The following is a 48557-nucleotide window of genomic DNA, read 5'->3' as shown; positions in this document are numbered from 1 at the left end:
GCGGCTGGCCCTAATAGGCCAGCCGCCTTTTCTTTTTCAAAATGTCAGCGCTGCCACAGATCTGAAGTCATGCGCCTCATGTTTGCTGCGCGACAGCGCAGCCCGGAAGGGCTGGGTGATCTCCCACGGGGAACGCAGATCGCCGCGCGACAGCGCAGCGCAAAAGGCGAACGATCTCCCGCGGAACAGGCGAAACTGACAGCACTGTCAGCCAGCGGTCACGCTGCCGACCCGGTTCGAGGGCTATAAGATTGAATACAGCCACTTCCCTCCCCTATGGCCAAGGTGCCCGCACCGATGCGACGTCCGTCCTGCCCTGTCATCCTCGCCGCCCTGGCGCTCCTGGTCCTGGCGGTAGCGGGTATCTGGTTCGGCCAGCGCCAGCCAGCACCTGCCACCCGCGCGCAAACCGCCATCCCGGTGCGCGTGGTCAGCGTCGTCCAGCAGAACGTGCCGCGCTATGCCAGCGCCATCGGCTCGGTGCTGTCGCTGCACAGCGTCGAGGTGCGCCCGCAAGTGGAGGGTGTACTGACCCAGGTGCTGGTCAAGGAAGGCCAGTGGGTGAAGGAAGGTGACCTGCTGGCCACCCTCGACGACCGCGCCATCCGCGCCAACCTCGACCAGGCCCGTGCTGAACTTGGCCAGAGCCAGGCGCAGATCCAGGTAGCCAACGTCGACCTGCAGCGCTACCGCCTGCTGAGTACCGACAACGGCGTTTCGAAGCAGACCCTCGACCAGCAGCAGGCCCTGGTCAACCGCCTGCAAGCCACGGTCAAGGGCAACCAGGCGGCCATCGCCAATGCCGAGGTGCAGCTGTCGTACACGCAGATCCGCTCGCCAGTGACCGGCCGGGTGGGTATTCGCAACGTCGACCCCGGCAACCTGGTGCGCACCAGCGATACCCGCAGCCTGTTCAGCGTCACCCAGATCGACCCGATCGCCGTCGAATTCGCCCTGCCGCAGCAAATGCTGCCGACCCTGCAAAGCCTGCTGAAGGCGCCCACCCCGGCACTGGTGCAGGCCTATATGGATGCCGACGGCGAACGCAGCCTGCTCGGTGAAGGCCACCTGGCACTGATCGACAACCAGATCTCCGCCACCACCGGCACCGTGCGGGTAAAAGCCGAGTTCGACAACAAGGACGGCCGCCTGTGGCCGGGCCAGCTGGTCACCATCCGCCTGCGCACCGCCGTGGAAGAAAACGCCCTGGTGGTGCCGCCGCCTGTGGTACAGCGCGGCGTCGACGGGCACTTTGTCTACCGCCTGGACGGTGACAAGGTCACCAGTGTGCCGGTCAAGGTGCTGTACCAGGACAGCGGGCTGAACATCATTGCCGGGGTCAAGCCGGGCGAGCGCCTGGTGCTCGATGGCCAGTCGCGGCTCAAGCCCGGTTCGCGGGTCGAGGTGGCCCCCGACGCCCCCGCGCCGTCGGAAATGGCCGACCGCCGGAGCCAGCCATGAACACGCGCAACGGTGTTTCGGCCTGGTGCATCGACCACCCCATCGCCACCCTGCTGCTGACCTTCGCCTTGGTGCTGCTGGGGGCCATCGCCTTCCCGCGCCTGCCGGTGGCACCACTGCCGGAAGCCGACTTCCCGACCATCCAGGTCACCGCCCAGCTGCCCGGCGCCAGCCCGGAAACCATGGCCTCGTCGGTGGCCACGCCGCTGGAAGTGCAGTTCAGCGCCATCCCCGGCATGACCCAGATGACCAGCAGCAGCGCACTGGGCTCGACCAACCTGATCCTGCAATTCACGCTCGACAAGAACATCGACACCGCCGCCCAGGAAGTGCAGGCGGCCATCAACACCGCCACCGCGCGCTTGCCGCAAGACCTGCCCAACCCGCCGACCTGGCGCAAGGTCAACCCGGCCGACAGCCCGGTGCTGGTGCTGACGGTCAGCTCCAGCCAGATGCCTGGCAACGACCTCAGCGACTACGCCGAAACCCTGCTCGCGCGCCAGCTGAGCCAGATCGACGGGGTCGGCCTGATCAACATCACCGGGCAACTGCGCCCGGCGATCCGCGTGCAGGCGCAACCCGAGAAACTGGCCGCCATCGGCCTGACCCTGGCCGACCTGCGCCAGGCCATCCAGCAGACCAGCCTGAACCTGGCCAAGGGCGCGCTGTACGGCGAGCACAGCGTTTCGACCATCGCCGCCAACGACCAGTTGTTCCATCCCGACGACTACGCCCAGCTGATCGTCTCCTACCGTGACGGTGCACCAGTGCTCCTGAGGGACGTGGCAAAGGTGATCAATGGCGCCGAGAACGCCTACGTCAAAGCCTGGTCCGGCGACCAGCCCGGGTTGAACCTGGTGATTTTCCGCCAGCCTGGCGCCAACATCGTCGATACCGTGGACCGGGTACTGGCTGCCCTGCCCAAGCTGCAGGAGATGCTGCCAGCCTCGGTCGAAGTGTCGGTGCTGCAGGACCGCACCCAGACCATCCGTGCCTCGCTGCATGAAGTGGAGCTGACCCTGATGATCGCCGTGGCCTTGGTGATCGGGGTGATGGCGCTGTTCCTGCGCCAGTGGTCGGCGACCATGGTGGTGTCCAGCGTGCTCGGCGTATCGCTGATCGCCAGTTGCGCGCTGATGTACATCTTCGGCTTCAGCCTGAACAACCTGACCCTGGTGGCCATCGTCATCTCGGTGGGCTTCGTGGTCGACGATGCCATCGTCGTGGTGGAGAACATCCACCGTCACCTGGAGGCCGGCGACGACAGCCGCACGGCAGCGCTCAAGGGCGCCGGGGAAATCGGCTTCACCGTGGTGTCGATCAGTTTCTCGCTGATCGCCGCGTTCATCCCGCTGCTGTTCATGGGCGGCGTGGTCGGCCGGCTGTTCAAGGAGTTCGCCCTTACTGCCACCGCCACCATCCTGATTTCGGTGGTGGTTTCGCTGACCCTGGCGCCAACCCTGTGCGCACTGTTCATGCGCCGCCCGCCCGGAGAGCACAAGGGCGGCTTCGGCGAGCGGCTGGTCAGGCGGTACGAAAAGGGCCTGGACCGCGCCCTCGCCCACCAGCGTCTGACCCTCGGGGTGTTTGGCCTGACCCTGGCCCTGGCGGTGGCCGGTTACGTGGGTATCCCAAAGGGCTTTTTCCCGCTGCAGGACACCGGCTTCATCCTTGGCACCAGCGAGGCGGCAGCGGATGTGTCGTACCCGTCGATGATCGAGAAGCACCAGGCGCTGGCCAAAATCATCGAGGCCGACCCGGCGGTGCGCGCGTTCTCCCACTCGGTGGGCGTCACCGGCAGCAACCAGACCATCGCCAACGGCCGTTTCTGGATCGCCCTCAAGCCGCGTGGCGAACGCGATGTGTCGGCCAGCGAACTGATCGACCGGCTGCGACCCAAGCTGGCCCAGGTACCAGGCATCGTCCTGTACATGCGTGCCGGCCAGGACATCAACCTAAGCTCCGGCCCGTCGCGCACCCAGTACCAGTACGTGCTCAAGAGCAACGACGGCATGGCGCTGAACCTGTGGACCCAGCGCCTGACCGAGCGCCTGCGGGAAAACCCGGCGTTCCGCGACCTGTCCAACGACCTGCAACTGGGCGCCAGCGTCACCCGCATCGATATCGACCGCCAGGCCGCGGCACGTTTCGGCCTGACCACCACCGACGTCGACCAGGCGTTGTACGACGCCTTCGGCCAACGGCAGATCAGTGAATTCCAGACCGAGACCAACCAGTACAAGGTGATCCTCGAACTGGATGCCCGCCAGCGCGGCAAGGCCGAAAGCCTCAACTACTTCTACCTGCGCTCGCCGCTGACCAACGAGATGGTACCGCTGTCGGCAGTAGCCCATGTAGCGGCGCCCAGCACCGGGCCGCTGTCGATCAGCCACGATGGCCTGTTCCCGGCGGCCAACCTGTCGTTCAACCTGGCCCCGGGCGTGGCCCTGGGCGATGCGGTGACCATCCTCGAGGGCACCCAGCGCGAGCTGGGCATGCCCGACTCCATCAGCGGCAACTTCCAGGGCGCGGCCCAGGCCTTCCAGAGTTCGCTGTCGAGCCAGCCTTGGCTGATCCTGGCTGCGCTGGTGGCGGTGTACATCATCCTCGGCGTGCTGTACGAAAGCTTCGTCCACCCGCTGACGATCATTTCCACCCTGCCCTCGGCCGGCCTCGGCGCGCTGATCCTGTTGTGGGCCTTGGGCCAGGACTTCAGCATCATGGGGCTGATCGGCGTGGTGCTTCTGATCGGTATCGTCAAGAAAAACGGCATCCTGCTGATCGACTTCGCCCTGGAGGCCCAACGCCGCCAGGGCCTGACCCCGGAGCAGGCGATCCATCAGGCCTGCCTGACGCGCTTCCGGCCGATCATCATGACCACCCTGGCCGCCTTGCTCGGCGCGGTGCCGCTGATGTTCGGCTTCGGCACCGGTTCCGAACTGCGCCAGCCACTGGGCATCGCCGTGGTTGGCGGCCTGCTGGTGAGCCAGGCGCTGACGCTGTTCACCACCCCGGTCATATACTTGGCCCTGGAGCGCCTGTTCCACCGCCGTCAGGCCGCCCGTGCGGCGGCGCCCAGTGCCAGTTAGGACAAGACCATGCGTGTGCTGATCATCGAAGACGAAGAAAAAACCGCCGACTACCTGCATCGCGGCCTCAGCGAACAGGGGTTTACCGTCGACCTGGCGCGGGACGGCATCGATGGCCTGCACCTGGCCCTGGAAGGTGACTACGCAGTGATCGTGCTGGATGTGATGCTGCCGGGCCTGGACGGTTATGGCGTGCTGCGCGCCCTGCGCGCGCGCAAGCAGACACCGGTCATCATGCTGACCGCCCGTGAACGGGTCGAAGACCGTATCCATGGCCTGCGCGAGGGTGCCGACGACTATCTGGGCAAGCCGTTTTCCTTCCTCGAACTGGTCGCCCGCCTGCAAGCCCTGACCCGCCGTAGCAGCAACCATGAACCGCTGCAGGTGCAGGTGGGTGACCTGTGGATTGACCTGATGGCGCGCAAGGCCACACGCGCCGGCCAGCGCCTGGAGCTGACGGCCAAGGAGTTCTCGCTGCTCAGCGTGCTGGCCCGCCGACAAGGTGAAATCCTGTCGAAGACAGCGATTGCCGAGCTGGTCTGGGACATCAATTTCGACAGCGATGCCAACGTCGTCGAAGTGGCGATCAAGCGCCTGCGCGCCAAGCTCGACGGGCCTTTCGACAACAAGTTGCTGCACACCATCCGAGGCATGGGCTATGTCCTGGAAAGCCGTGCGGGGTAATTCCATCGCGCTGCGCCTGTCGGCGCTGTTCATCCTGGTGGCGCTGGGCGTGTTCCTGCTGATCGGCTCGGCGCTGTACCGCCAGGTAGACCGCAGCCTCGACCTGCTGCCGCAAGCCGAACTGGACGCGCGCTTCAGTGTGCTCGAGTCCACCCTCAACCGCTTCGGCACACCGGAACACTGGGTCAAGATCAACAACAAGCTCAACCTGCTAAGTGAAGAGGACAAGCGCATTCGCTTCTGGGTGGTCAGCAGCAACCCGGCCTACGAATACGGCCACCCCAGCGAGCTGGTCCGCGCCTTCGCCGAAGGCGCGCAGGGCATGCGCGACCTGCACCTGCCCGACCGGCCCTACCCTTACAAGGTGCTGGTGAGCGAACTGCCGGCCCTGGGCGAGCGGCCGCCGCTGCGCTTTCTGATCGGCATCGACACCGAAACCTTCTGGCAGGCGCAGCACAGCCTGCTGGTGGCGATTGTCGGGCTGGCGGTGCTCGGCGTGCTGCTGGCCTCGCTGCTGAGCTACTGGGTGGCGCGCATCGGCCTGCGCCCGCTGCTGGCATTGTCCGTTGAGGCCCAGGCCCTGGCCCCACCGCACCTGGACGGGCGCCTGCAGACCCACACCTTGGCCCCGGAGCTTGCACAGTTCGCAGGTGCCTTCAACGCCGCACTGGACCGGGTAAGCCAGGCCTACTCGCGGCTGGAGGCGTTCAATGCCGACGTCGCCCACGAACTGCGCTCGCCGCTGACCAACCTGATCGGCCAGACCCAGGTTGCACTGACCCGAGGGCGCAGCGCCGAGCATTACTTCGAAGTGCTGCAATCGAACCTTGAGGAGCTGGAGCGCCTGCGCAGCATCATCAACGACATGCTTTTCCTGGCCAGTGCCGACCAGGGCAGCAAGGCCACTGCCCTGACCCAGGCCTCGCTGGCCCAGGAAGTGGCGACCACCCTGGACTACCTGGACTACATTCTCGAAGATGCGCAAGTCAGCGTGAGTGTGAGCGGTGATGCCCAGGCGCCCATCGAAAAGGCCCAGCTGCGCCGGGCGCTGATCAACCTGCTGAACAACGCCGTGCAGCACACCGCACCGCACCAGGTGATCGAGGTGCAGATCGCTGCCGGGCCGGAGCAGGTCAGTATCGCCGTGAGCAACCCGGGGCCGGCGATCGAGGAAGAGCACCTGCCGTTGTTGTTCGAACGCTTCTACCGGGTGGATGCGGCACGTAGCAATAGTGGTGGGGGTAACCATGGGTTGGGGTTGGCGATCGTCAAGGCGATTGCGCTGATGCATGGTGGGGAGGTGTTCGTGCGTAGTGCCGCGGGGGCCAATACCTTTGGTATCCAGTTACCAACCTCAAGGCCTACCCCGCCCGTTTAGGAGCAGCCTTGCGCTGCGAAAGGGCCGGTAGACCCCAATATCCTCTGATGCCTTCACTGGCCCTTTCGCAGCACAAGGCTGCTCCTACAAAGAAGCGCGGAAGTGCTCTAGGCTGGGGGTTTGCGGCGAAAGTCCAATTGCTTTTACTGCGATAGTTACCTTTTGCGCAACAGTGCTTATCGCTCTTCGCTCTGTTTCAAGTGCATTGAAAGGACTAACTTTACCCCCGTCCTCATTAGCACTTGCATCGCAAGAAGGTAGTTTCAAATGTCCAACAGTATGGGTATTGCCAGCGTCTTCGTCCTGTCTTCCCTGTTGTTGTCGCCCCTGGCCATGGCTGAAGAATCCAAGGCTTTCGTCACCCGTAATGCTGAGTTCGCCGCAGTCCACCAAGAGGCCCGCGAAGCCGTAGCCGCACAGCAGGTAGACACCGCAAAAGACGCTAACCAGACAGCTTCCAAGAACTCTGTCGATGCCAATGCCGACAGCTGATCAAGTGCTGTCGCTGCTCCCGTTTTCCCTTGGCTACGCCATGGGCACTACCAGTGCCGATATGTTAGCCTTTTAAAGCCGCTGCCGATCAGCGGCTTTTTTTATGTGCTTCAACTATCAGCCAAGCTGTAACGTTCACCTATAAAAAAGACGCACATTCGAAAATAAAAACTGCCCCACCGCCAGACCCAAGGAGCTAGTACCGGTGCCTTCCGCGTTTCGTTTTACCCCGCTGTTCATTGCGTTGACTGCAACGATCCCTTTCGCCGCCCAGGCAGATGAAGACAAGGCTGATGGCTTCATCGAAGGCTCGTCCTTCAACCTGCATTTCCGTAATGCCTACTTCAACCGCGACAACCACAACGCCGGCGTGCGCGACACCCGCGAGTGGGGCCAGGGTGCGGTTGCACGTTTCGAGTCGGGCTACACCCCGGGTGTGGTCGGCTTTGGCCTGGACGCCCATGCCATGCTGGGCCTGAAGCTCGACGGAGGCGGCGGCCATGCTGGCACCAGCATCCTGCCGACCCACCAGAAGAACGAAGACGAACTGGGTGCTGCCCCGCACTCGTTCTCCACCGCCGGTGCCGCGGTCAAGCTCAAGGCGTTCGACACCGAGCTGAAAGCCGGTGACCTGTTCCTCACCAACCCGGTGATCGCTGGCGGCGAAACCCGCATGCTGCCGCAGACCTTCCGTGGTGTGAGCCTGACCAACACCAGCATCGACGGCCTGCTGCTCGAAGGCGGCCAGGTGAGTTTCACCAAGCCGTACAACCAGAGCGGCCACCGCCGCATCGACACCTACTACGGTTCGTTGGGCGAGCATGACAAAAGCAAGCACCTGAACTGGGCCGGCGCGTCGTGGAGTGGCACCCCGAACATCACTGCCAACCTGTATGCAGCCGAACTGAAGGACATCTGGAACCAGTACTACGCCGATTTCGACTACACCTATGTGGTCAACGATCTGGTCAGCCTGAACCCGGGCGTGCACTTCTATCACACTCAGGACACCGGCCAGGCACTGCTGGGCAAGATCGACAACAACACCTACAGCGTGCATTTCACCGTCAACGCCGGGTTCCACAGCGTCACGGCCGCCTATCAGCGGGTCAATGGCAACACGCCGTTCGACTACATCAACCTGGGCGACAGCGTCTACCTGGACAACTCGCGCATGTACTCGGACTTCAACGCACCGAACGAACGCTCGTGGAAACTGCAGTACAACTATGACTTCGCTGGTGTGGGCATCCCTGGCCTGAGTACGGTGCTGTCGTACTCGCGCGGTGAAGCCGACCTGACCAAGGCCACCCAGGACACTACCCACTACGACTACTACCGTGCCGATGGCAAGAACGCCATGCACTGGGAACGCGACGTGGACGTGAAGTACGTGTTCCAGGAAGGAGACCTCAAGGACCTGTCGGTGCTGGTGCGCTATGCCACCCACCGCGGCAGCCAGGGTTATGCGTCGATCGACAGCAACAGCGACAACGATGAACTGCGGGTGATCGTGGATTACCCGTTGAACGTGTTCTGATCCTGGACCGCAAGCTAGACATCCAACCTGTGGGAGCGGGCGTGCCCGCGAACACCGGCGAAGCCGGTGCCATGCACCGCGGCGCTTGCTTCGCGGGCATGCCCGCTCCCACAAGGTTCGCGGTCAGTCCAGAAAAAGGTATACCGTGATTCCGTCGGAGAAATCTTGTCCGACAATCCCTGCTTCCCTAGAATGTCGCCGCCGCGAATGGCCCTGCCCACGCAGTAGCGAGCATGACCTCCCGATCACCGCGTTTCGCACTCTACAGGTCACACCCCGAGCTGCTCCTCAACCTGGGCAGTTGCCTTGCCGTGCTCGCCATCGTGGCCATCGTCAGCTACCTGCTGGCGCGGGAGCGCGACAATATCGAGCTGTCGGCGATCCGCTCGTCCAACAATATTGTCCAGCTGATCGAAAGCGACATCCTGCGCAATGTCGAACTCTACGACCAGTCGCTGCAGGGCCTGATCTGGGCGGTCGGGCGCAAGGAGCTGCCGGAAATACCCGGCCCGGTGCGTCAACGCCTGCTATTCAATGAAGCCTTCGTCGACCGCAAGCGCGGTGACGTGCTGTGGCTGGACAAGCAAGGCAACGTGGTGGGCGATTCCACCAGTAGCGTGCCACGCAAGGCCAACTTCAGCGGTACAGGGGTATTCCAGGCCCATCTGCACAACGCCAACCTCGGCCTGCTGGTCGGCCCGCCGTTCAAGGCCAGGCTCGGCGACCTGGACTGGTGCATCAGTTTCAGCCGGCGCATTTCCGGGCCCAATGGCGAGTTCGTCGGCCTGGCCGCGGGGGCACTGCGCCTGTCCTACTTCAGTGACCTGTTTCAGCGCCTGGACATCGGCGACGATAGCAGCATCAACCTGCTCAACACAGACGGCCAACTGTTGGCCCGCCAGCCCAGCCGCGCGCAAGACCCGGCGATTGGCAGCAATTATGCCGAACGGCCCAATTTCAAACGCATTCTCAGCGAGCAGAACGGCAGCTTTACCGCACGCTCCAGCCGCAACGGCACCCCGCGCATGTACACCTTTGCCCGGGTCGCTCAGTTGCCGCTGATCGTGCTGGTCGTGCGTTCGGCCGATGAAGTTTTCGAGTCGTGGCGCCGCACTGCGATCGTGGTCGGCGTCGCCACAGGGGTACTGTGTGTGGGTATCCTCTGGCTGACCCTGCTGCTGGGCCGCGAGTTGCGCCGCCGACAAGAGGCCGAACAGGGTCTGGCCAACCTGGCCGCCACCGACAGCCTGACTGGCTTGCCCAACCGCCGCCACCTGGACCAAGTACTCCGTCAGGAATGGGCCCGCGCCCAGCGCAATCGCAAGTCATTGGCAGTGCTGATGGTGGATGTGGATCACTTCAAGGCATTCAACCAGCGCCACGGCCACGCCGGTGGCGACCATGCCTTGCGCGAAGTGGCCAGGACCATCGAGGCGTGCATCCGGCGCCCGGCCGATCTCGCGGCGCGCTATGGGGGTGAAGAATTCCAGGTGGTGTTGCCGGAAACTGACCTGGCCGGTGCGCAACTGCTGGCGGAGCGCATCCGCGCCAGCGTCGAGGCGCTGGCACCGTTTGCCGACGATGCCCACTCTGTCACGGTGAGCATCGGCATTGGCCTGTCAGGCACCCAGCACGACCTGGCGAGGGTGCTGGGTGCTGCCGATGAAGCGCTCTACCGAGCCAAGGCCAAAGGCCGCAACCGGGTAGAGGGGCCTGCGGACTAGCTGCGGGCGCGCGCGGCGTTGCGCAAGGCCCTGACCTGATCATGGTTACGCTGCACACCTTGAAGCTGTTTTTCCACCAGGGTGTAGGTCTGGTCGCTGGCGGTGCGGCCCAGCTTGACCAGTTTCTCGCGAGCTTCCTTGTAGGCCTTGAGGGCATGGTCCTCGCCCCGCTCCACCTCGTTCAGCACCGCTTCCTCATCCTTGCCGGTGACCATCGCCTTGAGGTTGACCCAACCCCGATGCAGGTCACCGCTGATGCTGGTGGAGGTTTCCGGGTCGCCACCCAGGCGACGCACCTCGCTCTGCAGTTCGCCAGCCGCATTGGCGCACTCACCGGCACGCTGAACGAAGAACGCTTTAAGTTCGGGGTTCTTCACATCATCGGCCGAGGCCTTGAAGCCTTTCTCACCATCCTTGCTGTACTCGATCAGGTCGTTGAGCACGTCGATCACGTCTTTGTTGGGATTGCTCATGGCACAAACTCCTTGGCAGGTGATAGTCATCTGTAAGGGAGCAGCGTTCGTGCCAAGCGAGGATTATCTATAAAGTTCTTAAAAATCAATAATATAAAAACAGAAGGTCTGAGCTTGATCACGGCGTTCTGCATGATTGCCGCTTGGGCCTTCGTGCAGATTGCAGTATGGTCGGCGCTTTTCAACAGCCAGGTGCGCCGATGATGAAGCCGGAAACCCTCGAACTGCTGGTCACCCGCACCATGCCGTTTGGCAAGTACCAGGGACGAATCATTGCCGACCTGCCGGGGGATTACCTGGCCTGGTTTGCGCGCAAGGGTTTCCCGGCGGGGGAATTGGGTGGGTTGCTGGCGCTGATGCACGAGATCGATCACAACGGGCTGGGCGATCTGCTTGTGCCGTTGCGGCAGAAGCACGGGCGGTGACCTGTTCTGGCCTCTTCGCGGGTGAACCCGCTCCCACAGAGACCGCGCCGGACCTGATGCCTGTGCAGTACCTGTGGGAGCGGGTTCACCCGCGAAGAGGCCAGTAAGGCCCACTGAAATCTCTAACCCTTCACCGGCGCTACCGCCAACTCCACCCGCTCGCTCTTCTTGATCACCGCATACACCACCGCCGTCAGCAGGCTACCCGCCACGATCGCCAACAAGTACAGCAGCGCATGGTTGATCGCATTGGGGATCAACAGCACGAACAAGCCGCCATGCGGCGCCATCAGCTTGCAGCCGAAGTACATCGACAATGCCCCGGTCAACGCCCCACCGGCCACGCTGGCCGGGATCACCCGCAGCGGGTCCTTGGCGGCAAACGGGATCGCCCCTTCGGAGATGAAGCACAGCCCCAGCGCCAACGCCGCCTTGCCCGCTTCACGCTCGCTCTGGGCAAACTTGCGTCGGGCCAGGAAGCTGGCGATACCCAGGCCAATTGGCGGCACCATGCCGGCGGCCATTGTCGCCGCCATCGGCGCATAGCTCGACGAGGCCAGCAGCCCCACCGAGAAGGCATACGCGGCCTTGTTGATCGGCCCGCCCAGGTCGACGCACATCATGCCACCCAGCAACAGACCCAACAGGATGGCATTGGTGGTGCCCATGCTGTCGAGAAATTGCGTGAGCCCTTCCAGCATCGCCGCCACTGGCTGGCCAACCACGTAGATCATCACCAGGCCGGTGAACAGGCTGGCCAGCAGCGGGATGATCAGGATCGGCTTCAGTGCCTCCAGGCTGCTGGGCAAGCGCGCCCAGCGGGCAATGGCCTTGGCGCTGTAGCCAGCGAGGAAGCCGGCGACGATACCCCCGATGAAACCGGCGCCCAGAGTGCTGGCCAGCAGACCGCCGATCATGCCGGGCGCCAGCCCCGGGCGGTCGGCGATGGACCAGGCGATATAGCCGGCCAGCAGCGGCACCATCAACTTGAACGCAGCCTCGCCGCCGATCTGCATCAACGCCGCCGGCAAGGTGCCCGCTTCTTTGTAAGCCTCGATACCGAATACGAACGACAGGGCAATCAGCAGGCCGCCAGCCACCACCATCGGCAGCATGAACGACACGCCGGTGAGCAGGTGCTTGTATACCCCGCTCTTCTCGCCCTTGGCTGGCGTGCTCGCCGCTGCGGCATCGCCGCTGTTTTCCACCTTGGCATCAGCCAGGGCCTTGTCGAGGGTCGCGCGGGCCTGCTTGAGGGCGATACCGGTGCCACAACGGTAAATGCGCTTGCCAGCGAAACGCGCGGTGGGCACTTCGATGTCGGCGGCCAGCAGCACTACATCCGCTGCAGCGATGGCTTCGGCAGACAAGGGGTTACGCGCACCGACCGAGCCCTGGGTCTCGACGGTGAGCTCGTAGCCCAGTTGCTGCGCAGCCTGCTGCAAGGCTTCCGCGGCCATGAATGTATGCGCGACGCCAGTCGGGCAAGCCGTGACGGCGACGATGCGTGCGCCAGCGCTGCCAGTTTCAGCCGGAAGGCCTGGCACCGTGGCCAGCAGATGGGCGCTGGAAGCCGCCTCATCGAGGAAGCCTTCGCGGTCGGCCAAAGCCTGGGATGGCGTGCTCTGGTAAACGCGCTTGCCGACGAAACGCTCCAGGTCCACCGGGCCGGTGCTGACCACCAGCACCCAGTCGGCCTCGGCGATCTGCGTGGCGCTCAGTTGCCGCTCGGGGTGGCCGGCATCCTGCACTTCGACGCTGGTGCTCCAGCCCCGCCGCTGGGCAGCGGCGGACAGCAAGCGCGCGCTCAGCACGCTCGACACCTGGCCGTTGGGGCAGGCAGTGACAATGGCAATGTTCATCGGCAACCCTCTTGTTGTTCTGTCAGTTGCACGGCGGCTTCCAGACGCGCCAGTTGCTCGCGGTCACGGATGCCGAAACCAACCTGGGTAACAGCCTGTGCTGCGATCGCGGTGGCACGGGTCAAGGTCTGCGCCGGGGCTTCGCCCTGCAGCAGGCCGTGGACCATGCCGGCCACCAGCGAATCACCTGCGCCCACCGTGCTGGCGACCTGCACCTTGGGCGGGCAAGCATGTACGGCATGGTCATGGGTAAACCAGCTGACGCCCTGCTCGCCCGCCGACACCACCACGTGTTCGACGCCACTGGCCAGCAGGCGCTCGGCAGCAGCGCGCTGCTGCGCCGGGTTATCCACAGCCAGGCCGAGCACCTCGCCCAACTCTTCGGTATTGGGCTTGACCAGCCAGGGCGAGCTCTGCAGGCCGGCACGCAGGGCTTCACCGCTGCTGTCCAGGGCCACCTTCAGGCCTTGCGCCTTGAGCTGTTCGAGCAACTGTCGGAACCAGTCGGCGCTGATCCCACGCGGCAGGCTACCAGCCACCACCACCGCATCGTGGCCCGGGGCAACCTGCGCCAGGCAGCGCAGCAATGCACTGCGCGCCGCTTCGTCGACTTCCGGGCCTTGGCCGTTGATGTCGGTGACACGGCCATCGGCTTCGACCAGCTTGATATTACTGCGGGTTTCGCCCGGCACGCGGACAAAGCAGTCGACGAAGCCGCGCCAGTCGATCAGCGCCTCGAAAGGCTGCAGGTTGTCACGCCCGAGGAAGCCGCCAACAGTGACGGTGTGGCCCAGGTCGGCCAGTACCTGGGCAACATTCAGTCCCTTGCCTGCGGCGTGGCTGTGCTGCTCCTGGCTGCGATTTACCTGCCCTGGGCGCAGGGTACCCAGGCCGATGGTGATATCCAGCGCAGGGTTCAGGGTGAGGGTGAGGATCTTGGCCATTCAGTAACGCTCCACCAGCGCGCGAACCGCTGCGGCGCTGTCCTGTTGCAGGGCCTCGCGCGCCAGGGCGCGGGCCGTCTGGTGATCGGCCTGGCGAACCAGGGCCTTGACTTCGGCAATGCTGCGCGCGGCGACGCTGAGTTCGTCCACGTCCAGGCCCAGCAGCACGGCCACTGCCTGCGGGTCGGCCGCCAGCTCGCCGCACACGCCCACCCACTTGCCATGGGCATGGGCGGCGCGCACGGTCATGTCAATCAGGCTGAGCACCGCCGGATGCAGGCCGTCGGCCTGGGCCGAGAGGCTGGGGTGACCACGGTCGATGGCCAAGGTGTACTGGGTCAGGTCGTTGGTGCCGATGCTGAAAAAGTCCACTTCGCGCGCCAGTTGTGGTGCCAACAGCGCTGCCGAGGGCACTTCGACCATGATACCCAGTTGCAGGTCGACTACCGGGATCTCGGCGCGCAGGCGCTCGACCATGGCGCGCGCCTCGCGCCATTCATGCACCTGCCCGACCATCGGGAACATGATGCGCAGCGGGCGCTGGTCGGCAGCGCGCAGCAGGGCGCGCAACTGGTCTTCCATCACCTGCGGGCGCAGCAGGGTAAGGCGTACGCCGCGCACACCGAGGAACGGGTTTTCCTCGGCAGCGATCGGCCAGTACGGCAGCGGCTTGTCGCCACCGACATCGAGGGTGCGCACCACCAGCGGGCGCCCGTCGAGGCCATCGAGCACGCGACGGTACTCGGCTTCCTGGGTCGCCACGTCCGGGGCCTGGGTGTGGGCCATGAAAATCAACTCGGTGCGCAGCAGGCCAACGCCTTCGGCGCCCTGCTCCACTACCTTGGCGATGCCGTTGCTCTCGCCGATGTTGGCAAACACCTCGACAGCGTGACCATCGCGAGTGACCGCCGGCTCGAAGCGGTTGGCCCAGGCGGCCTGCAAGCGTTGCTCGCGCAGGTCGCGCTCGGCCAGGGCCTTTTGCAGTTCATCCGCCGGCGGCGCCACGCTGACCACGCCACGCTGGCCATCGAGCAGCAACGGCGTGCCGCTGTCCAACAGCAGTATCGACGCCCCCGCGCCCACCACCGCCGGAATGCCCAAGGCACGGGCGACGATGGCACTGTGGGCGGTGGCGCCACCCTGGGCGGTGACGATACCGGCGACGCGGCTCGGGTCCAGCCGGGCGACATCGGACGGGCCGACTTCGGTCATTACCAGCACGTAGGGTTGCTCGGGTTCAGCCTGGGCCTGCACGCCACACAACTGCGCCAGCACGCGGCGGCCGATGTCACGCAGGTCGGCAGCACGTTCGGCGAGCAAGGCATCGTGCAACGACTCCTGTTGACGCGCCGCCGCCTCGATCACTGCCATCCATGCTGCCGCGGCGCTTTCGCCCTGGCCCAGGCGCTGCTCGACATCGTCGCTCAGGGCCGGGTCTGCGAGCATTTCCTGATGGGTGACGAAGATTTCGCCAATGGCCTTGTCGCTGCGCTGGACCAAAGCCTGCAGCTCGCCATTCACGGTCGCCACAGCTTCACGCAGCTTCTGCCGCTCCTGGGCGCAGGACTCACCGCGCAGGGGGTAGTCGAACTCACGCTCGACACACACATGGGCCGGGCCACTGGCAATGCCGGGCGCAGCACCCACGCCGTGGATACGGCTACCGGCCACGGGCGCTTGCAGCACTTCGGCCGCTGCGCCAGCTACAACCTCAGCACTCTGCGGCAGTGGCTCCACCTCTTCACCCAGGCCTTGTTCGATGGCGGCCAGCAGCACCGGCAAGGCATCGGGGGCGATGCCGGGCTCAGCCACCAGCTCCAGTGTCTGGCCACGTCGGGCGCCGAGACTGAGCAGCTTGCTCAGGCTCTTTACGGACACCGCCGGCTGCGCGCTATCCGCCAGCCGCACACGGATTTCCCCATCGAAACCTTTGGCCAGTTGCGCCAATACCTTTGCCGGGCGGGCATGCAAACCGTGCGGGTTGGCCAGCACCACGCGCGCACTGGGCCAGTCTGTCGGCGCCTCACCGCCTAGCACCTCCAGCACCGCGCGGCTGCTGGTAGCCTGGTAGAGCATCTGCCCGCGGCCTTCGATCAGCACTTCGCACAGGCGTTCGAGCAAGGCCTGGTGGGCTGCACCGAGGCTGGCCAGGCAGAACAGGCCGTTGAGCGGTTGGTCGCGGTAACGCAGCGGCTGCTGCGGGGTGATGAAGGCCAGCCCCGGCTGGCGCACCTGGCGCTCGCTGTGCAGCCACCACAGGCCCTCGCCCAGCGGCAGCGGTTCGGCCTGCTGCAGGACGGCGGCAAAACCGCTATCGACGCAGTCGGCGCGCTGTAACAGACGGGCGCCGCGCCAGGCCAGCTCATCGAAGTCTTCGGCCGGCAGGTTCAGGCCGACCAACTGCGCATCCAGCGCCAGTTCCTGAGGCGCGCCCTGCAACAGCTTCAGCAACGCCTCCGCGGAACCGGCGCGCCGCAGAGCTTCGGCCAGGTCAGTCTCGCCCAGGGCGCGGGTCAGCAGTTGCAGCAGGCGCAGGTGCTCATCGGAACGGGCAGCGATGCCGATAGCCAGATAGACCATCTGGCCATCGCCCCAGTCCACGCCCTCGGGAAACTGCAACAGGCGCACGCCGGTGGCGTACACCAGGTCACGGGTCTGCGGCGTGCCATGGGGGATGGCAATGCCCTGCCCAAGGAAGGTAGAGCCTTGTGCCTCTCGGGCCTGCAGCCCTTGCAGGTATCCCTCGGCGACCAGGCCGTCAGCGACCAGCCGGTCGGCCAGCAGGCGCAATGCCTCGGCCTTGTCGGCGGCCTTCTGGCCCATGGCTATCTGCTCCTTGGCGAGCTCGAGCATGACCTTCTCCTTTTGCAGTTCCCGGTCGGGTACTGGAGTATTGTTGTGAAATTCACATGAACGGCCAGTTCAACAGCCTTGCACGGATGGCAGCCGAGGCAGAAAATTCGGCAGCTGAAACGATTAATCTGACCAGACGGCCACGTTACTCGATAATCTGCCGAGGAAAAAGCCCCATCCTGTCGGACAATTGCGACAATGGTCGTCTGCGCGTGGCGCCCCCGCCGGGTCAAACTACCCGGTCAAGGCTCACAGCCAGCCCCGGTAATAACAAGGAAAATTCGGTGAAACTCAGCGATATCGCCCGTCTGGCCGGTGTGTCCGTGACCACTGCCAGCTACGTCATCAATGGCAAGGCCGAACAGCAGCGCATCAGCAACAGCACTGTCGAGCGGGTACGCGCGGTGGTCGAGGCCCACGGCTTCACCCCCAACCCGCAGGCCGCTGGCCTGCGCAGCCGGCATACCCGCACTCTGGGCTTCATTCTCCCGGATCTGGAGAACCCCAGCTACGCCCGCATCGCCAAGCAGCTCGAACAAGGTGCCCGCGCCCGTGGCTACCAGCTGCTGATTGCCAGCAGCGACGACCAGCCCGACAGCGAGCGCCAGTTGCAACAGCTGTTCCGCGCCCGCCGTTGCGATGCACTGTTCGTCGCCAGCTGCCTGCCGCCAGAGGACGACAGCTACCGCGAGCTGCAGGACAAAGGCCTGCCGGTAATCGCCATCGACCGCCGCCTGGACCCTGCGCACTTCTGCTCGGTGATCAGCGACGACCGCGACGCCAGCCGCCAGCTGGCCGCCAGCTTGCTGAGCGCCGCCCCGCGCAGCATCGCCTTGATCGGCGCCCGCCCCGAGCTGTCGGTCAGCCAGGCACGTGCCGGTGGCTTCGACGAAGCCCTGCAAGGCTATGCCGGCGAGGTTCGCCGCTATCAGGGTGAAGCGTTCAGCCGAGAGTGCGGCCAGCGCCTGATGCAGCAACTGATCGATGACCTTGGCGGCCTGCCGGATGCCCTGGTGACAACCTCCTACGTGCTGCTGCAAGGGGTGTTCGACACCTTGCAGGCGCGCACTGCCGACTCACGCCAGCTGCAGCTGGGTACCTTTGGCGACAACCAGTTGCTCGACTTCCTGCCGCTGCCAGTCAATGCCATGGCCCAGCAGCATGGCCTGATTGCCGCCACCGCGCTGGAACTGGCACTGGCCGCGATCGAGGACAAACGCTACGAACCTGGCGTGCATGCCGTCGGTCGAACGTTCAAGCAACGCATTACAGCGGCCTGAACATGCGCCTGATCGACACCCACACCCACCTGGACTTCCCCGACTTCGACGCCGACCGCCCACGACTGCTGGCCAACGCGGCGTCGCGCGGGGTGGAGAGGATGGTGGTGCTGGGGGTGTACCAGGCAAATTTCCAGCGGGTATGGGACCTGGCCTGTGCCGATAAGCGCCTGTTCGCCGCACTCGGCCTGCATCCGGTCTACCTCGACCGGCATCATCCCGAGCACCTGGCGCAGTTGCGCGAGTGGCTGCAGCGCCTGCACGGCGACCCACGGCTTTGTGCCGTGGGCGAGTTTGGCCTGGATTATTACCTCGAAGACCTGGACAAGGCCCGCCAGCAGAAGCTGTTCGAAGCGCAACTGCAGATGGCCTGCGACTTCGAACTGCCCGCACTGCTGCACGTGCGCCGCAGCCATGCCCAGGTGATCGCCACGCTCAAGCGCTACAAGCCGGCGCGGGCGGGGGTGATTCATGCGTTTGCCGGCAGTTACGAAGAGGCCCGCGAGTACATCAAGCTGGGCTTCCGGCTTGGGCTTGGCGGTGCAGGTACCTGGCCACAGGCCTTAAGGCTGCGCAAGACCCTGGCGCGGTTGCCGCTGGACAGCGTGGTGCTGGAGACCGATGCGCCGGACATGGCGCCGGTCATGTACCCAGGGGTGAGGAACAGCCCGGAGCACCTGCCGGAAATTGCCGGGGTGCTGGCGCAGGTGATGGGGGTGGATGTCGCGGAACTGGCTCAAGCCAGCACCCGCAATGCTTGCGAGTTGTTTGGCTGGTAGCTGAAGTGCTGGCACCTGCGTGGGCCTCTTCGCGGGCTTGCCCGCGAAGAAGCCAGCGTGTCAGTTCAGACAAGCACCGTCCACAGCGCAAACCCGGCATACCACAGCACCGCACAGCGCAGCAGCAGTTCCCACAGGCTGTCGAGCCGGCCCAGCCCGCGCTGGCTGTCTTCTTCTTCGGGAATGTCATCGGCAATGCGCCCGACCCTGGCAACCAGGTGGCCGGCGCTGATGTGCCAGTTGAGCACCTCGTGCAGCATCACCCGGGTGACCGCGAGAAAGTTGCCGACCAGGGCGAAACTCAAGGCCAGCACCCGTACCGGCAGCCAGTCCATGATATGCCTGAGCTGCTCGGCACGGGCCTTCAACGCCGGTTGCTTGCTGTGTTCGCCACACAGAGCCAGCAAGCGATAGGCCAGGGCTGCACCCGGGCCCAGCACGAAGTACCAGAAGATCACCGCGAAAAAGCCCTGGTACACCTGCCATAGCAAGTTGCCCTGCACCTGCACCAACAGGCTTCGCGGCTCGTCGGCCGCCAGCCCAAGGTCGCGCTCGGCCACGTGCAGCGCGGCCTGGTCATCACCGCGCCGCCAGGCATCACGGAACGGCCCCATCGATGCCTTGGCATCGCCGCGGCCCAGACTGTAGATCAGCACCAGCAGGTGCACCGGCAACGCCAGCAAGCCATACGCCACCGGGTCCAGAACATGCAGCAGCAAAACCAGCAGCGCTACCGGTGCCAACACCAGAATGGCCAGCGTCCACCATGGGTGCACCTTGCCGCTGCGCTCCAGGCGCACCAGTTCGCCAAGGAAGAACCCATCTCGCTGCACCTGATGGCGCAGGGCCGAGAACTTCTCGACCCAAAGCGCCAGCAACAACACCAGAAAACTCATGCCTTGTCCTCGTTTTGCTGCAGCGCCTTTCGGTAGCGCGGCCAGTCGAAGGCCGGGCCGGGGTCGGTCTTGCGCTGCGGGGCAATGTCGCTATGGCCCTGGATGCGGTCCAGCCCGATGGCCGGCCAGGCACCGAGGATGTGCCGGGTAAGTTGCTCCAGCACCGCGTACTGGGCATCGGTATAGGGCAGGTCGTCGGTGCCCTCCAGTTCTATACCGATGGAGAAATCGTTACAGCCTTCACGCCCGTCGAAGCACGACACACCAGCATGCCAGGCGCGGTCGAGCAACGACACGAACTGGGTCACCGCGCCGTCACGCTCGACGAACAGGTGCGCTGATACGGTCAGGTGGTTGATGCTGGCGAAGTACGAGTGCTCATTGGGGTCCAGGCGGTTCTGGAAGAATTGCTGGACCTTGCCGGTACCGAAGCAGGCCGGCGGCAGGCTGATGTTGTGAATAACCAGCAGGGAAATCGATTCGCCTTCGGGGCGAGCATTGAAGTTCGGCGAGGGGCAATGGGTGATTCCGATTCCGTGGAACCAGCCAGTGGCACGGTCCAATTGCATGGGGCAGATCCTGAAAGCGCCGTGAACAGGTAGACAGTATGCCCTTTGACCAACAGCGTTTGCATGTGAATGATTGTAATACCCGCTCCCACAGGGATAGCGCAAACCTGCAGATCTTGCGCTAGAGAGGTACCCCTACGCGAAGCGTTTCGAGTACTGCTTCCAGCGCGCGCTCGAACAAAAGCCCGTCATCCAGCACCCGCACCTCACCTCGATGCAGTGCCCGGGCCAGGCTGGCCCCGTTCCATTCGCGTACTTTCATACCGGTGCGGTTGGCGAACACCAGCCGGTCGCTACTGTCGACGCGCGCCACCAGTTTGCAGCGCAGCGGTTCGTCCTCGTCCAGCACTTCTACCCAGGTACCGATACGCAGGCGCTGCACCTGACGCACGGCCACAGCCTGCCCGTCGGCAAACTGCGACGGAGCGCAAGCGGGTTCTTCGGCAATCGCCAGGACGATGTCCTCGGCCACCAGCACTTCGCTCAAGGGCTGGCCCTCAGTGCCGGGCTGCATCGCGGTACCCGCGCAGGCACGCAGGTGCAGCTGTTCCAGTTGCAGGAAGAATTCGCGGGTCGCTGCCGAGTCCAGGGCCACGCTGGCCAGGCCATCGCGCAGTGCCTTGAGCAGGCCCGGTACCTGCTGCAGCAAGGCATGCGGCTCATGCGGCGGAGTGATGCTGGCCAGCAGCGTGTCCATCGTCTGCAAGGCATCCCGCCAGGCCTGGGATGCTTCACCTTGCTTGAGCCAGGCCAGCAGCAGTACCTGGCTCCAGGCTTGCACCAGCATCTGTACCACCACCTGCGGCAATAACCTACCGCGCAGCCGTTGGTTGAGAGCATGCTGCACCTGCTGCCTGGCCTGCAGTGTTCGGGCACGCCCTTCTTCGGCGTCGCGGGTGCGTTGTTCGAGCAGCTCGTTGCGCCGCCGCTCGTCCTGGTTAAAAGCGAGGAAGTCTTCGAGCAGTTCGGCGAACAGGCTGGTATCTTCGGCAAAATCATTGAAAAGGCGCTGGACGATACGCTCCACCCGCAGGTGCAGGCTGTCACGCATACCGTCGCCGCCGCATTCCCAGCCGATTGCCGCGCCAGCGATCTCGTTGAGCAGCCGGCGGGCCGGGTGGCTGGCACGACTGAGCAGCCCCTTGTCCAACAGGGCCACTTTAAGCAGCGGAATGTGCAAACGCCCGATCAGCGCACGCAGGCTGGCCGGCAAGTTGTCGTCGTTCTGGATGAAGACGAACAGCAGGCCAACCAGGTTGATCATGTCTTCGTCGGCAACATCGATACGCCGGCGTGTGCCGCTGCGCACGCTGACCCGCAACAGCAATTGTTCAAGCTGTTGGCCAAGTTCGAAATCGTCGGCCTCGTGGGTAGCGGGCACATAGTGCTGCAAATGCGAAAGCAGGCGCAGCAGGTCGGCGGTGCTGATTGGCTGGGCGGCGGCCACCGCCTGCAAACGAGGCGCGAACTTTCCACGCACCGGGGCCAGCAGTGTTTGCAACGAGGCAAAGAAAGCCTGCCCTGCCGCGTCCGAGCCCACCTCGTGACCCAGGTTCGCCGGCCCACGACCTACGCTCATGCGCCGGTCTTCGGCACGCCGACGTGGTGCCGACGGCAACTCAGGCAGTACACCGGCGGCGGCCAGCAACTGGTTGGCTTCACCATAGATCACGTCGGCATCGCGCAACACATAGCGCTCGAACAGTTTGAGCAGGACCAGCTTGACCCGCAGGCCAACCCCCAGGTTGCGGCCAGCGTCGAGGAAGTAGCCGCACAGCGCTGCGGGCCCCAGCGGGTTGTGCTGCTCGTGCAGGGGGCGGTCGAGCAGTACCTGCAAGCGCAGGCCCAGTTGCTGCAGGGCAATACCGTCGCGTGACAGCACGCGCGCGACCATGCCTTCTATCGCGCCAGCCCGTTCCACATGGGCCTTGCTGCGCAGGTTACCCGGCTCGACCATGTGCGCCAGCAGGTCAACCTGGCCGATACGGGCAAAGGCATCATAGAACGTGTCGAGAAAACCGCGCTCGATACTCTTGCGCTTCAGGCGCAGGTCACGCATGGCCTCAAAGTACAAGTTCTGGTCACTGCGGTCGAAGGCCTTGTCGGCCATCTCGAAGAGGGTGTCGTCAGCATTGTCGAACAAGCCCTGCAGGCCCTGACGCAACTGCAAGGCGGCCTTGTCGCGCACCTGCAGGAGCAATACCGGAAGGCAAGGCAGAGGCGCACGCCCGCCTCGATCGATGGCTGCCGCCAAGGGCACCACCTTGCCTTCTTTTTGCATCCTGTACTCCTTGCAGGGTGTCTCGCCCGAAGGGGCTGAAGATCGTCAAAGTCATGACGCCAAATACTGGTCACCATTATCGGTAAAAATCCGCACAGCTGCCAGCGCCGTTTCACTAGCTGGCTAATGACCCTGATTTACCACGCCTGCTCACACCGGCCGACCAAAGGTCATCGCCGAGGCGACTGTACACACCGGCCCCCTGCCCTATAATCGCCGGCATCTAGCTTGTGGAGCCGACCATGCCGAACCTACGCCTTGCCGACCTGACCGCTGAAATCGAAGCCAATGTGCGCCGTGCGCTGTTGGAGGACATCGGCAGTGGCGATATCACCGCGCAGTTGATCCCGGCCGAGCGCCTGGCCAAGGCGACCATCATTACCCGCGAAGACTGCTTGATCGCCGGCACCGCCTGGGTCGATGCCGTGTTCCGCCAACTCGACCCACGCGTGGCCGTGCACTGGCAGGTGGCCGATGGCGAGCGCGCCACGGCCAACCAGCCACTGTTCCATCTGGAGGGCCCCGCGCGTTCGCTGCTCAGTGGTGAGCGCAGTGCATTGAACTTCCTGCAGATGCTGTCGGGTGTCGCCACTCGTGCGCGCTTCCTTGCCGACCTGGTGGAAGGCACCCAGGTACGCCTGCTGGACACCCGCAAGACCCTGCCGGGCCTGCGCCTGGCGCAGAAGTATGCAGTGACCTGCGGCGGTTGCGACAACCACCGCATCGGCCTGTACGACGCCTTCCTGATCAAGGAAAACCACATCGCAGCCAGCGGCGGCGTGGCCGCGGCCGTGGCGGCGGCGCACCGCATTGCGCCGGGCAAGCCGGTGGAAATCGAAGTGGAAAGCCTGGATGAGCTGCGCCAGGCACTGGCCGCTAGTGCCGACATCATCATGCTCGACGAGCTGACTCTGGAAGAGATGCGCGAAGCAGTGCGCATTACTGCGGGCAAGGCCAAGCTGGAAGCCAGTGGCGGGGTCAACGAGACGACCTTGCGGGTGATTGCCGAGACTGGGGTGGACTACATCTCGATTGGTGCCATGACCAAGGATGTGAAGGCGGTGGACCTGTCGATGCGGTTGAGCCTGTAAGCTGATTGCAGGCATGAAAAAACCGGCCTCAGGGCCGGTTTTTTCATTGGTGGCGCTCTCGGATCAGAACGAAGCGTTGGCCAGCCCATCCAGGTAACGCTCGACATCCAGCGCCGCCATGCAGCCGGCACCGGCCGAGGTAATGGCCTGGCGATAAACGTGGTCGGCCACGTCACCGGCGGCGAACACGCCCTCGATGTTGGTGGCGGTGGCATTGCCCTCACGGCCGCCGTTGACCACCAGGTAGCCGTCCTTGAGGGTCAGCTGGCCTTCGAACAGCGAGGTGTTCGGGGTGTGGCCAATGGCGATGAACACGCCGTCGACCTTGATTTCGTCGCTGCTGCCATCGTTGTTCTTCAGGCGCGCACCAGTCACGCCCATGTTGTCACCCAGCACTTCGTCCAGGGTGGCATTGAGCTTGAGCTCGATCTTCCCTTCGGCCACACGGGCGTGCAGCTTGTCGACCAGGATCTTCTCGGCGCGGAAGGTATCGCGACGGTGTACCAGAGTCACCTTGCTGGCGATGTTGGCCAGGTACAGCGCCTCTTCCACGGCAGTGTTGCCCCCTCCCACCACGGCGACCGGCTTGTTGCGGTAGAAGAAGCCGTCGCAGGTGGCACAGGCCGAAACACCCTTGCCCATGAAGGTTTCTTCCGACGGCAGGCCCAAGTAGCGGGCGCTGGCGCCAGTGGCGATGATCAACGCGTCACAGGTGTACTTGCCGCTGTCACCCTGCAGGGTGAAGGGTTTGTTGGCCAGGTCGACGGCGTTGATGTGGTCGAAGACGATTTCGGTTTCGAAGCGCTCGGCGTGTTCCTGCATGCGCTGCATCAGCGCAGGGCCGGTCAGGCCGTGGGGGTCGCCCGGCCAGTTGTCGACTTCGGTGGTGGTGGTCAGCTGGCCACCGGCCTGCATGCCGGTGATCAGCAGCGGCTTGAGGTTGGCACGGGCGGCATACACCGCAGCGCTGTAACCGGCAGGGCCGGAACCGAGAATGATGACGCGCGAATGACGTACTTCAGACATGTCGAACTCCTGTCGAGCGGGCCGCAGGGCCGGCATCGGTGTACCGGCTGCGCCTGCCTGGAAATTAAAAAGGACCCACGCAGCACTTGGGGAAGGCTACAACGCGCAGGCCCATAAAGCGGAAAGTGAGCGCACTGTAGCGAGGTCGCAAAGATTAAGGAAATATCCTTCGACAATCCACCTCATAGCCATCGTCTATTCAGCGATTTGATCGATAGCCAAGCCCTGCTGCTTTTGTTACAGCCCGTTTCCCGCCAGCTGCCCGCCTTTCGTCGGCGCGGCAAACTCGGTAAGGTCAGCGCGTTTTCCTTCTCTGCGGAGTCTCTCGATGCAAGCCCCTGTACTCTCTGGCCCCCAGTACCTGCGCGAAGGCCTGAAACTGGTGCTGAGCCCCAATCTGCGGTTGTTCGTGCTGCTGCCGCTGGCGGTCAACCTGCTGCTGTTTGGCGGCCTGATCTACTTCGCCGGCCACCAGTTCAGCCTGTGGGTGGACGCCCTGATGCCGAGCTTGCCGAGCTGGCTGAGCTTTCTCACCTACATCCTCTGGCCGCTGTTCGTCGCCCTGGTGGTGCTGATGGTGTTCTTCACATTCACCCTGGTGGCCAACATCATCGCCGCGCCGTTCAACGGCTTTCTGGCGGAAAAGGTCGAGGTTGTGGTGCGTGGCGAGGACAATTTCCCCGCGTTCAGCTGGGGCGAACTGGTGGCCATGGTGCCACGTACCTTCGGCCGTGAAATGCGCAAGCTGGGCTACTTCCTGCCACGGGCCATCGGCCTGTTCATCCTGTCGCTGATCCCGGTGGTCAACGTGGTGGCGGCGCCGCTTTGGCTGATCTTCGGGGTGTGGATGATGGCTATCCAGTACATCGACTACCCGGCGGACAACAACAAGATGAGCTGGCAGGACATGCTCGCCTGGCTGCGGCAGAAGCGCTGGCAATCGCTGGGCTTTGGCGGCATCACCTATCTGGCGTTGATGGTGCCGGTGGTGAACGTGCTGATGATGCCGGCGGCGGTGGCCGGGGCTACGTTGTTCTGGGTGCGGGAGCGCAACTGAAGGGGCGAGGGGCTGCAGGGCAGCCCCTTTTTGCAGATTGCGTTTCTAGAAGTCAGAGAAGCTGTAGGGTTCTAGAGTAGAAATCTGAGAAAGCAATATCAAATGTTCCACTGCCTTAACCTTTTCGATATTAGCAAGTTTACTTGGCCCACCGAACGCCAAGGCCGGAACAAAACCATACATTTCATCGTGCTTTAGCATGCCTAATTTTCTCTTTGCTGGCTCGAATAGGTCGCCGAAATCATTGGATTCCTTCTCCATGCCCAGGAAAAAACCTTGCACTTCCCTATCGATATCAGCTGTCGCTAATTCATGATCATTGCCAGAATAACGTGACGCGTAGGCTATAATGTCCAATGAAAACCCGGAATTTTCACCCCATAGATAGAGATCGCCAAAGGCACCGCGAGCGACTAGATGATACGTATCACGCCCCTCTAATGCAGTACCTTCAATGAATGAAGCGACCACCCCCTCGTAATCCTGCGGGTTGACAGTCCAGAATATCCCGTCGCCGTATCCACACCATCCGTGCTCAGCCCAATATTCCAATAATTTTTCCGGCAATTTTCCACTATAACGCTGTATGCTCGAAGGCGGAACCTCTTGCCGGAATACAGGATTACCCATTTCCTCTATAAAAATTGAAAAGAATTTATCCATATTAAAAAACTCTAACTATTAGCATTTATGCAACCTGACATTCAAAAGGCTTGATGCACCACCCGATCTGGATAGCTCTTCAGCGGCTTGCTTTAATCCTCCCACTCTATTTTTCCACTGCGGACCTATAGTAGAGTTGACTTGTCTGTCGCCGAAGTCAGAAATAGCGTCCCGACCACCCGCGCTCAAATCTGGATTATGCAATGCCGCAAGCGATGACATGGTTTCCTTTGCTTGCTTCACTGAAAGCTTTTTAGCTTCAATAGGGCTCATACTTTTCATCAAATCTTTCTGAATTCTATCTTTCAATTTATCATACAGTTTCTTCCTTGCTTTCCTGGCAATGTTCGGATCCCGCTTGACTGGATGAGTAAGATTTTCAAGAAACTCTTCAACCGTAAGCCGGTTTAGCCCATCCTGCTGTCCCTTCAACTGCCGTTCAAACTCGCCATGCTTGGATACTGGCAATTTGTCTACCTTGAAGCACGCCACGGTATGCAACGGCATGCTACCGGGCTTCCCTGTCGAGGGCTCCTTGTCTTTCCCAGCCGGCCGATCAGGCTGCATCGGTTGCGGCTCACCCACCGCCCCCTTGCGCCGCTCCGGCACCTGCAGGTCCGGCCGTTTCTTCAACCCTTCTTCATGCTTGAGCATCCATTGCCCCAGCCGCGCACCTTTGCGGCTGGCCGCCATCTCCTGGGCCAGCACCCGGGCATCGCCGCGGCCGCGGGTGAGGTACGACACGATCGCCCCCAACAACAGCAGCACGACTTCCACATGGCCTTGGGCAATCTGATGCGTGGCCCGGGATATCGCATAGGGGTCGTCCCGGCAGAACGGGCCCGAGCCTTCATTGCCGCAGGTGCCTTCCCAGGCGAAGCGAATGCCGTCGACGTAGTACTCGCCGATACGCGGCAAGCCCTCGATGAAGAACTCGGCGATGGAGGCCAGCCCCAGCGCGCCGAGGATCCAGCCACTGACCTTGAGGCCCATGGCCGCGCCCGCGCCGGCGAACGGAATGGTTCCGGCGCCGCCGGCGAATGCGCCAACCCCCGCGCCAAGCAGGCCACCGGTAATGGTGCTGCCGGCGACGATCATCGCCATCTGCCGCACGACCATCAGCAGTTCGTCGACGATACTGTTGATGTCGAGGTCGGCGAAGCGCTGGCGCAGCATGTGCGCCGCCTGCCATTCGGCGTGGTAGAAGGCTGTGCGGACGGCTTCGATCCGGCGCAGGTTGAGGCCCAGCGAGGCGACCTCTTCATTGAGGCTGGTGCGGAACTGGCCACCGCTTTGGTAGCCCACCATGGCGATGACACGTGACTCGATCTCGTGCCAGGAAGGCACGAGGTAATCCAGGTACATGAGGTGTCTCCCTGACAGCGTGTGCAGGGGGAAATCCCATCATGGATTCGGATCGGAGGTTTCTGAGTCAGTTGTAGGAAAATGCGACTTCTTTTACAGCAGGTTCAGCGAAGTTGAGATGTTCGGCCGGCAACATGGACAAGGTTGGGGATCTTTGTCGTGCCTGAGATCGAGCCCCATCTGGGCGGGGGCTCGACTGCATAGGCGCTACAAACCTCAGGCCATATCAAAGACTCAACTGGCTGGAAAACTGCCCCACCACATCCACCACCCGCTTCGCACCATCCTGAATCTCGACGATCACGCTCCCTGTCTCGTCCGCCAGTGCCAGGCCCTGCTCGGCCTGGCGCTTGCTGGTGTCGATGATCGCCACTGCCGCTTGGGCCAGTTGCTCGTTCTGCTGTACCACGCGGGCGATTTCCTCGGTGGCGGTGCTGGTGCGCGAGGCCAGTTGGCGCACTTCATCGGCAACCACGGCAAACCCACGCCCCTGTTCGCCAGCGCGGGCCGCTTCGATGGCCGCGTTCAGCGCCAGCAGGTTGGTCTGCCCGGCAATGTCGCTGATGGTCTTGATGATCGAGCCGATCACCCGCGACTGGGTATCCAGTGCCTGGATACCCTCTGCCGCCTCTTGCATCGACGCTTCCAGCCCGCGCATCACGCTGACGCTCTGGGTGACCACATCGGTAGCCTTGCGGGCACTGGCATCGGTACCCAGCGAGGTGTTGTAGGCGACATCCGCCGCCTCGGCCACCGCCTGCTCCTGGTTGACCTGATCGGTGATGACGGTGGCGAACTTCACCACCTTGTACAGCACGTCATGGGCATCAAAAATCGGGTTGTATGAAGCTTCCAGCCAGACTACCCGGCCGTGGGCATCGATACGCTTGAAGCGCTCGGCAACGTACTCGCCACGGCGCAGCTTGTCCCAGAACGCCTGGTAGCCGGCCGAGTTGGCCTCCTCCGGCTCGCAGAAGATGCGGTGATGCTTGCCACGGATCTGCTCCAGGCGGTAACCGACAGCGCCCAGGAACCGGTCGTTGGCAGTGAGGATGGTGCCATCGAGATCGAACTCGATCACCGCGGTGGAGCGCATCAGGGCCTTGATCAGGCTTTCGTGCTCGCGGGAGGTCTCGATGGTGCGGGTAAGGTCGCTGGAATGCAGCGTGAAATACTTGATGCGCCCCTCGCTGTTCTTGACCGGCTGCAGGATCGAACGTAGCCAGGCTTCCTGGCCATTGCCACGCAGCAGGCGGAATGCACCGTTCAGGTGTTCACCGCGGCTGATTGCGCCCTTCATGCGCTGGTGGAAATCCAGCGTCTTCACATGGGCGGGGACGATGTCCTCGATATTGCGCCCAAGCAATTGTTCGCCACGGTAAAGCATCTCGCTCTCGAAGTTGGCATTGACCATCTCGATCCGTCCCTGAGGGTCGAGTTGAAGTACCAGCATCTCGCTGTCGAGGCTATTCTTGACCTGTTCTATGGACATCAGGTCTTCGCGAAGCTGCCGGATTTCTTGCTTGAGCTTGTTGTTGAACATCACCGCTCTCCTGGAGCGAATCGGGTAGTCGAATGCATCTTCATCGGCTGCCGATGCCCCCGCTTGAGTGCCCTGCAATGAAATATTCACGTGGACATACGCGTCGGCGAGCAGGCGTCATCTTTACGTCACATCGCAGTCACATTGGCGCAATCCAGCAGGCGGAAACTTTTTGTCATGAATACACCCGCCCTACGCATTTCCCTGGTCAGCGAAACCTTCCCACCCGAGATCAACGGCGTGGCCAATACCCTTGGCCGCCTCAGCGAGGGGTTGCGCCAACGCGGCCATGAGATCGAAGTGGTGCGCCCACGCCAGGCCGGAGAAGCACCGCGGCACAGCGACCCGAACCTGATGCTGTGCCGTGGCTGGCCACTGCCTGGCTACCCGGGCTTGCAGTGGGGCGAGGTTTCGATGCACAAGCTGTTGCGCCGCTGGCGTCGACAGCGCCCGGATGTGCTGTACATCGCCACCGAGGGGCCGCTTGGGCTCAGTGCACTGCGCGCGGCCCGGCGCCTCGGGGTTGCTGTGGTCAGTGGCTTCCACACCAACTTCCCGCAGTATTCCGGCCAGTACGGGCTGGGCCTGCTGACGCGCCTGCTTACCAACTACCTGCGCTGGTTCCATCGGCGCACGACAATCACCCTGGTACCCAGCCTCAGTCAGCGCCTGGAGCTCGAACGCCGTGGCTTCGAACGCCTGGAACTGCTGGCCCGAGGGGTCGATGCCTGCCTGTTCAACCCGGCCCGGCGCAGCCCCGCATTACGGGAAAGCTGGGGGCTCGGCCCGGACGACATCGCCGTACTGCATGTCGGGCGGCTGGCGGCAGAAAAGAACCTGGGTTTGCTGCGCCCAAGCCTGGAGGCACTGCAGAAAACTTATCCACACAAACGCCTGCGCCTGATCATGGTGGGTGACGGCCCGCAGCGTGCCGCCCTCGAACAGCAGGTACCGGATGCCATGTTCTGCGGCGCCCAGCGTGGCGAGGTGCTGGCCGAACACTATGCCAGCGGTGACCTGTTCCTGTTTCCGAGCCTGACCGAAACCTTTGGCAATGTGGTACTCGAAGCCATGGCCTCGGGGTTGGCGGTGGTCGCCTATGACGAGGCGGCCGCCGCGCAGCATATTCGCCATGGTCATAGCGGTGCGCTGGCCATGCCGGGGGACCAGGCGGCGTTCATCGATGCAGCCTGCTGGCTGCTGGAGGAAGAAGAGACGTTACGGCGGGTGCGCCTGAATGCGCGAAAGCATGCCAGCCACCAGGGATGGCCAGGGATTGTCGAGCAGTTTGAGGGGTATCTGCATGCAGCCCGGAACCAGGCTGCGACTTCGCCAGCTTCGAGGCTAGGTGCTACGCGATCTGTGTAGGAGCGGCCTTGTGCCGCGAATGGGCCGCAGCGCGGCCCACGATGGCTGCCATGATGCCGAATGCCTGGGGCCGCTTCGCGGCCCATTCGCGGCACAAGGCCGCTCCTACAGAGACCGAGTCAGGCGCTTCAGGCCAAGGCTTTCTCGATAGCCTGCACCACCGCAGGATCATCCGGCGCAGTGCGCGGCGAAAAACGCGCCAGCACCCGCCCGTCCTTGCCCACCAGGAACTTCTCGAAGTTCCAGGTAATGTCGCCCGGGAACTCCGCCCCCTCACCCGCCAGCAATCGGTACAGTGAATGGCGCTGCGGCCCGTTGACCTCCAGCTTGGCACCCAGCGGGAAGCTCACCCCGTAGTTGAGGCTGCAGAACTCCTGGATTTCCTTTTCGCTGCCAGGCTCCTGCCCGGCAAACTGGTTGCACGGCAGGCCAAGCACGTTGAAGCCCTTGTCCTTGTAATTCTGGTAGAGGTTCTCCAGGGCCTTGTATTGCGGCGTGAGACCACACTTGGAGGCAACGTTGACCACCAGCACCACTTGGCCCTTGAACGGTGCGAGGGGCAGCTCCCCGCCGTTCAACGCGTCCAGTTTCAGGTCGTGAAAAGCACTCATGATGAATCCCCTCTCAGGTTCCCGGTTGCCGCGCAGGCGAATTACGCCCACTAAAAAGGCGCTCGTCCAAACCGTCCACCTCCCGTAGGAAGGCAAATCGGCTTGCCCGAGCGCCTGGCGACTTTCTGAGCTTAGCGCAGAAAAATCAGTGGTGATGGCCACCTTCACCGTGGATGTGGCGGTGAGCGATTTCTTCGTCGCTGGCATCACGAACGTTGACCACCTTGACCTGGAAGGTCAGACGCTGGCCGGCCAGCGGGTGGTTGCCGTCGACAGTCACGTCGTCGCCGTCGATGTCGCGGATGGTGACGATCTGCATCTGGCCATCCGGCGCCGAAGCGTGGAACTGCATGCCCACTTCCAGTTCGTCGACACCTTCGAACAGGCTGCGGTTCAGGGTGCTGACCAGCTCGGCCAGGTATTCGCCGTAGGCATCTTCCGGCTCGATGGAAACGTTCAGCTCGTCACCGGCCTGCTTGCCTTCCAGGGCTTTTTCCAAGCCCGGGATGATGTTGCCGGCACCGTGCAGGTAAACCAGCGGTGCACCGCCGGCGGAGCTGTCGATGGTCTCCCCGGCGTCGTTGGTCAGGGTATAGTCGATGGAGACAGCCTTGTTGGCGGCGATCAGCATGGGGCAAGACCTTTTGCAAAAGTATGTAGAGCGGACAAGTGTAACCAAGCCATCGCCCGATTGCGAACGCACCGCGGACGAGCAACGGCCCATCAGTCGGATCACCGGCTTCCACCAGGACGAAGAGGGCCACTGGGTGGCCGAGCTGTCCTGCGGCCACACCCAGCACCTGCGCCACCAGCCGCCGTGGCAGGCGCGCCCCTGGGTGCTCGACCCGGCCCAACGCGCGCAGCGCATCGGCCAGCCTTTCGCTTGCGGCTGGTGCGCACAAGGGGCCGATAGCGCTACCCTTGGCCGTTAATTTCTTGCACCGCTTATTTCGAGAAGCACGCATGCAGACATTTTTCATTGCGCCGACCGATTTCGGTGTCGGCCTGACTTCCATCAGCCTGGGTCTGGTGCGCACCCTGGAGCGGGCCGGCCTGAAGGTCGGCTTCTTCAAGCCGATCGCCCAGCCTCACCCGGGTGACACCGGCCCCGAGCGCTCCACCGAGCTGGTTGCCCGTACCCACGGCATCAAGCCCCCTGTGCCGCTGAGCCTGGCCCATGTCGAGCGCATGCTCGGCGATGGCCAGCTGGACGAGTTGCTCGAAGAAATCATCCGCCTTTACCAGCAAGCCTGCATCGGCAACGACGTGGTGGTGGTCGAGGGCATGGTGCCCACGCGCCACGCCAGCTATGCGGCGCGGGTCAACCTGCACCTGGCCAAGAGCCTGGATGCCGAGGTGATACTGGTATCGGCGCCGGAAAACGAAGTGCTCAGCGAATTGTCCGGCCGGGTCGAACTGCAGGCCCAGCTTTTCGGCGGCCCGCGCGACCCGAAGGTGCTCGGGGTAATCCTCAACAAGGTGCGCACCGACGAAAGCATGGCGGACTTTTCCACCCGCCTGCGCGAGCACTCGCCACTACTGCGCGGCAACGACTTCCGCCTGCTGGGCTGCATCCCCTACCAGCCTGAACTGAACGCCCCGCGCACCCGCGATGTGGCCGACCTGCTCGGTGCCCAGGTGCTCAATGCCGGCGACTATGAACAGCGGCGCATGAGCAAGATCATCATCTGCGCGCGTACCGTTGCCAACACGGTGCCACTGCTCACCTCGGGTACCCTGGTGGTGACACCGGGCGACCGCGACGACATCATCCTCGCCGTCAGCCTGGCGGCGATCAACGGCGTCCCGCTGGCCGGCCTGCTGCTGACCAGCGACAGCAAACCTGACGCGCGTATCCTTGGTCTGTGCCGTGGTGCCCTGCAGGCCGGCCTGCCGATCCTTTCGGTCAGTACCGGCTCGTACGACACCGCCAACCAGCTCAACTCGCTGAACCGCGAGATACCGGTGGACGACCGCGAGCGCGCCGAATTCATCACCGACTTCGTCGCCAGCCACCTCGACGCCGCCTGGCTGCACCAGCGTTGCGGCACGCCGCGTGAATTGCGCCTGTCGCCAGCCGTGTTCCGCTACCAGTTGATCCAGCGGGCGCAGCAGGCCAACAAGCGCATCGTCCTGCCGGAAGGCGCCGAGCCGCTGCTGGTGCAGGCAGCGGCCATCTGCCAGGCCCGCGGCATTGCCCGCTGCGTGCTACTGGCCAAGCCCGAGGATGTCGACGCCGTGGCCCGCGCCCAGGGCATCACCTTGCCGCCGGGCCTGGAAATCCTGGACCCCGAGGTAATTCGCGGGCGCTATGTAGAGCCGATGGTCGAGCTGCGCAAGAGCAAGAACCTCAATGCACCAATGGCCGAGCAGCAACTGGAGGATCCGGTGGTGATCGGTACCATGATGCTGGCTCTGGACGAAGTGGACGGCCTGGTCTCGGGCCTGGTGCACTCCACCGCCAACACCATCCGCCCGGCACTGCAACTGATCAAGACCGCACCGGGCTCGAGCCTGGTGTCGTCGGTGTTCTTCATGCTGTTCCCCGAGCAGGTGCTGGTGTACGGCGACTGCGTGATGAACCCGCACCCGAGTGCTGTCGAACTGGCCGAGATCGCCCGGCAGAGTGCCGAATCGGCGCAGGCCTTCGGCATCGCGCCACGGGTGGCGATGATCAGTTATTCAAGCGATTCGGCCAGCGACGAGGAAGTCGAGAAAGTGCGCGAAGCGACCCGCCTGGCACAAGGCGCGGCGCAAGAGCTGCTGATCGACGGGCCGTTGCAGTATGACGCGGCGGCCAACCCGGCGATTGCACGGGACCTGGCGCCGGGCAGCCCGGTAGCCGGGCGGGCGACGGTATTCGTGTTCCCTGACCTGAATACCGGCAACACGACCCACAAGGCGGTGCAACGCAGCACCGACGGGGTCAGCCTGGGGCCGATGCTGCAAGGGTTGCGCAAGCCGGTGAACGACTTGCCGCGCGGGGCTCAGGTTGACGATATCGTGCATACCATTGCCCTGACGGCGATCCAGGCCAGCGTGGGGGGCTAAAAGCTGGGGCTGCTTTGCAGCCCATCGCCGGCAAGCCAGCTCCCACAGGATTTGCATAGCCCTTGAGCCTTGTGCAGTACCTGTGGGAGCTGGCTTGCCGGCGATAGGCCGCAAAGCGGCCCCAGGATTGATGCCTTACTGCTGAACCTGCCCCTGGTCATACTGCTGACCCGGAATCGGCTTCAGGTTCACTTCCACACGGCGGTTCTGCGCACGGCCATTGGCGTCGGCGTTGCTGGCGATCGGCTGGTCAGGGCCCATGCCACGTACAGTGATACGCGAGGCATCCACACCCTGCGAGGTCAGGTAGGTGCTGACCGCCTGCGCACGGCGCTGGGACAGGTCCATGTTGTGCTGGCGGCTGCCAGTGCTGTCGGTGAAGCCGACCACTTCGATGGTGTTCTGGTTGAACTGCTTGAACGAGCCAGCCAGGTTGTTCAGCGGCGAGTAGAAGCTTGGCGCGATGTTGGCCGAGTCGGTTGCGAAGGTGATGTTGCCCGGCATGATCAGCTTGATCTGGTCACCCTGGCGCTGAACTTCCACACCGGTATTGGCCATTTGCGCGCGCAATTCGGCTTCCTGCTTGTCGGCGTAGTAGCCATAACCGGCTGCAGCGGCACCCACGGCAGCAGCGCCGATCAGTGCGCCCTTGCCACGGTTGTTGTGGTCGATGGCGGCACCGGCGATAGCACCGGCCAGCGCGCCCAGGCCGCCGTATTTGGCAGTTTTGCTCATCCCGGTGGAGCCCTGCGCCTGCCCTTGGCTGTCATAAGGGTTCTGGCCGGCACAGCCGGTCATCAGGGCAGCGGCGGTTGCGACGATAATCAGACGACGCATGGTGAACATGGACAAGCTCCTACTGAATTCATGAATGCGACAGATCATAAAGGGATCTATGCCAGCCTTGGATTGCATCGGCGCCGAAAAATTCCGTGAAAGTGCCTTCATGTGCCATCAGGCACGCACAAAGGGGTTCTCGCGCATTTCGTCACCCAGGCGGGTATCAGGCCCGTGGCCGGTCACCACGATGGCCTCCTCGTCCAGCCGGTACAGCCGCTCCCTGATGGAACGGACGATGGCCCGCTGGTCGCCACCCCACAAATCGGTACGGCCAATGCCCCGGCGGAACAGGGTATCGCCGGCGATCAGCAGCTTGGCGTCGGCAAACCAGAAGCTCATCGAGCCTGGCGTGTGGCCTGGCGTATGCAAGGCCACTCCACATCCACAGGCCAGCTCCTCGTCATCCCCCAGCCAGCGGTCTGGCGCGGGTACCGGAGTGTAGGGCACGCCGAACATCTGGCACTGCATTTCCAGGTTGTCCCACAGCGACTGGTCGTCCTTGTGCAGGTGCAGCGTGGCGCCGGTCAGCTCCTTGAGCTTGCCCGAGGCGAGGAAGTGATCGAAGTGCGCGTGGGTGTGGATGATGCTCACCAGCGTCAGCCCGTGGGCCTGCAGGCGGGCCAGGATCTTGTCCGGGTCACCGCCCGGGTCGACGACGATGGCCTTTTTGGTCAGCGGGTCGCCGATCAGGGTGCAGTTGCACTGCAGGGGGCCTACGGGGAAGGTTTCGCGGATGAGCGCTGACGATGGATTCTGCATAGGGAATACGGGAACCGGTTAATCGAAGAGGGTCTGTACGCGAGCCAGTGCATCAAGGATGACGACCTCGGGTACCGACTCTATGCGTTTGGCAAATCTGGCTTCAAGGTCGACTGTGCGCACCTGATTGCAGAGCATCACGCCCTGAGTCTGCGTACCCGCACCGCTGAGCGTGACGGCGAAACCCGCATGCCTGGCAAAATCGCCACCTTGAGTGATCGGCACTACCACAGCCAGGCCTGACGCATTGAACGCAGCGGGAGTGAGCACCAGCGCAGGTCGCCCGGCACCCTGCTGCTCCCGTCCAACAGTCGGATCGAGATTGATGCAGACGATATCGCCCCTGGCGAACTTCACCCGTTTCACACTTCACGCCCTACTGGTGGCATCGCGTTCCAGTCGGCCATGTCCTCTGGCTCCGGTGCATCCAGATCGCACTGAGCCATCAGCTCTTCAAGGGTGTATTTGGGTTTCGACCTGACGGGTTTGAGCACCATGGTCTCACCCGCGGTATCCAGGCTCAAGGTAGAGCCGACTCCGAGACGCATCTGCTTGAGCACTGCAGCCGGCAAGCGAATCGCGGCGCTGTTACCCCACTGTTGAATCTTGATCTGCATGAGTATCTCCCAAGGTAGATACATAGTAGAAACCCTCCAAATGATTGCAAGCGAAATGTAGAGACGTCGTATCTACACTGTCATTTGCCCGGTATGGACAAAAGCCCTGCAACCTCAAGAAGGAAATGCCCTACATCACCTTGGGAACCTACTTTCCAGCTGCAAAAATTTGAAACGCAATCCTTGTCAGTTTCAAGGCAAAAACAACCTGAACAACCCACCCCCAAGCGCGCCGCCATTGGAGATCTCGATCCGCCCGCGCACCCCGCCGCTTTCATGCAGTGCCGCGATCCGCGCCGCAAAATACAGGCCAAGGCCGGTACTGCCGCTGGTCGAGTCGATACCCTGGATGAATTCTTCCTGGCGTTCGAGCATCCGCTGTGGATAACCCGGGCCGTCATCGTTGACGCAAATGGCCAACTGGTTGTCTGCCTCTTCGATGGTGATCAGCAAGGCATGCGCGGCGAAGCGGGTGGCGTTGGTGATCACGTTGGCGATCACCGAGGCCACCAGCTCGCGGTCGAAGAAGCCCAGCGGGTTGTCGGTGTCGATGCGCCAGGTGGCAAGGATGTCCTTGTGCTTGAGCACTTCCTCGTGTGCCGCCAGCTGGGCTTCGATGAAATCGTCCAGTTCGTGGTAGTCCGGGCACACCGGCAACTGGTTCACGCCCAGTTTGTACAACCCCAGCAACTGCACCAGCATGCCGTTGAGGTGGCGAAACTCATGCTCCATCACCCCTTGCTCGGCACCACCGCGCAGTTCCTCGGGCAAGCGCTGCATCCACTGGTTGTGGGACTGGATCAGCGCCGACAGGGAGTTCTTCAGGTCGTGCACGGTGGAGGCGATCACCGTGGAAAAATCCAGCCCCAGGTTGTCTTGATTCATGCGCCGAACACTCGGATGTGCAGTTTGCGGTAGCGGTCGTAGCGGTTGTCGCTGGCGGGGATGCCGGCCACGCTGGTCAGGGCGTCGCGGCACTCCTGCATGATCGCGGGCTGAGGGTTGTCTCCGCCGATGCGCAGCAGCGCCTGGGCAGTGTTGAGGGCGATGCTGATGTTCTTCGGCTGCAAACCCAGCGCCTTGCGGAACAGCTGCAATGCCTCGCCGAGCTGCCCTCCCTGGTAACTGCGCACACCCTGGCGATTGAGGGTGACAGCTTCGGTAATGGCGTTGAGCACGCTGGGGTCGTCCGTCAGCTTGCCGACCCTCTCCATGACCTTGGGGTCGTCGCCATAACTTTCCACACAGCTCTTCAGCACGCCGATGGCAGCAGCTTCCTGCCCCATCGCCTGCAACTGCACGGCAACGGTCAGAGCCGAATCGACCGAGAAGAACTGGTTCATCTTGTCCAGACGCTGGATCGCCTGTTCGGTCAGCTTTGCAGCCGTTTCGGGATCGCCGGCCTGCTGCAGGCTGGCGGCCTTCATCATGCGGGCACGCACCTGCAGGCCTTGGTCCTCGGGGTTTTCCTTGGCCACTTCGCTGAGTGTGCTGTTGATCTCGACCCGTGTGCGCGCATCCAGGCCAAAACCGGCATTCCTGCTCATCAGCGCCTGCACCAGGCCCAGGTTGTTCTCGGCGTCCTTGTAGCGCGAGCTCTGGCCCTGATTCACCGCATGGCGAAATGCCTTCGAGGCACTCTCGAAGTCTTCGTTTTCCAACGCCAGCTTGCCCAGCGTCGACTGCCGGCGCACCGACAGCGGCGACAGGCGCACGGCTTCTTCAAGCATGTTCTGCGCACGCCTGGTTTCGCCTTGGGCCACCAGCACCTCGGCCATGCCATCGTACAGGCCCGGCATGATCGGGAAGGCCTTGAGCGCCTGCTCGTACACGCCCTGGGCCTGGGCATTCTGGCCACGCTTGTGCATCAGGCTGCCCAACGCCGAGTAGGCCCATGGCTGCGGGCGGCTGGCCAGGATGGCCTTGAGGAACTTCTCCAGTTCCTCGAAGCGGTTGAGGTTGCGCAAGGCATCTGCCCGATAGCGCAGGCACAGCGGGGCCAGGCGTGGGTCGCGCTTGCACAGCTCGGCGCAGGCAGCCAGCACTTCGGCCGGGCGATTGCGGTCCAGGGCCTGCAGGATCGGCTTGAGCAGGGTCTTGCGCTGGTACAGTTTCTCGACACGCTGGGCCAGGCCAACTCGGTTGAACGGCTTGGTCAAATAGGCATCAGGCTCGTGCTCGATGGCGCTGAGGACAATGGCCTGGCTGCTCTCGGCCGTGACCATGATGAATATGCACTCATGGCTGATGTGCTTGTCGAGGATAAGGTCTTCGAGCACCTGCTGGCCGTTCTTCTTGCCGTCGCCCAGGTGGAAGTCCTGCAGGATGACGTCATAGCGCTTTTGCGCGCACATGCGCAGCGCCTGCTCGCCGCTGTCGGCGGTGTCCACATCACGCACGCCCAGTTCGCGCAGCATGGAACGGGTCGACGTACGAAAGTCGGTAAAGTCGTCGACGATCAGAAAGCTCTTTTGCCCGTACTGCAGCATCAACACGACCTGCCTTGGAATGATTGAAAAATCGCGCGAGGCGATGCCACCGATAGCTGTATCGGCAGCTGGTCGGGAAAGATGAGGGTAGAGCACTGGCGGCCACGAGCCACGGCCTCGAGCCATCACTTCAACGAGCAAGACCTTGCTGGGCCAATATCACACCAGCAGCCCCAGGGACTTGGCCTTCGCCACCGCCTGGGTACGCCGTTCCACCCCCAGCTTGCTGTTGATATGGCTGGCGTGGGTTTTCACCGTGTGCAGGGAAATGAACAACCGCTCGCTGATCTGCTGGTTGGAACAACCCTGGGCAATCAGCTCGAGCACGGCCAACTCGCGGCTACTCAGGGCTTCGCCGCTGCCGATGCTGGCGCTTGGTATCTGCGGCAGGCGCTTGAGCAACTCGGCCTGCACCGGGCAGGCGGCAACTGCCTGGAGCTGTTCGAGAAGCCACTGCGGGTGCTGCTCCAGCAAAGGCTGGAACGGTTGCAGCACGCCGCCATGGGCTGCCGCCAGCAACCGTGGCAACAACTGGGTGGCCTGCTCTTCCCGACCTTCGCCCAGCAACAAGCCAAGCCACTGGCACAGGGCACTGACGCTGAGCATCATGCCGCCACTGGCCTGGCCGCGCTCGACCAGACCTGCCAGCCGTTGCGCCGCATCCGCGCTACGCGACTGGATACGCTCGAGGGATGCCTGCTGCAAGGCGATGTGCAACGGCAGCAACGGGTGGAACTCCGGGGCCGCCGCCGGTTGCTCGCCGCCATAGGTCTGACCCAGGCGCAGCAGCCAGGACTCGGCCAGGTCGATGCGCCCCTGGGCCAACCACAACTCGCATTTGACCAGGGTGATCATCGCCAGATAGTAGACCGGCGGTACATCCCAGATGTGCATCAGCCGCTCGGCCTCGGCCAGTTCGGCAAAGGCCTCGGCAAAGTGCCCTTCTCGGCCATCGAGCGTGGCGATCACACAGTGGCCGATGAGCACACTGATATCACGGCAGGCCCGCGCCTCGCCCAGCCCAGCACGTAAACGGGCACGACCCTGGGACGGCTGCAGACGCGACACCAGCAGGTAGCCCTCGTAAAGCGTCAGGCGGGCGCGCACGGCATAAAGCCGCTGTGCTGACAGCCCTTGCAGGCGCTGCAACCCCTGGCGTACTTCGTCCAGCGCGCGCAACACCTCGCCACGGGCATGCAGCACCCGCGCCCGGTCGTAATGGGCCAGGGCCTCGAACAATGGGTTGCCGACACGCTGGGCCAACTCCAGCGCCTCGCGGTTCCAGCCGCGGGCCCGCCAGAAATCGCCATCGGCAATCGCCAGGTTGGACAGCGTCGACAGGCACACCAGGCGTTGGCCATAACGCTTGCTCGGCAAACTCTGCAGCGCTTCACCGCAATAAGCCAGGGTGCGCTCGCGATCACCACGGCCACGGGCGATAACACCACTCAGCGCCAGCCACTGGGCCAGCATGGACTTTTGCGCGGTTGCCGAAGGCGCGGGCAGGAAACGGCTGAGATAACCCGCCAGGTCCTCGGCCGCGTCCAACTGGCACGCCAGGCCCAACGCCCAGCTGTACAGCACGATCAGCCGCGGCGTGCTGATAAGCAGGCTGTCGGGCAGGTCCATCTTCCAGCGCAGCAACATGCCGACGTTCTGTTCGGCCAGCAGTTGCTCCTCGGACAGGCTCTGCACCAGGTCGGCAGCGACATCGAGGTAACCGGCGCGCAGGGCCTGCTCCACCGCTTCGTCCAGCAGGCCCTGGCTTTCGAACCAGCGGCAGGCTCGCAACTGCAGGTCGGCCAGCGGCTCGCTGGCCTGGCGGCTGCGCAACAGGTCGGAGAACAGGTGGTGATAGCGGAACCAGTGGCCATGCTCGTCCAGCGGCACCAGGAACACCTGGTGCGCCTGCAAGAAACGCAGGATCGCGGCACTGTCGTGGCGGCCGCGCACGGCATCGCACAGCGGGGCGCAGAAACGTTCCTGGCAGGCCGTTTCGTACAGGAAGGCCTGCACATCGGCGGGCAGCATGTCGATGACTTCTTCCAGCAGATAGTCACGGATCAGGCCCTCGCCGCCATGCAAGGCCTGGGGCAACGCCTGCTCGTCAGCGGACTCGCTGGCCGCCAGTTGCCAGAAACGCAACCCTGCCACCCAACCGTCGCTGCGCTGGATCAGGTTGTCCAGGGCCTGGCCACGCAGGCCGGTGGGTTGGCGGCCGATCACCGCCAGTGATTCTTCGGTAGTCAGGCGCAAGTCCTGCTCGTTGAGTTCGACCAGTTGCCGCGAAAGGCGCAGGCGCGCCAGGTGCCAATCCGGGCGTTGGCGGCTGGTGACCAGCAGCACCAGGCCGGGGGGCAGGTGATTGAGGAAGAACTGCAGGCAGCGGTCGAGCACCGGCCCCTGGGCCAGGTGATAGTCGTCCAGCACCAGCAACAAGGGAGTATCTGCTTGCAGGTACAGCGCCAGCTCGTCGAGCAGGCCGTCGAGCCATTCCTCGAAGGCGAACGGCTGGTGGCGCTGGCGCATTTTCAGTAGGCCCATGGCCTGGCCGCCCAGCGCCGGGCAATACTGCTGCAGGCCTTCGAGCAGGCGTTCGAGGAATCGGCCAGGGTCGGCATCCCGTTGGCTCAGGCCCAGCCACAGGCTACGCCAGTGCTCGGGCAGCGCTTCGCAAAATTCGATGGCAAGGGAGCTTTTGCCAAACCCTGCCGGGGCATTGACCAGTAACAACCGCCCGCCGAGACCGGCTTGCAGCCGCTGGCACAGGAGCAGGCGCGGCACATGGCCGTCCGGCAAGGGCGGCCGGAAGAAACGCCCGTCCAGCAGGCCCAGGGCCTGGCTGGTGAATCCATGCGTACGGGACAGATCTGTCATGGCCGGCTCGTTCTGGTTGGAAGACTACGGCGGTATGGATGCTTGCGAGACTAGCGGGTAACGCTACGCATTTGAAGATGATGGGCGCAATTCCACTGGAAAAGACTGCGACAAAAAGCAACATAGCTGATGGACAGCGACTGGGGCGGGGGTTTGGAGAGGTATTCACCAGCTTTATTGCTGTACCGGCCTCTTCGCGGGTGAACCCGCTCCTACAGGCATTGCGCAGGTTTCAAGCCCAGTGCAGTACCTGTGGGAGCGGGTTCACCCGCGAAGGGGCCGGTACAGGAAAATGAAACGCCCCGGACAAGCCGGGGCGCTCCGAGGTTGCGCGATACTTAGCGAATACCCGACTGGCGCAGTGCCGCTGGCTGGAAGTCAGCCTTGCTGGCACTGAAGCCGAAGTCGTAGGCGCGCTTCTCTTCGTTCTTCATGCCCAAGGCCAGGTAACGGCCCGACTGCAGGTCATAGATGGCCTCCAGGGTGTACCACGGCACTTCCACGTTGTAGTACGGCTGAGCATGTGCCTCGGACACGCGCCACAGTTGGCCACGGCCGTCGTACTGGTCAATCACCGCAGCCTGCCAGGTGTCCTCGTCGATGTAGAAGTCACGCTTGGCATAGATGTGCCGCTGGCCCGGCTTGAGGGTGGCGACCACGTGCCATACACGGCGCAGCTCGTAACGGGCCAGGTCCTGGTTGATGTGCCCGGCCTTGATGATGTCGGTGTACTTGAGCTTGGGGTCGTCGAGCTTGAAGGCGTTGGACGCGATGTACATCTCCTTCTTGCCCTCCAGCTTCCAGTCATAGCGGTCTGGCGCACCGTTGAACATGTCCAGGTTGTCGGAGGTGCGCAAACCGTCGGCGGCGGTACCCGGGCCGTCGTACGACACTTGTGGTGCCTGGCGTACGCGGCGCTGACCGGCGTTGTAGATCCACGCCTTGCGTGGTTCCTTCACCTGGTCGAGGGTTTCGTGCACCAGCAGCACGGTACCGGCCAAGCGCGCAGGCGCGGTCACTTCCTGCTTGAAGTAGAACAGGATGTTGCCCGGGTTGTTCGGGTCGTAATCCTTCATTCTTTCGCGGAAGACGAACTGGTCGGAGAAGTATACCGGGTTGAAAGAGCCGTTCTGCTGGGGCGTTGCCTGGGTCACCAGACGGCTGACGCTACCGCCCCGGTAGCGGGTGATGTGGTTCCAGATCACCTCCAGGCCGCTTTTCGGGATCGGGAACGGTACAGCCGTGCGGAAGTTGTTCAGACCGTTGCCGCCTTCGACCAGGGTGGTCTTGGTAGCGTTTTCCTTGATGGCAGCGAACACGTCGGCCGGCACCGTGGACCCGCGATGGGTCTTGAATACCGGGATCTTGAAGGTGTCCGGATAGCGCTTGAGCATGGCCAGCTGGCCCGGCGAGAGCTTGTCCTTGTACTGGTCGGCGTTCTGCGCGGTGATGGTGAACAGTGGCTTGTCACTGCCGTACGGATCGGACAGGAAGCCCTTGCCGTCGACGCTGCCCGCGCTCTTGGACAGCGGTTCCCACGGGCCGATCGAGCCATCGGCGTTGCCGGCCTTTTCGGCGCCCATCGGAGTCAAGGTACTGCCCAGCTTGGCCGCCTCGTCGGCGGATACTGCAGCCATGACGCTGGTCGCCAGCAGGGACAGGCCCAGCACACCGGCTTGCAGCAGACTTCTGGTCTTGTTCATGTCGTGTCGTCCTGGATCTGAATGCTTAGAAGTTCACGCCGAAGCTGAGCGCGACGAAGTCGCGGTCATCCACGGTGGTGTACTTGCCATCGAAGAAATTGGTGTACGACAGGCTCGCCGTGTAGGTGTTCTGGTACTCGGCGTCCAGGCCCAGGCTGACGGCCTTGCGGCCTTCCTCGAAGTTGGCGCCAGGGCCCGGCGAATAGCCGGAGACGTCATGCGACCAGGCCACGCTGGGTTTCAGGTTGACCCCGGCAAAGACATCGTTGTAGTCCCAGATGACTCGGGCGCGGTAACCCCAGGAAGTGCTGGTGGTAAAGCCATCGTTCTCGCAGTTGCGGCTCAGGTTGGCGGTGGAGGCACCGGCACCAGCGCCTGCGATGGTGCTGGCATTCAGGGCCTGACAGGTGTTTGCCCCACCGGTGGATGGCAGCGGGCCTGGACCAAACACTGGATCGCGACCGTAGCGGGTATCGTGGGCGCTCTCCAGGCCGCCCACATGGGTGACACCCAGCTCGCCCACCACGGTCATGCGGCTGGCGCCCATTACCTGGTCGAAGAAATGCGTGAGGGTGGTCTGGAACTGAGTGATCTCCTTGCGGCGATACCCGTGCAAGTCCTGCCCCGGCGTACCGGTCAGCAGCGAAGCGTTGCTCAAGGCACCGCCAATGGGGCGGACCCCGGCGAACAGGATATCCGTAGTATTCAGTTGCACCGGTGCGTTGGGGCGGTAGCTGAGTTCGCCGCTCCAGGCGGTCCCGGTGGGCAACGTGGTAGAGAAGCTCAAGCCATAAAGGCGGATGTCCTCGGGGTATTCGACGAAGTACTCGGAGTTACCTGCCACGATCAGCGGTGCCAATGCGCGCAGCTGTGCAGGCAATGCGCTCAGGCCGGCGAACACTGAAGGCGCGGCCCCGGTAGCACTGAAGATTGGCGCACGGCTGTGGTAGTTCATGAAGTAGGCGCCGAACTCGGTGTCCAGCGGCTCGAACATGTAGCGCATTGCCACGCCAAACTGGCCGCTGTCACGCGCATCGCGGTCGGCGCCGCGGCGCACCATCACCCCTTCCTCATTGATGTCCACGCCACGGGTGGCAAGGAATTGCTGCGCCGCCCCCGGCACTGTGCGACTGCTGTTGAGCACGCGCAGGTTGTCGGTACAGCCGTCGGCAATGATGTCTGGCTGGGAGAAGAAGGTGCCGCAGTTGTCGACGACCGTCTGATCCCATTCGATCTGGTAGAAGGCCTCCGCCGACAGGTTGTCGGTCAGGCTCTGCGAGATGTAGAACATGTTGACCGGGATCAGGCCTTCCTTGATCTCGGCCCCCGGGCGGCGGAACGCCGACACGTCGATCGGGTTGATCGAGTTGATGCCGCCACCGATGAAGGTACTTTCACCCCAGCTCACCACCTGCTTGCCCAGGCGCACCGAGCCTGGCTGATCGCCGATGGAGTAGTTGTGGTAGACGAATGCGTCTAGCAGTTCGGCACCGGACGATTTGGCGCCTTCCTTGCGGTTGGAGTCGCTGATGTCCTTGAACTCGCGGCCTTCGTCCTTCAGTTCGAAGTCGTACCAGTACTTGCCGCGGACGAACACGCCGGTGTCGCCGTACTTGAGCTCCAGGTCATGGATGCCCTTGAAGATCTTGGAGAAGGTTTCGCCCTTCTTGAAGTTCAGGTGGCCATCGTCGGATGTCTGCGACAGGCCCTTGCCGCCGTTGTTCACCCCGATCAGGTTCTTGTTGGGGTTGGCCGTCGACCAGCTGGCGCCGATGGAGAGCGACGAGTCGAACTGGCCTTCGATTTCACCAATGTTGAAACTGACAGCGAAAGCAGGACTTGCGAGCGTGGAAGCAAGGCTGACGGCCAGGGGCAACTTGGCCCGGCGCCAGAACAGGTTTGCAGATTTCATCGACGCTACTCCATGTACTTTTTTTGTTATGGCAGTGAGTCCTTTCAAGAACGGCCCGAGCGACCGGTTTGCAGGCTTGCGCCCGCGGCGACACGGCTTGCGCATGTCGCCTCCCCCATTCCTGAAAATCCCCTGGCCCCGACTATAGCCAGCAAGGCACAGGCGCTTGATCCCTCTAAAGTGTGATTTGCGCTCCGTGCGGCCAACTCGCTGCCATGTTGCCCCGGCTGCGCGCTGGCAGTGCTAAAGGATGGCGTATTTCTGCCGTTTGGCAAGGCTCCACCCCTCTAGCATGCGGGTCGCGCGCTGCAGTACGCGACCCGCATGGCGGTTACAGCGTGGAGAGGAACGCGCTGTTGCTGGCCTGCCACTGGACGATGTCCTGGCGGATGCGTTTCTTGTCGAGCTTGCCGACACTGGTCTTGGGAATTTCGGTAACAACGGCGATCTGGCTTGGAATCGCCCACTTGTTGATGTGCCCTTGCTCGACGAACGGCTTGAGGTGTTCCTTCAGCGCCTTGGCGTCGATGACCTGGTCTTCGCGCACCACAAGCAGGGCAAACGGGCGTTCACCCCACTGCGGGTCGGCCACCCCTACCACCGCCACTTCGCGCACGGCCGGGTGACGGCTGATCAGGTCTTCGAGGTCGAGCGAGGAAATCCACTCGCCACCGGTCTTGATCACATCCTTGATACGGTCGCGGATGTCGATATAGCCCATGCCGTCGAGCGTGGCGACATCACCGGTGTGCAACCACCCTCCCTGCCACAGCTCTTCGCTCTTTTCCGGTTCCTTGAAGTAGCCCATGGTCAGCCATGGCGCACGCAGTACCAGCTCGCCCTGGGTTTCACCGTCGGCGGGCAGGAAGTTGCCGTCGCCGTCGACGATGGCCGCCTCCACCAGCGGCACCGGCACGCCGGCCTTGATGCGGTAGGTGACGCGCTCATCCTCGCTGCCGGCCTGCAGTTCGTCGTTCAGGTGGGCGGCGGAAATCAGCGGGCAGGTCTCGGACATGCCATACGCAGCGGTCAGCTGGATACCGCGTGCCAGGGCGGCCTGGTACAACGAGCGGTTGAGTGCGCTGCCACCGATAATGATCTTCCAGCCGCCGAAGTCCTGACCTTGGGAGGTCGGGCAGTTGAGCAGCATCTGCAGGATGGTCGGCACGCAATGGGAGAAGGTGACCTTCTCTTCGCGCCACAGTTTGACCAGCATGTCCGGCTCGTAGCGCCCCGGATACACCTGCTTCATGCCCAGCATGGTGGCGGCGTAGGGAATGCCCCAGGCGTGCACGTGGAACATCGGCGTGATGGGCATGTACACGTCGTTGCTACCCAGCAGGCGCACGCTGTCGATGCTGCCAGTCACCGAAGCTTCGGCCAGGGTGTGCAGCACCAGTTGCCGATGAGTGAAGTACACACCCTTGGGGTTGCCGGTGGTGCCAGTGGTGTAGAAGGTGGTGGCCACCGAGTTCTCGTCGAAGTCCGGGAAGTCGTAGCGCGGGCTGGCAGCGGCCAGCAGTTGCTCGTACTCGCCCACCAGGTTGGGCAGCTCGGCTGTCTTTTCCGGGCCGTCGTTCAGCAGCAGGGTCTTGTCGACCGTGGTCAGTTGCCCGGCGATGGCCTGGTACAAGCCGACGAAGTCACTGTTGACCAGCACCACGCGGTCTTCGGCGTGGTTCATGGTGTAGAGAATCTGCTCGGGCGACAGGCGCACGTTGATGGTGTGCACCACCGCACCGATCATCGGGATGGCGAACATGCATTCCAGGTAGCGGTGGCTGTCCCAGTCCATCACCGCCACGGTGTCACCGGCCTTTACCCCGGCTTCGGTCAGCACGTTGGCCAGGCGCGCTATGCGCTCGTTGAGCTGGGGGTAGGTCAGCCGCATCTGGTCTCGGTAGACGATTTCGCGGGTCTTTTCATAGCGGCTGCCAGACATCAGCAGTCGCTTGATCAGCAGGGGGTAGGCGTAGGCGCCCTCGGCGGGCTTGATGATGCGGGTCTGCAACATGGGTATCCCTTTTCTGGAAAGCGGGCCGGACAAGTCTGGGAACTACTGTAGTTCGCCAATGTGACGGCTAAATCAGCCGAAGGAATGATTTGCGTGATGAAGGTATGAGTGGTGGGCGTTGACGGGCGGCAAGGTTGAACTAGACACTGCGCCGGCAGCTTCAGGTTATGTGGTGAAGCTGATGGCCTATTCGCGGGTAAACCCGCTCCCACAGGTATTGCACCATTGCAAAGGCTGGTGCAGTACCTGTGGGAGCGGGTTTACCCGCGAATGGCCGCGACACCGAAATCCCGCCCAGCCTCGGAGAACTTCATGCCCAGCCCGCGTCGCGCCGTGTTTCTCGATCACCAGTCCCTGGACCTGGGCGATCTCGACCTCTCGCCCCTGAAGCAGCAGTTCGACGAGTTCGAACTGTTCGCCGCCACCCGTCCTGAGCAGGTCGCCGAACGCCTTCAGGGCGCGGTAGCGGTGGTCAGCAACAAGGTCATGCTCGACGCCGCGACCCTGGCCGCCAACCCGCAACTGAAGCTGATCCTGGTGGCCGCCACCGGCACCAACAACGTCGACCTGGCAGCCGCGCGCGCCCAGGGCATCACCGTGTGCAACTGCCAGGGCTACGGCACACCGTCCGTCGCCCAGCACACCCTCGCCCTGCTACTGGCACTGGCCACCCGCCTGTGCGACTACAACCAGGCGGTAGCCGACGGCCAGTGGGCCAAGGCCAGCCAGTTCTGCCTGCTGGACTTCCCCATCGTCGAGCTGGAGGGCAAGACCCTTGGCCTGCTCGGCCACGGTGAACTGGGCGGCGCGGTGGCGCGACTGGCCGAAGCCTTTGGCATGC

The 48557-nt window shown here is 63.3% G+C and carries 39 protein-coding genes and 1 pseudogene (1 of these 40 only partly in view); 16 read left to right on the top strand and 24 right to left on the bottom strand.

Annotation, left to right across the window (positions count from 1 at the left end):
• The first annotated feature begins 297 nt into the window (after positions 1-297).
• The 7 genes from WM94_RS20735 (at position 298) to WM94_RS20705 (ending at position 10368) form a co-directional block, all read left to right on the top strand.
• Positions 298-1461 carry an efflux RND transporter periplasmic adaptor subunit gene (locus WM94_RS20735; RefSeq protein ID WP_061552026.1) on the top strand — a complete coding sequence of 388 codons (1164 nt, stop codon included), beginning with the start codon at positions 298-300 and terminating at the stop codon, positions 1459-1461.
• Positions 1458-4550 (top strand): multidrug efflux RND transporter permease subunit, encoded by a 3093-nt coding sequence (locus WM94_RS20730; RefSeq protein ID WP_061552021.1) that lies wholly within the window; start codon positions 1458-1460, stop codon positions 4548-4550. The genes WM94_RS20735 and WM94_RS20730 overlap by 4 nt, the downstream gene beginning before the upstream one ends.
• A gap of 9 nt (positions 4551-4559) precedes the next feature.
• Positions 4560-5234 carry a heavy metal response regulator transcription factor gene (locus WM94_RS20725; RefSeq protein ID WP_024086289.1) on the top strand — a complete coding sequence of 225 codons (675 nt, stop codon included), beginning with the start codon at positions 4560-4562 and terminating at the stop codon, positions 5232-5234.
• A complete protein-coding gene (locus WM94_RS20720) occupies positions 5209-6612 on the top strand; it encodes a heavy metal sensor histidine kinase (RefSeq protein WP_061552020.1) in 1404 nt (467 codons plus the stop codon). The genes WM94_RS20725 and WM94_RS20720 overlap by 26 nt, the downstream gene beginning before the upstream one ends.
• Before the next feature lie 267 nt (positions 6613-6879).
• A complete protein-coding gene (locus tag WM94_RS20715) occupies positions 6880-7104 on the top strand; it encodes a hypothetical protein (protein ID WP_015268983.1) in 225 nt (74 codons plus the stop codon).
• Positions 7105-7309: 205 nt separating this feature from the next.
• On the top strand, positions 7310-8644 hold the full coding sequence (locus WM94_RS20710; protein ID WP_054572342.1) for an OprD family porin: 1335 nt from the start codon (positions 7310-7312) through the stop codon (positions 8642-8644).
• Positions 8645-8877: 233 nt separating this feature from the next.
• Positions 8878-10368 (top strand): sensor domain-containing diguanylate cyclase, encoded by a 1491-nt coding sequence (locus WM94_RS20705; protein ID WP_015268981.1) that lies wholly within the window; start codon positions 8878-8880, stop codon positions 10366-10368.
• Here the strand turns inward: WM94_RS20705 and WM94_RS20700 are convergent.
• Positions 10365-10841, bottom strand: coding sequence for a PA2169 family four-helix-bundle protein (locus tag WM94_RS20700; RefSeq protein WP_013970965.1), 477 nt, complete (start codon positions 10839-10841; stop codon positions 10365-10367). The two genes, WM94_RS20705 and WM94_RS20700, sit on opposite strands and share 4 nt — an antisense overlap.
• A gap of 203 nt (positions 10842-11044) precedes the next feature.
• Between WM94_RS20700 and WM94_RS20695 the strand changes: the two genes are divergently transcribed.
• Positions 11045-11266, top strand: coding sequence for a DUF3820 family protein (locus WM94_RS20695; RefSeq protein WP_015268980.1), 222 nt, complete (start codon positions 11045-11047; stop codon positions 11264-11266).
• Between the two features lie 122 nt (positions 11267-11388).
• Here the strand turns inward: WM94_RS20695 and WM94_RS20690 are convergent, their stop codons facing one another.
• From WM94_RS20690 to ptsP, 3 genes are read right to left on the bottom strand one after another with little or no spacing between them, the layout of a single operon-like run.
• Entirely contained in the window at positions 11389-13128 is a 1740-nt protein-coding gene (locus WM94_RS20690; protein ID WP_013970963.1) for a PTS fructose-like transporter subunit IIB, read from the bottom strand.
• Positions 13125-14072 (bottom strand): 1-phosphofructokinase, encoded by a 948-nt coding sequence (pfkB, locus tag WM94_RS20685; RefSeq protein ID WP_061552019.1) that lies wholly within the window; start codon positions 14070-14072, stop codon positions 13125-13127. Before pfkB ends, WM94_RS20690 begins: the two co-directional genes overlap by 4 nt.
• Positions 14073-16925, bottom strand: coding sequence for a phosphoenolpyruvate--protein phosphotransferase (gene ptsP / locus WM94_RS20680; RefSeq protein ID WP_061552018.1), 2853 nt, complete (start codon positions 16923-16925; stop codon positions 14073-14075).
• A gap of 284 nt (positions 16926-17209) precedes the next feature.
• Here ptsP and cra point away from each other — a divergent pair, with 284 nt between their 5' ends.
• Entirely contained in the window at positions 17210-18205 is a 996-nt protein-coding gene (gene cra / locus WM94_RS20675) for a catabolite repressor/activator (RefSeq protein ID WP_004376064.1), read from the top strand.
• Between the two features lie 2 nt (positions 18206-18207).
• Positions 18208-18984, top strand: a complete 777-nt coding sequence (locus WM94_RS20670) for a TatD family hydrolase (protein WP_061552017.1) — start codon at positions 18208-18210, stop codon at positions 18982-18984.
• A gap of 65 nt (positions 18985-19049) precedes the next feature.
• Here the strand turns inward: WM94_RS20670 and ampE are convergent, their stop codons facing one another.
• From ampE to WM94_RS20655, 3 genes are all read right to left on the bottom strand, one after another.
• Positions 19050-19880: a regulatory signaling modulator protein AmpE gene (gene ampE, locus WM94_RS20665; RefSeq protein ID WP_061552016.1), complete on the bottom strand. Its 831-nt coding sequence runs from the start codon at positions 19878-19880 to the stop codon at positions 19050-19052.
• Entirely contained in the window at positions 19877-20449 is a 573-nt protein-coding gene (gene ampD, locus WM94_RS20660; protein ID WP_061552015.1) for a 1,6-anhydro-N-acetylmuramyl-L-alanine amidase AmpD, read from the bottom strand. The genes ampE and ampD overlap by 4 nt, the downstream gene beginning before the upstream one ends.
• A 121-nt stretch (positions 20450-20570) precedes the next feature.
• On the bottom strand, positions 20571-22730 hold the full coding sequence (locus WM94_RS20655) for a DUF1631 domain-containing protein (RefSeq protein WP_061552014.1): 2160 nt from the start codon (positions 22728-22730) through the stop codon (positions 20571-20573).
• Between the two features lie 242 nt (positions 22731-22972).
• On the opposite strand from WM94_RS20655, the gene nadC reads away from it, so the two are divergent.
• Positions 22973-23821, top strand: a complete 849-nt coding sequence (nadC, locus tag WM94_RS20650; protein WP_061552013.1) for a carboxylating nicotinate-nucleotide diphosphorylase — start codon at positions 22973-22975, stop codon at positions 23819-23821.
• A gap of 63 nt (positions 23822-23884) precedes the next feature.
• Here the strand turns inward: nadC and trxB are convergent, their stop codons facing one another.
• Positions 23885-24847, bottom strand: a complete 963-nt coding sequence (gene trxB / locus WM94_RS20645) for a thioredoxin-disulfide reductase (protein ID WP_015268972.1) — start codon at positions 24845-24847, stop codon at positions 23885-23887.
• A 328-nt stretch (positions 24848-25175) separates the two neighbouring features.
• On the opposite strand from trxB, the gene cysZ reads away from it, so the two are divergent.
• Positions 25176-25904: a sulfate transporter CysZ gene (gene cysZ / locus WM94_RS20640; RefSeq protein WP_004376058.1), complete on the top strand. Its 729-nt coding sequence runs from the start codon at positions 25176-25178 to the stop codon at positions 25902-25904.
• 45 nt (positions 25905-25949) lie between these two features.
• On the opposite strand, the gene WM94_RS20635 is transcribed toward cysZ, so the two are convergent.
• The 4 genes and pseudogenes from WM94_RS20635 to WM94_RS31180 all read right to left on the bottom strand — a co-directional run.
• Entirely contained in the window at positions 25950-26567 is a 618-nt protein-coding gene (locus WM94_RS20635; protein ID WP_061552012.1) for a GAD-like domain-containing protein, read from the bottom strand.
• Positions 26568-26585: 18 nt separating this feature from the next.
• Entirely contained in the window at positions 26586-27932 is a 1347-nt protein-coding gene (locus WM94_RS20630; RefSeq protein ID WP_061552011.1) for a DUF6861 domain-containing protein, read from the bottom strand.
• A gap of 226 nt (positions 27933-28158) precedes the next feature.
• Complete coding sequence (locus tag WM94_RS31185; protein ID WP_371264036.1) at positions 28159-28569, bottom strand: methyl-accepting chemotaxis protein; 411 nt, start codon at positions 28567-28569, stop codon at positions 28159-28161.
• Between the two features lie 129 nt (positions 28570-28698).
• Positions 28699-29385: pseudogene (locus WM94_RS31180) on the bottom strand (PAS domain-containing protein); the annotation flags it as partial.
• A gap of 267 nt (positions 29386-29652) precedes the next feature.
• Between WM94_RS31180 and WM94_RS20620 the strand changes: the two are divergent.
• The gene (locus WM94_RS20620) at positions 29653-30843 is read left to right on the top strand and encodes a glycosyltransferase family 1 protein (protein WP_061552009.1); all 1191 of its coding nucleotides are present in this window, start codon (positions 29653-29655) and stop codon (positions 30841-30843) included.
• A gap of 128 nt (positions 30844-30971) precedes the next feature.
• Here WM94_RS20620 and WM94_RS20615 read toward each other — a convergent pair whose 3' ends face one another.
• Both WM94_RS20615 and WM94_RS20610 read right to left on the bottom strand, forming a co-directional pair.
• Positions 30972-31454: a glutathione peroxidase gene (locus tag WM94_RS20615; RefSeq protein WP_015268966.1), complete on the bottom strand. Its 483-nt coding sequence runs from the start codon at positions 31452-31454 to the stop codon at positions 30972-30974.
• Between the two features lie 145 nt (positions 31455-31599).
• A complete protein-coding gene (locus WM94_RS20610; RefSeq protein WP_003259610.1) occupies positions 31600-32085 on the bottom strand; it encodes a peptidylprolyl isomerase in 486 nt (161 codons plus the stop codon).
• On the opposite strand from WM94_RS20610, the gene WM94_RS20605 reads away from it, so the two are divergent.
• The gene (locus WM94_RS20605; RefSeq protein ID WP_015268965.1) at positions 32084-32386 is read left to right on the top strand and encodes a DUF3565 domain-containing protein; all 303 of its coding nucleotides are present in this window, start codon (positions 32084-32086) and stop codon (positions 32384-32386) included. The two genes, WM94_RS20610 and WM94_RS20605, sit on opposite strands and share 2 nt — an antisense overlap.
• Positions 32387-32417: 31 nt before the next feature.
• The gene (gene pta, locus WM94_RS20600) at positions 32418-34505 is read left to right on the top strand and encodes a phosphate acetyltransferase (protein ID WP_061552008.1); all 2088 of its coding nucleotides are present in this window, start codon (positions 32418-32420) and stop codon (positions 34503-34505) included.
• A gap of 135 nt (positions 34506-34640) precedes the next feature.
• Here the strand turns inward: pta and WM94_RS20595 are convergent, their stop codons facing one another.
• From WM94_RS20595 to WM94_RS20550, 10 genes are all read right to left on the bottom strand, one after another.
• Entirely contained in the window at positions 34641-35351 is a 711-nt protein-coding gene (locus WM94_RS20595; RefSeq protein ID WP_015268963.1) for an OmpA family protein, read from the bottom strand.
• Positions 35352-35459: 108 nt separating this feature from the next.
• A complete protein-coding gene (locus WM94_RS20590) occupies positions 35460-36104 on the bottom strand; it encodes an MBL fold metallo-hydrolase (protein ID WP_013970945.1) in 645 nt (214 codons plus the stop codon).
• A gap of 18 nt (positions 36105-36122) precedes the next feature.
• The gene (locus WM94_RS20585; protein WP_061552007.1) at positions 36123-36470 is read right to left on the bottom strand and encodes a type II toxin-antitoxin system ChpB family toxin; all 348 of its coding nucleotides are present in this window, start codon (positions 36468-36470) and stop codon (positions 36123-36125) included.
• Positions 36467-36745, bottom strand: coding sequence for an AbrB/MazE/SpoVT family DNA-binding domain-containing protein (locus tag WM94_RS20580; RefSeq protein WP_003259615.1), 279 nt, complete (start codon positions 36743-36745; stop codon positions 36467-36469). Before WM94_RS20580 ends, WM94_RS20585 begins: the two co-directional genes overlap by 4 nt.
• A gap of 168 nt (positions 36746-36913) precedes the next feature.
• Positions 36914-37606 carry a sensor histidine kinase KdpD gene (locus WM94_RS20575; RefSeq protein WP_061552006.1) on the bottom strand — a complete coding sequence of 231 codons (693 nt, stop codon included), beginning with the start codon at positions 37604-37606 and terminating at the stop codon, positions 36914-36916.
• Positions 37603-39210: a tetratricopeptide repeat-containing response regulator gene (locus tag WM94_RS20570; protein WP_015268960.1), complete on the bottom strand. Its 1608-nt coding sequence runs from the start codon at positions 39208-39210 to the stop codon at positions 37603-37605. Before WM94_RS20570 ends, WM94_RS20575 begins: the two co-directional genes overlap by 4 nt.
• Before the next feature lie 159 nt (positions 39211-39369).
• The gene (locus tag WM94_RS20565) at positions 39370-42087 is read right to left on the bottom strand and encodes a LuxR C-terminal-related transcriptional regulator (RefSeq protein WP_061552005.1); all 2718 of its coding nucleotides are present in this window, start codon (positions 42085-42087) and stop codon (positions 39370-39372) included.
• A gap of 338 nt (positions 42088-42425) precedes the next feature.
• Positions 42426-43790, bottom strand: coding sequence for a DUF1329 domain-containing protein (locus tag WM94_RS20560; RefSeq protein WP_013970939.1), 1365 nt, complete (start codon positions 43788-43790; stop codon positions 42426-42428).
• A 25-nt stretch (positions 43791-43815) separates the two neighbouring features.
• Entirely contained in the window at positions 43816-45702 is a 1887-nt protein-coding gene (locus WM94_RS20555) for a DUF1302 domain-containing protein (RefSeq protein WP_039613806.1), read from the bottom strand.
• Positions 45703-46033: 331 nt separating this feature from the next.
• On the bottom strand, positions 46034-47716 hold the full coding sequence (locus WM94_RS20550; protein WP_061552004.1) for a fatty acid--CoA ligase: 1683 nt from the start codon (positions 47714-47716) through the stop codon (positions 46034-46036).
• 312 nt (positions 47717-48028) lie between these two features.
• Here WM94_RS20550 and WM94_RS20545 point away from each other — a divergent pair, with 312 nt between their 5' ends.
• On the top strand, positions 48029-48557 hold the 5' portion of the coding sequence (locus tag WM94_RS20545; RefSeq protein WP_061552003.1) for a 2-hydroxyacid dehydrogenase. 437 nt of this gene lie beyond the right edge of the window; the window shows 529 of its 966 coding nt (coding positions 1-529); it begins with the start codon at positions 48029-48031; the stop codon falls past the right edge of the window.

The organism is Pseudomonas sp. ABFPK, from assembly GCF_001586765.1.
In the GTDB taxonomy this organism is placed as follows: Bacteria; Pseudomonadota; Gammaproteobacteria; order Pseudomonadales; family Pseudomonadaceae; genus Aquipseudomonas; species Aquipseudomonas asiatica.
Note: the sequence above shows the minus strand (reverse complement) of the source record. Positions and strands in the feature narration are given on the sequence as shown.

Bases quoted from the DNA above. Each gene is read 5' to 3' on its own strand.
- WM94_RS20735 (WP_061552026.1), top strand. From the start codon at position 298: ATGCGACGTCCGTCCTGCCCTGTCATCCTCGCCGCCCTGGCGCTCCTG.
- WM94_RS20730 (WP_061552021.1), top strand. From the start codon at position 1,458: ATGAACACGCGCAACGGTGTTTCGGCCTGGTGCATCGACCACCCCATC.
- WM94_RS20725 (WP_024086289.1), top strand. From the start codon at position 4,560: ATGCGTGTGCTGATCATCGAAGACGAAGAAAAAACCGCCGACTACCTG.
- WM94_RS20720 (WP_061552020.1), top strand. From the start codon at position 5,209: ATGTCCTGGAAAGCCGTGCGGGGTAATTCCATCGCGCTGCGCCTGTCG.
- WM94_RS20715 (WP_015268983.1), top strand. From the start codon at position 6,880: ATGTCCAACAGTATGGGTATTGCCAGCGTCTTCGTCCTGTCTTCCCTG.
- WM94_RS20705 (WP_015268981.1), top strand. From the start codon at position 8,878: ATGACCTCCCGATCACCGCGTTTCGCACTCTACAGGTCACACCCCGAG.
- WM94_RS20700 (WP_013970965.1), bottom strand. From the start codon at position 10,841: ATGAGCAATCCCAACAAAGACGTGATCGACGTGCTCAACGACCTGATC.
- WM94_RS20695 (WP_015268980.1), top strand. From the start codon at position 11,045: ATGAAGCCGGAAACCCTCGAACTGCTGGTCACCCGCACCATGCCGTTT.
- WM94_RS20690 (WP_013970963.1), bottom strand. From the start codon at position 13,128: ATGAACATTGCCATTGTCACTGCCTGCCCCAACGGCCAGGTGTCGAGC.
- pfkB (WP_061552019.1), bottom strand. From the start codon at position 14,072: ATGGCCAAGATCCTCACCCTCACCCTGAACCCTGCGCTGGATATCACC.
- ptsP (WP_061552018.1), bottom strand. From the start codon at position 16,925: ATGCTCGAGCTCGCCAAGGAGCAGATAGCCATGGGCCAGAAGGCCGCC.
- WM94_RS20670 (WP_061552017.1), top strand. From the start codon at position 18,208: ATGCGCCTGATCGACACCCACACCCACCTGGACTTCCCCGACTTCGAC.
- ampE (WP_061552016.1), bottom strand. From the start codon at position 19,880: ATGAGTTTTCTGGTGTTGTTGCTGGCGCTTTGGGTCGAGAAGTTCTCG.
- ampD (WP_061552015.1), bottom strand. From the start codon at position 20,449: ATGCAATTGGACCGTGCCACTGGCTGGTTCCACGGAATCGGAATCACC.
- WM94_RS20655 (WP_061552014.1), bottom strand. From the start codon at position 22,730: ATGCAAAAAGAAGGCAAGGTGGTGCCCTTGGCGGCAGCCATCGATCGA.
- nadC (WP_061552013.1), top strand. From the start codon at position 22,973: ATGCCGAACCTACGCCTTGCCGACCTGACCGCTGAAATCGAAGCCAAT.
- trxB (WP_015268972.1), bottom strand. From the start codon at position 24,847: ATGTCTGAAGTACGTCATTCGCGCGTCATCATTCTCGGTTCCGGCCCT.
- cysZ (WP_004376058.1), top strand. From the start codon at position 25,176: ATGCAAGCCCCTGTACTCTCTGGCCCCCAGTACCTGCGCGAAGGCCTG.
- WM94_RS20635 (WP_061552012.1), bottom strand. From the start codon at position 26,567: ATGGATAAATTCTTTTCAATTTTTATAGAGGAAATGGGTAATCCTGTA.
- WM94_RS20630 (WP_061552011.1), bottom strand. From the start codon at position 27,932: ATGTACCTGGATTACCTCGTGCCTTCCTGGCACGAGATCGAGTCACGT.
- WM94_RS31185 (WP_371264036.1), bottom strand. From the start codon at position 28,569: ATGCAAGAGGCGGCAGAGGGTATCCAGGCACTGGATACCCAGTCGCGG.
- WM94_RS20620 (WP_061552009.1), top strand. From the start codon at position 29,653: ATGAATACACCCGCCCTACGCATTTCCCTGGTCAGCGAAACCTTCCCA.
- WM94_RS20615 (WP_015268966.1), bottom strand. From the start codon at position 31,454: ATGAGTGCTTTTCACGACCTGAAACTGGACGCGTTGAACGGCGGGGAG.
- WM94_RS20605 (WP_015268965.1), top strand. From the start codon at position 32,084: ATGGGGCAAGACCTTTTGCAAAAGTATGTAGAGCGGACAAGTGTAACC.
- WM94_RS20610 (WP_003259610.1), bottom strand. From the start codon at position 32,085: ATGCTGATCGCCGCCAACAAGGCTGTCTCCATCGACTATACCCTGACC.
- pta (WP_061552008.1), top strand. From the start codon at position 32,418: ATGCAGACATTTTTCATTGCGCCGACCGATTTCGGTGTCGGCCTGACT.
- WM94_RS20595 (WP_015268963.1), bottom strand. From the start codon at position 35,351: ATGTTCACCATGCGTCGTCTGATTATCGTCGCAACCGCCGCTGCCCTG.
- WM94_RS20590 (WP_013970945.1), bottom strand. From the start codon at position 36,104: ATGCAGAATCCATCGTCAGCGCTCATCCGCGAAACCTTCCCCGTAGGC.
- WM94_RS20580 (WP_003259615.1), bottom strand. From the start codon at position 36,745: ATGTATCTACCTTGGGAGATACTCATGCAGATCAAGATTCAACAGTGG.
- WM94_RS20575 (WP_061552006.1), bottom strand. From the start codon at position 37,606: ATGAATCAAGACAACCTGGGGCTGGATTTTTCCACGGTGATCGCCTCC.
- WM94_RS20570 (WP_015268960.1), bottom strand. From the start codon at position 39,210: ATGCTGCAGTACGGGCAAAAGAGCTTTCTGATCGTCGACGACTTTACC.
- WM94_RS20565 (WP_061552005.1), bottom strand. From the start codon at position 42,087: ATGACAGATCTGTCCCGTACGCATGGATTCACCAGCCAGGCCCTGGGC.
- WM94_RS20560 (WP_013970939.1), bottom strand. From the start codon at position 43,790: ATGAACAAGACCAGAAGTCTGCTGCAAGCCGGTGTGCTGGGCCTGTCC.
- WM94_RS20555 (WP_039613806.1), bottom strand. From the start codon at position 45,702: ATGAAATCTGCAAACCTGTTCTGGCGCCGGGCCAAGTTGCCCCTGGCC.
- WM94_RS20550 (WP_061552004.1), bottom strand. From the start codon at position 47,716: ATGTTGCAGACCCGCATCATCAAGCCCGCCGAGGGCGCCTACGCCTAC.